The organism is Pseudomonas sp. SBT1-2 (assembly GCF_028640875.1).
Classification (GTDB): Bacteria; Pseudomonadota; Gammaproteobacteria; order Pseudomonadales; family Pseudomonadaceae; genus Aquipseudomonas; species Aquipseudomonas chlororaphis_I.
This window is the reverse complement of record NZ_JAQZAA010000108.1, coordinates 1-47500: the sequence shown is the minus strand read 5'-3', so window position 1 is coordinate 47500 and position 47500 is coordinate 1. Positions and strand designations below refer to the sequence as shown.

General features: G+C 63.1%; 21 protein-coding genes, 3 rRNA genes and 2 pseudogenes (1 of these 26 cut by a window edge). 14 read left to right on the top strand and 12 right to left on the bottom strand.

The window, feature by feature from the left end; all coding sequences use genetic code 11:
- The 3 genes from PVZ78_RS23720 to rrf (PVZ78_RS23710) form a co-directional block, all read left to right on the top strand.
- Nucleotides 1-1235: ribosomal RNA gene (locus tag PVZ78_RS23720) — 23S ribosomal RNA — on the top strand (it extends 1657 nt beyond the left edge of the window).
- Nucleotides 1236-1382: 147 nt separating this feature from the next.
- Nucleotides 1383-1498: ribosomal RNA gene (gene rrf, locus PVZ78_RS23715) — 5S ribosomal RNA — on the top strand.
- 110 nt (nt 1499-1608) lie between these two features.
- A 5S ribosomal RNA gene (rrf, locus tag PVZ78_RS23710) occupies nt 1609-1724 on the top strand.
- Nucleotides 1725-1909: 185 nt separating this feature from the next.
- Here the strand turns inward: rrf (PVZ78_RS23710) and PVZ78_RS23705 are convergent.
- The 4 genes and pseudogenes from PVZ78_RS23705 to PVZ78_RS23690 form a co-directional block, all read right to left on the bottom strand.
- Nucleotides 1910-3085, bottom strand: a pseudogene (locus PVZ78_RS23705) (PepSY-associated TM helix domain-containing protein).
- 64 nt (nt 3086-3149) lie between these two features.
- Nucleotides 3150-5645 carry a TonB-dependent siderophore receptor gene (locus PVZ78_RS23700; RefSeq protein WP_273829342.1) on the bottom strand — a complete coding sequence of 832 codons (2496 nt, stop codon included), beginning with the start codon at nt 5643-5645 and terminating at the stop codon, nt 3150-3152.
- 103 nt (nt 5646-5748) lie between these two features.
- Nucleotides 5749-6759, bottom strand: a complete 1011-nt coding sequence (locus tag PVZ78_RS23695) for a FecR domain-containing protein (RefSeq protein ID WP_124314631.1) — start codon at nt 6757-6759, stop codon at nt 5749-5751.
- A gap of 5 nt (nt 6760-6764) precedes the next feature.
- A complete protein-coding gene (locus PVZ78_RS23690) occupies nt 6765-7265 on the bottom strand; it encodes a sigma-70 family RNA polymerase sigma factor (protein WP_016705108.1) in 501 nt (166 codons plus the stop codon).
- A gap of 313 nt (nt 7266-7578) precedes the next feature.
- On the opposite strand from PVZ78_RS23690, the pseudogene PVZ78_RS31860 reads away from it, so the two are divergent.
- Both PVZ78_RS31860 and PVZ78_RS31855 read left to right on the top strand, forming a co-directional pair.
- A pseudogene (locus PVZ78_RS31860) lies at nt 7579-8604 on the top strand (HAMP domain-containing protein); the annotation flags it as partial.
- Between the two features lie 69 nt (nt 8605-8673).
- Nucleotides 8674-9459, top strand: a complete 786-nt coding sequence (locus PVZ78_RS31855; protein ID WP_370686837.1) for a methyl-accepting chemotaxis protein — start codon at nt 8674-8676, stop codon at nt 9457-9459.
- A 155-nt stretch (nt 9460-9614) separates the two neighbouring features.
- Here PVZ78_RS31855 and PVZ78_RS23680 read toward each other — a convergent pair whose 3' ends face one another.
- The 6 genes from PVZ78_RS23680 to PVZ78_RS23655 form a co-directional block, all read right to left on the bottom strand.
- Nucleotides 9615-10079 carry an SRPBCC family protein gene (locus PVZ78_RS23680; protein WP_273829341.1) on the bottom strand — a complete coding sequence of 155 codons (465 nt, stop codon included), beginning with the start codon at nt 10077-10079 and terminating at the stop codon, nt 9615-9617.
- Between the two features lie 23 nt (nt 10080-10102).
- Complete coding sequence (locus PVZ78_RS23675) at nt 10103-13534, bottom strand: non-ribosomal peptide synthetase (protein ID WP_273829340.1); 3432 nt, start codon at nt 13532-13534, stop codon at nt 10103-10105.
- 15 nt (nt 13535-13549) lie between these two features.
- On the bottom strand, nt 13550-14479 hold the full coding sequence (locus PVZ78_RS23670; RefSeq protein ID WP_009046317.1) for a diiron oxygenase: 930 nt from the start codon (nt 14477-14479) through the stop codon (nt 13550-13552).
- The gene (locus PVZ78_RS23665) at nt 14476-15252 is read right to left on the bottom strand and encodes a DUF3050 domain-containing protein (protein ID WP_009046318.1); all 777 of its coding nucleotides are present in this window, start codon (nt 15250-15252) and stop codon (nt 14476-14478) included. The genes PVZ78_RS23670 and PVZ78_RS23665 overlap by 4 nt, the downstream gene beginning before the upstream one ends.
- 687 nt (nt 15253-15939) lie before the next feature.
- A complete protein-coding gene (locus PVZ78_RS23660; RefSeq protein WP_041989201.1) occupies nt 15940-16695 on the bottom strand; it encodes a thioesterase II family protein in 756 nt (251 codons plus the stop codon).
- Nucleotides 16696-16767: 72 nt separating this feature from the next.
- Nucleotides 16768-17460 (bottom strand): GntR family transcriptional regulator, encoded by a 693-nt coding sequence (locus PVZ78_RS23655; protein WP_009046320.1) that lies wholly within the window; start codon nt 17458-17460, stop codon nt 16768-16770.
- A gap of 278 nt (nt 17461-17738) precedes the next feature.
- On the opposite strand from PVZ78_RS23655, the gene lapG reads away from it, so the two are divergent.
- Nucleotides 17739-18428 (top strand): cysteine protease LapG, encoded by a 690-nt coding sequence (gene lapG / locus PVZ78_RS23650; protein ID WP_016705099.1) that lies wholly within the window; start codon nt 17739-17741, stop codon nt 18426-18428.
- A 14-nt stretch (nt 18429-18442) separates the two neighbouring features.
- Complete coding sequence (gene lapD / locus PVZ78_RS23645) at nt 18443-20389, top strand: cyclic di-GMP receptor LapD (protein ID WP_009046322.1); 1947 nt, start codon at nt 18443-18445, stop codon at nt 20387-20389.
- A gap of 40 nt (nt 20390-20429) precedes the next feature.
- Here lapD and PVZ78_RS23640 read toward each other — a convergent pair whose 3' ends face one another.
- Nucleotides 20430-20768 (bottom strand): hypothetical protein, encoded by a 339-nt coding sequence (locus PVZ78_RS23640; protein ID WP_009046323.1) that lies wholly within the window; start codon nt 20766-20768, stop codon nt 20430-20432.
- 147 nt (nt 20769-20915) lie between these two features.
- Nucleotides 20916-37766 (bottom strand): LapA family giant adhesin, encoded by a 16851-nt coding sequence (locus tag PVZ78_RS23635; protein ID WP_273829339.1) that lies wholly within the window; start codon nt 37764-37766, stop codon nt 20916-20918.
- Between the two features lie 358 nt (nt 37767-38124).
- Between PVZ78_RS23635 and PVZ78_RS23630 the strand changes: the two genes are divergently transcribed.
- The 7 genes from PVZ78_RS23630 to PVZ78_RS23600 all read left to right on the top strand — a co-directional run bounded on the left by PVZ78_RS23630 (nt 38125) and on the right by PVZ78_RS23600 (nt 47065).
- Entirely contained in the window at nt 38125-39474 is a 1350-nt protein-coding gene (locus PVZ78_RS23630; RefSeq protein ID WP_009046325.1) for a TolC family outer membrane protein, read from the top strand.
- 39 nt (nt 39475-39513) lie between these two features.
- Entirely contained in the window at nt 39514-41670 is a 2157-nt protein-coding gene (locus tag PVZ78_RS23625) for a type I secretion system permease/ATPase (protein WP_009046326.1), read from the top strand.
- Nucleotides 41660-43027 (top strand): HlyD family type I secretion periplasmic adaptor subunit, encoded by a 1368-nt coding sequence (locus PVZ78_RS23620; RefSeq protein WP_023969889.1) that lies wholly within the window; start codon nt 41660-41662, stop codon nt 43025-43027. The genes PVZ78_RS23625 and PVZ78_RS23620 overlap by 11 nt, the downstream gene beginning before the upstream one ends.
- Before the next feature lie 329 nt (nt 43028-43356).
- The gene (locus tag PVZ78_RS23615) at nt 43357-44247 is read left to right on the top strand and encodes a TauD/TfdA dioxygenase family protein (RefSeq protein ID WP_016705093.1); all 891 of its coding nucleotides are present in this window, start codon (nt 43357-43359) and stop codon (nt 44245-44247) included.
- 27 nt (nt 44248-44274) lie between these two features.
- Nucleotides 44275-45312, top strand: coding sequence for an ABC transporter substrate-binding protein (locus PVZ78_RS23610; protein ID WP_053259170.1), 1038 nt, complete (start codon nt 44275-44277; stop codon nt 45310-45312).
- Between the two features lie 5 nt (nt 45313-45317).
- Entirely contained in the window at nt 45318-46178 is an 861-nt protein-coding gene (locus tag PVZ78_RS23605; protein ID WP_009046330.1) for an ABC transporter ATP-binding protein, read from the top strand.
- Nucleotides 46179-46198: 20 nt separating this feature from the next.
- Nucleotides 46199-47065: an ABC transporter permease gene (locus tag PVZ78_RS23600; RefSeq protein ID WP_025808568.1), complete on the top strand. Its 867-nt coding sequence runs from the start codon at nt 46199-46201 to the stop codon at nt 47063-47065.
- The last annotated feature ends 435 nt before the right edge of the window (nt 47066-47500 follow it).

Below are 47500 nucleotides of genomic sequence, written 5' to 3'. Positions count from 1 at the left end.
GAACTAGGCAAAATGGCACCGTAACTTCGGGAGAAGGTGCGCCGGTGAGGGTGAAGGACTTGCTCCGTAAGCCCATGCCGGTCGAAGATACCAGGCCGCTGCGACTGTTTATTAAAAACACAGCACTCTGCAAACACGAAAGTGGACGTATAGGGTGTGACGCCTGCCCGGTGCCGGAAGGTTAATTGATGGGGTTAGCTAACGCGAAGCTCTTGATCGAAGCCCCGGTAAACGGCGGCCGTAACTATAACGGTCCTAAGGTAGCGAAATTCCTTGTCGGGTAAGTTCCGACCTGCACGAATGGCGTAACGATGGCGGCGCTGTCTCCACCCGAGACTCAGTGAAATTGAAATCGCTGTGAAGATGCAGTGTATCCGCGGCTAGACGGAAAGACCCCGTGAACCTTTACTATAGCTTTGCACTGGACTTTGAATTTGCTTGTGTAGGATAGGTGGGAGGCTTTGAAGCGTGGACGCCAGTTCGCGTGGAGCCATCCTTGAAATACCACCCTGGCAACTTTGAGGTTCTAACTCAGGTCCGTTATCCGGATCGAGGACAGTGTATGGTGGGTAGTTTGACTGGGGCGGTCTCCTCCTAAAGAGTAACGGAGGAGTACGAAGGTGCGCTCAGACCGGTCGGAAATCGGTCGTAGAGTATAAAGGCAAAAGCGCGCTTGACTGCGAGACAGACACGTCGAGCAGGTACGAAAGTAGGTCTTAGTGATCCGGTGGTTCTGTATGGAAGGGCCATCGCTCAACGGATAAAAGGTACTCCGGGGATAACAGGCTGATACCGCCCAAGAGTTCATATCGACGGCGGTGTTTGGCACCTCGATGTCGGCTCATCACATCCTGGGGCTGAAGCCGGTCCCAAGGGTATGGCTGTTCGCCATTTAAAGTGGTACGCGAGCTGGGTTTAGAACGTCGTGAGACAGTTCGGTCCCTATCTGCCGTGGACGTTTGAGATTTGAGAGGGGCTGCTCCTAGTACGAGAGGACCGGAGTGGACGAACCTCTGGTGTTCCGGTTGTCACGCCAGTGGCATTGCCGGGTAGCTATGTTCGGAAAAGATAACCGCTGAAAGCATCTAAGCGGGAAACTTGCCTCAAGATGAGATCTCACTGGAACCTTGAGTTCCCTGAAGGGCCGTCGAAGACTACGACGTTGATAGGTTGGGTGTGTAAGCGCTGTGAGGCGTTGAGCTAACCAATACTAATTGCCCGTGAGGCTTGACCATATAACACCCAAGCAATTTGCTTAAGAGCGAGTTGCGGTGTGTGAAGACGAAACGAACCGAAAGTTTGCACTACTCACAAAAGCACCACAAAGCTATTACATACCCAATTTGCTGAAGCGTCGAAAGACGAGTCGGCACACCGAATTTCTTGACGACCATAGAGCATTGGAACCACCTGATCCCATCCCGAACTCAGAAGTGAAACGATGCATCGCCGATGGTAGTGTGGGGTTTCCCCATGTGAGAGTAGGTCATCGTCAAGATTAAATTCCGAAACCCCAATTGCGAAAGCAGTTGGGGTTTTGTTTTTGTAGAAGTTCCCGATTTTGCTGGCACGTTCGGCCCTTGAGCCAACGGTCCGGCCACAGAATTTCTTGACGACCATAGAGCATTGGAACCACCTGATCCCATCCCGAACTCAGCAGTGAAACGATGCATCGCCGATGGTAGTGTGGGGTTTCCCCATGTGAGAGTAGGTCATCGTCAAGATTGAATTCCGAAACCCCTGTCTGCTGACGCAGACAGGGGTTTTGTTTTTGTACGCCTGAAAGCCTCTGGGCTTACACCTGAGTCAGGCCTCCAGGCTTCCCAGCGGGGGACCTGAATCCCCCACCGGCTCCCAACCTCCACTCCAGAACATCAGAACATCAGAACAGAGTGAAGCGCCTCTCACTTCACCGCTGACGCATCTTGCTGCTTCTGCGAGCCAGCCATTTACGCCACCAGATATAGATCCCGGTGACGGACAACATCGCAATCACCAACCCCAACACCGCAATCAGCACCTGCCCGGTAAAACCGATGATCCGGCCACCATGGATCGGCAGTTGCAGCCGATAGAAGCGTTCGCCCAAGGTGCCTTGCCCGGCGATCTCCTGCCCCAGCAGGCGGCCATCCGTGCCATGAAAGAACAGCCACGACTTACCATGGGCCTCGGTATCGTGCTGGCCGAAACCGGCGCCATAAAAGTTGTATTCGAAGCTGTAATACAGCTCGCCGATCGCCGCCGTCAGGCCCAGCCGTTTGCCTTCTTCCTGGGCCCGTTCATAAGCCTGTTGATAGGTGAGTCGGGTGACTCCCAACTGATCGCTGGGCATACGCCCACGGGCTTCATAGACGCTCGGTTCGATCGGCGAGAGCAGGGATACCACCGGCTTGAACACCTGGCTCGGCAGGTTCATCGCCACGCTGCTGATGGCGATCGGCAGCAGCAGTAACCACAGCCATAACCCGCCCGCCCGATGCAGATCCATGTTGAGACGATAGGCGTGCCCGCCCTTGATCTTCCAGGCGGTCGACCACTTCTTCCAGAACGGCCGGCCACGGGGGAGGGTGAGGAACAGCGCAATGAAGCAATCGACGACCCAGAAGATCGCCACCAGCCCCATCAACACCAGTCCCCAATTACCCGGCAGCGTCAGGTTGTAGTGGAACTCGAGAATGAAGGGGATGAGGTTCTCCCGTTGAAAACAGCAGGCGCCCCAGAACCGCTTGCCGGTCTGCTCGCCACTGACCGGGTCCAGATAGAACACCTGGTTGGGTTCGTTGAACGGTTTGTCTGTGGCCGGATCGTTACGCGGCACTGCGGCGAGCAGCGCGGTATGCCCGGGCTCGTTGGGGTACTCCATGTACCAGACCTGCAAGCGTGGATGCTGCGCCTGCACCTGGTCGACCAGGGTTCCAGGCGGCAATGCCTAACCCTCGGCAGGGGCCTCGTAGAACCCCGGGTTGAGCCACTCGTCCAGCTCGTGATTGAAGGCCAGCAGGCTGCCGGTCAGCCCCGCCAGCAGCAGAAACACCGCGGTGGCCAGGCCGATATAACGATGCAGTAGAACCAGAATTGCGCGCATGGAATTTTCCCGTAGAGACGACAAAGCCAGCGCGTGCGCTGGCTTCGGGGGAATCGACAAATAATTAGAACTGGTAGCTGACCGTGGCGGCGACGTTCCGCTCCTCGCCCATGTAGCAGAAGCTCAGGCTGGCACAGGAAGCGATGTAGGATTCGTTGGTCAGGTTGTTGGCATTGAGCCGGACATCCACGCCCTTCAGGCCGACCTTGCCCAGGTCGTAGCCGATGGAGGCATCGAACAACGTGTAGGACGGCACCTTCATGGTGTTCTCCGCATCCGCCCAGCTGTAGCCCACATACCGCACACCGCCACCCAGGCGCAGGCCGTCGAGCGACCCGCTGTCGAACTTGTAGTCAGCCCACAGCGAAGCCATGTGCCGCGGCGCCTGGGTCGGCGAGTTGCCCTTGTTCTCGATGATGTCGGTGGCGGTGCTCAGGGTGCTGATCATCGACTTCGAGTACTCGATATCGGTGAAGGTGTAGCTGCCGAGCAGCTTGAGGTTGTCGTTCAACTGCAGGTGCGCTTCCAGTTCCAGGCCTTGGGAGCGCACGGCGCCGACCGCGCGATAGAAGTTTTCCTGGGGCAGCTTGGTGGCCAGGTTTTCCTGGTCGATGCGGAACAGGGACGCGGTGTACAGGTCATCCGTGCCCGGTGGCTGGTACTTCAGGCCCAGTTCCCATTGGGTGCCATCGGTAGGCGCCAGCGGGTTGCCGGCGCTGTCCGCGTAGGAGTTGGGATTGAAGGACTCGGAGTAGCTGATATAAGGCGCCAGTCCGTTATCGAACAGGTACAGCGCCCCGGCGCGGCCCGTCAGCTTGGTGCGCTTGTCATTGATCTCGGTGCCCACCGGGCGCGAGGCTTCGGCCAGGCGGTTCTCGTCCGAAGTCTCCACCCAGTCCTGGCGCAGGCCCAGGGAGAAGCGCCACTGGTCCATCTCGATCAGGTCTTGCAGGTAGACGCCAGTCTGCTCGAGGCGACGCAGATAGCTGAGCGGGTCGTAGTAAGTGATGGCCGAGTTGCCATAGACCGGATCGAACGCATTGATCGGCGCCACCGAGCCGCTGGTCCAGTCCACCACCGTCTTGCGCCGTTGGTAATCCGCGCCCATCAGCACCGTGTGCTTGGTCGCGCCAGTGAGAAATTCGGCCTGCAGCATATTGTCGACGATGAACGCATGCAGCTTCTCGTCGCCACCGGTGTAGTAGCGGTTCAGCTCGTTGCTGGTCGGGGTGGTCCAGCCGTAGCCGTAGACCTGGTCCAGCTTCACCTTGGAGTCGAGGTAGCGGAAGTTCTGCCGCGCGGTGAAGACATCGTTGAAGCGATGTTCGAACTGATAACCGAACGACTGCTGATCGCGCTCATAACGATCGATACCCGGTTCGCCTTCGAAGAAATTCTCGGAAATCCGCTGGCCGTTGCGCTGGTGCAGCGCGCCGTCGGCCGGCATGCCGCTGTGGTAGCCACCATCCGGATCGTGTTGCAGGTAGGCCTGCAGGGTCAGCGAGGTGTCATCGGTGAAGTCGATGCTCAGGGTCGGTGCCAGGGCGTAGCGTTTTTCCTTGTTGTGGTCGAACTGGGTGTCGGAGCGGTCCGCCAGCCCGGTCAGGCGATAGGCGATGCGCTTGTCGTCGTCCACCGGGCCGCTGAAGTCGAAGCCCATGCCGCGCTGACCCTGGGTGCCGACCGTGGCCTGGATCTGATGGTAGGGCTCGAACAGCGGTTTCTTGCTGGTCAGCGCCACCAGGCCGCCGGGGGAACTGCGGCCATACAGCACCGATGAAGGTCCCTTGAGGATGTCCACCCGCTCCAGGAAGTACGGGTCGACCTGCATGGTGCTGTAGGTGCCGCTGTCGCCCATGGACTTGAGGCCGTCGAGGTAGATGTTGTCCACCGAGCCGTCGTTGAAGCCGCGCATGGCCACGTAGTCGTACCTGTGGGTCGCGCCGTAGGGATTGGTCAGCACGCCGGGGGTGTAGCGCATGGTCTGGGAAACGGTTTGCGAGCCCTGGTCGTCCATTTGCTCGCGGGTCACCACCGACACGCTTTGCGAGGTTTCCAGCAGCGCGGTACTGGTCTTGGTGGCGATCTGGCTGTGGGTGGCGTTGTAGCCTTCCATGCTGCCCAAGGCATTGCCCAGGGCGAAACCCTTGATGTCGGTGGTCGGCAGCGCCAGGGCGCCGGTCTCGGGCAAGGCCCGCAGCACATAGCGGCTGCCGTCCTGGCTCAGCGCTTCCAGGCCGGAGCCGTTGAGCAACTGGCCCAGGGCCTGGTCGGTGGAGTACTCGCCCTTCAGGCCGGCGGACTGACGGCCCTGGAGCTGCGCCGGGGTCATCGACAGGGTGATGCCGGCCTCGCGGGCGAAGCGGTTGAGTACGTCGCTCAGGGTGCCGCCAGGAATGTTGTAGCTGTGGCTGAGGCTGGCCGCGCCCGTCTCGGCCGCCTGGGCCAGGCCAGGCAGGGCGGCGACGCCCAGCGCCGAGGAAAGCAGGGCCACGCGCACGGCATGGCGCAGGCCGAGGGCGGGCCGTGCAGAAGAGAAGTGGTGCAAGTGCACAATCATGGAAGGGTTCCGTTGAGTCGCTGAAGGCAGATGGAGGTGCTTACTGTCTAAGCCGGACTCACGGGAAAAAGCCGCCAAAAAAATTTCAACGAGTTGCAGCGCCTCAGGCCAGGCGCTCCAGGGTGACCCACCAGCGGGTGCGATAACGCAGGCGCACGGGCAGGGTTTGCGGGAGGATCGCCAGCAGTTTGTCGGTGTCTTCCAGGCGGAACACGCCGGACAGGCGCAGGTCGCCGATCTCGTCGGCACAGCCCAGGTAACCGTGGCGATAACGCCCGACCTCGTGGATGAAGTCCGCCAGCCGCATGTTGCGGGTGACGATCAGGCCATCGGCCCAGGCGCCCACGTCCATGTCCAGCGGCGGCACCGGCAGTGCCTGGGACGCACTGACCAGATAGCTTTGCCCGGCCTGTACCCGGGCCGAGATGCCATCGGCGGTGTGTGGCGAGTGAATGGCGACGCTGCCGGCGGTGACGCTCAGGCGCGTGCAGCCGCCTTCCATGCGCACCACGAAACTGGCGTCGAACCCTTCGAACAGGCCATGGCGAGTCCGTACCAGCAGCGGCCTGGAAGGGCTCGCCTGCGGGTCTGGCCCGCAAGTCAGCATGATTTCCCCACGGCTGAGCCGGATCAGCCGTTGCTGGGCATTGAAGTCCATGTCGGCGGCGCTGTCGGTGTTGAGCTCCAGGCGCGAGCCGTCCGGCAACTGGAAGCCGCGGCGTTCGCCGGTGGCGGTGGCGAAGTCGGCGCTCCATTGCTGCCAGGCCAGTTGCTCCTTGCCCAGCCACGCGGCGCAGCCCACCAGCATGACGCCGCCGAGCAGCTTCAGGGCCTGGCGTCGGCCGAGGCGCTGGGCGCTGTTTTCCAGGGTATCGAAGGCCACCTGGGCTCCGGGTACGGCCCGCAGGTTGCTGTGCAGTTCCTGTTGCAGCGATTGCACCCGTTGCCAGGCCAGCTCATGTTCGTGATGGGCTGCGCGCCAGGTATCGCATTGCTGCAGCAGCCGGGGATTACCGGCGTTGTTGCGCAGGCGCAGCATCCAGTTGATGGCCTGCTTGACCACCAGGTGCCTGGGGTCCACGGGCCGGCGCAGATTGATCGAAGGGTTATCCACAGCCCTCACGCCTCATAGCGCAGCAGGTAGCAGTGGAACAGCGCGTCGGCCACGTAACGCTCCACCGAACGCAGGGACAGCCCCATCTGTTCGGCGATCTGCTTGTGGGTCAGGCCTTCGCACTGGGCCAGCAGGAACGCCTTGCGCACCTTCGGCTTCAGGCCTTCGAGCATGCGCGCAATGCTTTCCAGCAGCTCCAGTACCAGGGCACGGGCTTCCTCGCTGGGGGCTTCGGCTTCTGGCAGATGGGCGATGGTTTCCAGGTAGGCGCGTTCGATTTCCTCGCGGCGCCAGTGGTCGATCACCAGGCCGCGGGCGATGGTCCGCAGGAAAGCGCGCGGGGCCTTGAGTTCGAGGCGTTCGGTGCGCTGCAACAGGCGCACGAAGGTGTCCTGCGCCAGGTCGGCCGCATCGGCGGCATTGCCCAGCCGGCTGCGCAACCATGTGTTGAGCCAGCCATGGTGATGGCTGTAAAGCGCCTGTACCGCGAACTCAGGTGATGACATGGATGCGACTGCCTGGGTGTCACAAATGATAATTAGTCGCATTGTCATCAAGGGTTTCGGATTTTGCAACAGCCGCAGGGCGCCCGGCTATGGAAAAGTCTGATGCGACCGCTCTAGCCTGCCGTTCAGCGGGTTTTTTGCAGATAACACGTACATTTCTGACAAATCGCTAAGATTTATCCGACTCGTGCCGACAGACAGTGAGACCCATGCGTGCACCAAAGTAGAGCGGTCGTAGAACGCCGCCTGCGCTGTTACATGGAAAGTTGCATCCCGTACGCATCCCCACTTTCGGCATAAGAAGTCCCATGACATGAATCTCAAGTTCAGCCATAAAATCCTTTTGGCCGCCTCCGGTGTAGTGGTTCTGGCATTCGCGTTGTTCACTTTGTACAACGACTATCTGCAGCGAAACACCATTCGCCAGAACCTCGAATCGTCGATCCAGCAGGCGGGTGACCTCACTTCCAGCAGCGTCCAGAACTGGATGAGCGGACGCATCCTGGTGCTCGAGAACCTCTCGCAGAACGTCGCCCACCAGGGCGCCAACGCTGACTTCCCGGGGCTGGTGGACCAGCCGGCGTTCACCACGAACTTCCAGTTCACCTACGTGGGCCAGGCCAACGGTGTGTTCACCCAGCGGCCTGACGCGAAGATGCCCGACGGCTACGACCCGCGTCAGCGTCCCTGGTACAAGCAGGCCGTGGCGGCCGACAAGACCATGCTGACCCCGCCCTACATGGCGGCCGTTGGCGGTCTGGTGGTGACCATCGCCATGCCGGTGAAAAAGGACGGCCAGCTGCTGGGCGTGGTGGGGGGCGACCTGAGTCTGGAAACCCTGGTGAAGATCATCAACTCGGTGGACTTCGGCGGCCTGGGCCATGCCTTCCTGGTCAGCGCGGACGGGCAGGTGATCGTCAGCCCGGACAAAGACCAGGTGATGAAGAACCTCAAGGATATCTACCCGGGCGACAACGTACACATCCAGAAGGGCACCCAGGAGGTGCAGCTCAAAGGCCAGGAACGCATCCTGTCGTTCACCCCGGTGACCGGCCTGCCGAATGCCGAGTGGTACATCGGCCTGTCCATCGACCGTGACAAGGCTTTCGCCCCGCTGAGCAAGTTCCGCACCTCGGCGCTGCTGGCGATGTTCATCGCCGTGGCCGCGATTGCCGTGCTGCTCAGCCTGCTGATCCAGGTGCTGATGCGTCCGCTGACCACCATGGGCCGTGCGATGCAGGACATCGCCCAGGGCGAGGGCGACCTGACCCGTCGCCTGGTGGTGGAGAGCAAGGACGAATTCGGCGTACTGGGCGGTTCGTTCAACCAGTTCGTGGAGCGTATTCACGCATCGATTTCCGAAGTGTCCTCGGCCACCCGCCAGGTGCACGACCTGTCCCAGCGCGTGATGGCGTCGTCCAACGCCTCGATCATCGGTTCCGACGAACAAAGCGCGCGCACCAACAGCGTGGCCGCGGCAATCAACCAGCTGGGCGCCGCCACCCAGGAAATCGCCCGCAACGCCGCCGATGCATCGCAGCACGCCAGCGGCGCCAGCGAGCAGGCCGACGATGGTCGCCAGGTGGTGGAGCAAACCATCCTGGCCATGACCGAGCTGTCGCAGAAGATCAGCCTGTCCTGCACCCAGATCGAAACCCTGAACGCCAGCACCGACAACATCGGCCACATCCTCGATGTGATCAAAGGCATCTCCCAGCAGACCAACCTGCTGGCGCTCAACGCAGCCATCGAAGCGGCACGCGCCGGTGAGGCCGGTCGCGGTTTCGCGGTGGTGGCCGACGAGGTCCGCAACCTGGCCCATCGCACCCAGGAATCGGCCGAGGAGATCCACAAGATGATCACCTCGCTGCAGATCGGCTCCCGCGAAGCGGTATCGACCATGAACGCCAGCCAGGCGTCCAGCGAAGAGAGCGTCGAAGTGGCCAACCAGGCCGGTGCGCGGCTGGTCAGCGTGACCCAGCGCATCACCGAGATCGACGGCATGAACCAGTCGGTGGCCGCCGCCACCGAAGAGCAGACCGCCGTGGTGGAAACCCTCAACGTCGACATCAGCCAGATCAACCTGCTGAACCAGCAGGGCGTGGCCAACCTCAACGAAACCCTGAAGGATTGCGACGCCCTGTCGCTGCAGGCCAACCGCCTGAAGCAACTGGTGGATAGCTTCAAGATCTGATCGGCGAGCGACATAAAAAACGCGATGCGGTCTACCTGACCGCATCGCGTTTGGTTTTTTCGCGAGCAAGCTCGCTCCTACAGAAAGCCACGATCCCTCTGTAGGAGCGAGCTTGCTCGCGATAGCGCCCGCACCCGCGCAGGCGTTTCAGCGCCTTACTTGAACATCCTCCGCACATTCCCCATTGCCTCATCGGCAAACCCCTGCAGGAACTTCTGGAAGGCCGCGACCTCGGCACCGCCTTCGGCCGGGTCGGCGACGATGCGCCAGGTGGCGCGCGCCCGTTCGCCGGGCAGGGCCTCGACGCTCATGGCCGCCCACAGGTTGCCGATGCCCAGGGTGTCGTAGATCAGGCTCCAGGTCATGTACAGCACCTGGTCGTCCCGTGAGTTGAGTTGTTCGATGACGATGTTGCCGTCGTGGAAGAACTTCTTGCGCACCGAGCGCACGCCCTCGCCGGTCATCTCGATGTGCGACAGCGCGGGAATGAAGGCCGGGAAGCCGGCGAAGTTGCCGACGATGGCCCAGACGCTTCGGGCATCGGCGCCGATGTCCACGGTGGACAGGACCTTGCAGGCGTTCGGGTTCTTGATCAGGGTGTCGGGTTGCAGGTTTTTCATGCTGTTCTCCAGCGTGGGTGGGTTCAGATAAAGCGGATGTCTTTCAGGTACTGGCAGCCCTTGCGCAGCAGCGCCGGGTCCTTGGCCGGGTAGTCGGCGCCCATGCGTCGCACCCCGGCCTCGGCGTTGGCGTGGCCGATCAGCGAGATGTCGCCGATGTCTTCCTCGAAGCCATTGAGGTAGAAGCCGAGGACGCCGAACAGCGCGTTGTCGCGGTCGACCCGGCCCAGCTGGCGCTGCCAGTCGGCGACGCTGACCATGCGGAACTCGCGCCCGGCCTCGCGGAACGAGGCGACATAGGCCTCCCAGCTCAAAGGCTGCGGGTTGTGCAGGTTGAACACCGCGTGGGCCGGCTGATAACGGCTGGCGTGGAAGGCGATGAAGCGGGCGAGGAAGTCCACCGGCATCAGGTCGAAGTTCATCGCCAGCTGCGGCACCTGGCCCAGTTGCAGCGAGCCCTTGAGCATCAGCATCAGGCGGTTCCGGTGGGGCTGGCAGACCCCGGTCTGGCTGTTGAAACTGATGTTGCCCGGGCGATAGAGATTGACCCACACCCCTTGCTCGCGAGCCCGTTGCAGGATCCGCTCGCCGACCCACTTGGACAGGTTGTAGCCGTTGCGGATGTAGATCGGCGGGGTGGCCGCGGGCGGCTGTTCCAGCACCCGGCCCTGGGCGTCGATACTGCTGGAGGCGGACAGGGTCGAGACGAAGTTGAAGACCTTCTTGCTGCGCCCTTCGCACAGGCGCAGGCACTCGAACAACGGCTCGACGTTGTCGCGCGCCAGCGCCGGGTAATCGAGCACGTGGTTGACGTTGGCGGCGTTGTGCACCAGCGCGCCGTACTCGCGGTCGATGCGCTCGTACACCTCTGCCGTCAGCCCCAGCCGTGGCTGGCTGATATCGGCGGCATGCACCCGCACCCGGCTCAGGTCCAGATGCTCCAGGCGGTTGTCGCGCAGGGCCTGGGCGAAACGTTCGGCGGCCGATTGCGTAGGCGTTTCCCGCACCAGGCACGCCACCTCGCTGGCGCCCCATTCCAGCAGCGCCTCGACTATGTGCACGCCGAGAAAGCTGTTGGCGCCGGTGACCAGCACCTTGTGCACGTCGCCCAGCTGGCTGATGGGCAGCACTTGCAGGTCGAGTTCGGCATGGGCATCGGCGAACACCTGGTCGAGGGCCGTGTCCGGGCCGTCGTCGGCGGCGCCGTCGATCAGGGTCGCCAGGTTGCTCAGGGTCGGCGCCTCGATAAAGCGGTTGATCGACAGGCCGCGGCCGAACTGTTCGCGAATCGCCAGCAGCAGGCGCGACAGCAGGATCGAGTGGCCGCCGAGGTTGAAGAAGCTGTCGTCGGTGCCGATGTCCTCGGCCGGCAGCTCCAGCAGCTCGGCCCACAGCTGCAGCAGGCGCTGTTCGTTGGCGTTTTGCGGCAGGCGTCGCTGGCGGTTGCGGCCCGGGGTACGCGGCAGGGCCAGCAGGGCGCGGCGGTCGACCTTGCCGTTGGCGGTGTAGGGCATGCTCGGCAGTTCGATGTAGGCGCTGGGCCGCATGTAGTCCGGCAAGCGCTGGCGTACCTGTTCGCGCAGGGTTTGCAGCGCGTCGTCGGCATTTGGCTGGGCCAGGTAGGCGAGGATCCGCCGCTGCTCGTCGATCACCACCGCCACCTGGCGAAACAGCTGGCCGTCGCGCAGGCAGTGTTCGATCTCTTCCGGCTCGACCCGGAACCCGCGGATCTTCACCTGATTGTCCCGCCGCCCGCAGATCTCGACGCCGCTGTCGGTCCACTGGCCGATATCCCCGGTGCGATAGACCCGCAGTCGGCGCCCGTCCGGCAGGTCCAGGGCCAGGTAGCGTTCGGCACTCAGCACCGGGTTGTTCAGGTAGCCGAGGCCGACCCCCGGCCCGGCCAGGTACAGCTCGCCGGGGGTGCGCTCGGGCACTGGTTGCAGCTGTTCGTCGAGGATCAGCACCTGGCTGTTGGCGATAGGCAGGCCGAGGTTGCGCGGGTTGTCGCCGACCCGCAGGCGGCGGGTGGTGGCCAGCACCGTGGTTTCCGTCGGGCCGTAGATGTTGTGCAGTGCGCACTGGCCGGCCAGGTGCTGGATGACGAAGGGTTCGCAGACGTCGCCGCCGGTCACCAGATGCTCCAGGCCCAGCGGCTGCTCCAGGGGCAGGATGCTCAGCAGCGCGGGCGGCAGGAAGGCATGGCTGACCCGCTGGCGCTGGAGCAGGGCCAGCAGTTGCTGTGGGTCGCGCCGCTGGTCCTGATCGGGGACCACCAACAGCGCGCCACAGAGGAAGGTGGGCAGGATATCCAGCAGCGAGGCGTCGAAGTTGATGGTGGAGAACTGCAGCACCCGACTGTTTTGCTCCAGCTCGACATGGCCGATGTACCAGGCGCAGAAGTGGCTGAGATTGCCCTGGCTGAGCAATACGCCCTTGGGCTGGCCGGTGGTGCCCGAGGTGTAGATCGCCACGCAGGGCGCCTCTGGCGGTGGTGCCTGGCGTAGCAGCGGGAGAGCGTCCTCGGCATCGTCATGCAGCAGGGTGCGTACATCGAGTTGCGCCAGGTCGAGGTCGCCCAGGTCTTCGCAGCCGTCGTGCAGCAGCAGGACCGCACCGGCATTATCGAGAATGTAGCGCCGCCGTTGCGCCGGGTGCTCCGGGTCCAGCGGCAGGTACACCGCGCCACAGCCGAGGGTGGCGAGAATGGCGGCATACAGCACCGCCGACTTGGGCAGGCACAGGCCGATCACCGGCGGTTGGCCGGGGTTGGCGGGCAGGTGTCGGAGCATCTGCCGCTGCAGGTTGCGGCTCAGGCGATGCAGGGCCTGGTAGCTGTAGTCGATGCCCTGGATGTTCAAGGCCGGGCGCTGGGCGAAGGCCAGCAGGCTCTGGTCGATGCGCTGGGCGATCGGCACCTGCATCTCCCGCAGCAAGGCCGGTGCCGGCTGTTGGTTGTGCCGGTGCTCGAAGGCCAGCGAGTCCAGGCGCTCCAGGCCCAGCAGCGGTTCGCTGGGCTCATCCAGGGTGGCGAGCTGGTGGAAAAACGCGGCGCCGCGGGAAAAGCCGCTGACCAGCCGCGCGGTGCTGGCCACCAGCCTGGCGATAGCACCGCTGCGCAGGGCCTGGCCATTGCCGCTGGCTTCCTCCGGCAAGGTCGCCTGCTCGATCAGCCGGGAGTCGTGGCGGTGGAACAGGCGCACCTGTGGCAGCCCGCAAGCCGCTTGGGCGATCAGGGCGATGCGCAGTTCCAGGCGCGCGGTGTCCGCCGCGAGGATGGGTGAAGCACCCAGGCTGCCATCGTCGATCAGCAGATGGGGCCGCAGCCCTTCGGCGTTGGCGATGGCTTGCGGCGAGTCCAATCGCCGCAGCAGATGGCCGTGGCGCTCCAGCTCCATGGCCAGTTCGTTCAGGGCCTGACTGCGGCCCGTCAATACAATGTCGAGGCGTCTCATGCTCGGGTCCCTCCGTTAGGGCAGGTAGTCGGCCAGTGCGTCCTGGACGCAGGCCGAATCCAGCATCGAACTGCTGCGGAAGAAGCGCAGGATGTTGGCGATCAGGGGGTGATGGCGGTTGATCGGGTAGGCCAGGGCGGCTGCCTCCTCGCGCAGCGCCTGCTTGATCGGGGCGGCGACGGGCAGTTGCTCGATCAGCCGCACGTCGAAGTCCTTCTGGATGTCATTGGTCAGGTACTGGGCGATGAACACCGGCAACACCCGGGCGATCTCCGCGCGGTCGGCGTCGCTGGCGCCGTGCCAATAGATGCGCACCAGGCGCGACCAGAACCCCGAGTGCCGGCCTTCGTCTAGCAGGTGGTCGGCCATCAGGCCCTTGATCGACGGCTTGACCGTGTCGTCCTTGGCGAAGGCGGCGACATCGTTGGTCACGGTGTTCTCGGCGATGGCCACGCAGATCAGTTCCACCGCGTCGCGCAGGTGTTCGGGCGCCCGCTGCAGGGCCGCGGGGATGGCCCGGCTGAGTTCGATTTCCCGGGGCAGCTCGATGGGCTCGATGCCGCTCATGGCGATGGTCTGCTGCATGAAGTCCATCGCCACCAGTGCGTGGTAGTCCTCGTCCACCACCACGGTCATGGCGTCGTAGCGACAGGCGAAGGGAAAGGCGATGGCGAAGCGATTCTTGGCGATATTGCGGGCGGTCTTGTCCACCAGCTCAGTCTCGAAGATCACCACGTCGTTGATGAATTTGTAGAGGCTTTGCACCAGCACGAAATCCCGCAGGTGGGCGCAGTGCTCGAGGAAGCCCTGGCTGTGCACCAGCGGCTGGCGGCTCAGGGGGTAGATCAGCTTGTCGTCGTCCTCGAGCATGCGCCGCGGGCGGGTACGGATGGTCGCGCGCTCTTCCCAGGTGTCGGCGAAGGACTGGTAGTCGAGGGCGTTCATGCGCTCACCCCGATCGGCGATTCGGCCATGCTCAGGCGCAGCCCGTCCCACAGGGCGATGCGGCTGTCCACCGCGGCGATGGCCGCGGCGTACACCTCCTGCTGGCGTTGCGGGTCGCCAGCCACCAGCCGCTCTAGCAGCTGTTCCGCGGCCGGGCCGTGGTCGTCGGAATCGACCTCGATATGGCGTTGCAGGTAGTAGCGAAAGGTCGGCGCCTGCTCGATACCGATGCCCCAGTCGTCGAGGATGCGCTGGAACATCTGCGGGATGACGCTTTCCCGGCCATGGAGAAAGGCCGCCGCCACGCAATGGGCCGGCGCCTGCACGGCGGTGTGCACGGTCTGGCGGACAAAGGCGCTGGCGGCCGGATCGGCGTCGACGCTTTGCAGGGCGGTGTCGAAACTCACGCCTTCCTGCTGCAGCGCGACGAAGCGTTCCACCACCCGGGTGGCGGCGCCGACCTCGCGCATGGCATCCAGGTACAGCTCGAAATGGCTGTAATGGCCTTGCCCGGGACGATCGTCGGACTCTTCGCCGAGCACGATCTCGTTGATCAGCCGCGCGGCGCGGGGGTCCTGCGGTGGTAGCCAGGGCAGACGTACGCAGGTCAGTTCCTGTTGCAGGCGCTTGGTCAGCGACATGAAGTCCCATACGGCAAAAACATGGGTCTGCATAAAGCGTTGAAGAACGGCAAGTGTGTTGATTTCGGTAAAAATGGGATGGGCGCCGAGTGTGGCTTTCCTGGCGTCGAGAAGTTCTTTGCTGGCGTTCATTTAGGCTACCTGTCTGAGATGTTCAAGTGTGTTTTGTTGGCCGATTAGTTGCGGCTCGTATAGGTGTTTTAACCAGTGCTTATTTGTTGCGGGCGAGCAGGGGCCTCAAACCTGAGTTGATAATCTGGAAAGTTCTATAGTGCTGGCCGGCCTATCCGTTAAAGAGCCGCTGCCTTGGCTTTATAGGTTTTCAAGAGCCAATAAAACCAAGGCTTTCCAGGTGTTCATAACCGAGTGTGTCGACGTTGTTTAAACCTTGACGGAGAAAAAGCTAATACAGGGGAAAGTATCGGGCAAGTTGTTTTTATAATACTTTTCTAACGTGTATTTTTATCGCGCGACAAGTTGCTGCAAAACTTCTTGTTCAAGTTTTGTTGAGATGAAGTTGCCCCTTCCGGCTTATATAAGTCAGAATTTTTAACGCTGAGTGAATGCCTCACTCGAAGCAAACTTCGAAGCGCTGAATTGAAGTCGTTGAATATCTGGGAGAAGGCATGCGGGAGCCGATCCCGGTCATGCCCTCCAGTCGCTGGGCTCCTTGCGTGGGTCTGCAGATCGACGTGTGCGGACAAGCCTGCGTGCCGCTCACGTCCCTTTTTCAGTCGGCGACAGCAAGAGTGGGCCCAAATCGACGGCTGAGCCATCGTCGGCGGGCCAGTGAGGGCAGGAGCGGAGGAAGACGGCGGATTATTCGCCGAGCAGGCCCAGGTGGATGTTGATGATCTGCAGCAGACGCTGGCGCTGGGACTTGATGAAGAAGTGATTGCCGGCCACCTCGATCAGCTCGAATTCACGGTGGGTGAACTCTCGCCAGTTGGCCATGTTGCTGGCGGGAGCCAGCGGATCCTCGCTGCCATAGAAGGCGGTGAGGGGAATGTCGAGGTTGCCGCTCGACAGATCGCGCCAGGATTCGAACAGCTTCAGGTCGGCGCGCAGCAGCGTCTCGTACTGGTTCCGGCTGGCCTGGTCGCGGGGCATTTCGATCGGCGCGGCGCCCAGCGACAGCATGGCTTCCTGGAAGGGCGCCGTGGGCAGCATGTGCAGCAACGGCCGGGGCGATGGGTAGTCGGGGCTGCGGCAGGCGGAAATGAACAGGTGGCGGGTCTGGCCGGGATAGTGCGCCTGGGCATGCTTGGCGGTTTCGTAGGCCAGCATCCCGCCCAGGCCATGGCCAAACAGGGCGTGGGGCTTGGCCAACAGTGGGCGCAGGGCGGAGAAGGTATCGGCCAGCAGCCGCGGCCAGTCGTCGAGCGGGGTTTCGGCCTGGCGACTGCCGTGGCCGGGCAGCCGTACCAGCACCAGTTCGATGTGCCCGGCCAGCCCCGTGGACCAGTTGCGCAGCTGTTCCGGGTCCGCGCCGGTCTGCGGAAAGCAGATCAGCCGGGTTTTCGCCGGCTCGCCGGAGTTGAGCACTATCAGCCATTTGTCATTGCGCGCGTGCACTGCTTTTCCTTAAGCCGGTGTGCCGGTCATTGAGTGTTGCAGGGGGGCCGCGTCATGCCGCCGTTACCGCTGTCAGCTTTCGGCGGACCGTTCGAGGTAGTCGCGAATGGTCTTCGCGGCCTTTTCCAGATGGCCCCGCAGTACCTCCACCGCCCGCTCGATGTCCTTGGCCTCGGCGGCGTCGGTCATGGCGTTGTGGTCGTCCTGGGTCAGCTTGCCCAGGCCCATGGAGGATAGATGGAAGCGCAGGAAGCGTTCTTCCTCGTTCAATTCGAGCTCGATCAGGCGCAGCAGCTTCTGGTTCGGCGCCCGGTGGTACAGCGACATGTGGAACAGGCGATTGAGCCGGCCGATTTCGGCGTGGTCGGTCTCGCTTTCCAGCTGCGCGATGTAGCTGCGGGCCTGGGCGATGTCCTCGGCGTCGAGCAGCGGGATCGACAGGCGCAGCGCCTCCAGTTCCAGCAGCAGGCGCAGGCCGTAGGTTTCCACCGCGTCATAGCCGATCAGTTCGGCGACCACCGCGCCTTTGTGCGGCACCACGTGCAACAGCGATTGCGCTTCGAGCTGGCGCAAGGCCTCGCGCACCGGCATGCGGCTGACGCCGAAGAGGTCGGCCAGGTCCTGCTGGCGCAGCGCCGTGCCGCTGGGCAGGCGGCCGTCGAGAATCGCCGCGCGCAGGGTTTCCTCGATCACCGAGCGCGCGAGGTGGGCGGGGATCGGCCCGCTGACTGCGATCTTGCTCAAGGGTCTCGGTTTTTCTGTCACGTTAACGCTATCCTGTTTTCTATGGGATTTGGATCCAATGGACGCTAGATAGCGCCCTGCAGCTTGTCAAACCAGCCGCCTGAGCCCTGTCATGAATGTTGCCGGCGCTGATTCTCGGGGCAGCCCTCCTGCCGCTCAAGCACTGGCCGATAAACGAACAGGTGCCTGCTTTCAGCTTAGCGTCTCCAGAGGGGCTGTGATTGTAAGGTGCCATTGTCTTTTGGCGGACCAACCTGCACCATCCTTCGACCCACGACAGCTCCCATGGACTCTTCGCATTGGCGGCACGTTTAGCTCTTTCTCGGACCCTGCGCTGGCTGTTTTCGGCGCTGCTGCTGGCCGGCTTGCTGCTGGGCGGCCTGCAGGCCGATTGGGACTTTTCCCAGATCAGCCGCCGCGCCACGGCGCTGTACGGGCCGCTGGGCGAAGGGCAGAAGCGCATCGACGCCTGGCAGCAGTTGCTGGCGACCCAGAACCAGGCCAGCGAGATGGAACAGCTCAAGGTGGTCAACCTGTTCTTCAACAAGAACATGCGCTACGTGGAAGACATCGACCTGTGGCATCAGGTGGATTATTGGGAAACCCCGGTCGAGGCCCTGTGGAAGGGCGCCGGCGATTGCGAGGACTATGCGATCGCCAAGTATTTCAGCCTGCGTCACCTCGGCGTTTCCAGTGACAAGCTGCGCATCACCTACGTCAAGGCCTTGCGCCAGAATCGCGCGCACATGGTGTTGACCTACTATTCAACCCCGGAAGCCATGCCGTTGGTCCTCGACAGCCTGATCGACGCCATCCAGCCGGCCAGCCAGCGTACCGACCTGCTGCCGGTGTACTCCTTCAATGCCGAGGGCCTGTGGCTGCCCGGCAAGGGCAGCAAGAAAGTCGGTGACACCAAGCGCCTGTCCCGGTGGCAGGACGTGTTGAAGAAAATGCAGGCCGAAGGTTTTCCGGTCGAGACGACTCACTAGGAGCACGAGCTCAGATGTCTTTGTTCAAACAACTGTTGATCGCAATCTGTCTGTTCCTGGTGGTCGCCTTCAGCGGCAGCTTCATGGTCAGCCTGGAAAGTTCGCGCACCCAGTACGTCAACCAGCTGCGCTCCCATGCCCAGGACGCGGCCACGGCGCTGGCCTTGTCCCTGACCCCGAACATCGACGACCCGGCGATGGTCGAGCTGCTGGTCAGCTCGATTTTCGACAGCGGCTATTACTCGAGCATCCGCGTGGTCAACCAGGTCACCGAAGAGGTCATGGTCGAGCGCAGCGGCACACCCGAGGTCAGCAACGTGCCGGACTGGTTCGTCAAGCTGATCGGCCTGGAGCCGGCCGGCGGCGACGCCCTGGTCAGCCGTGGCTGGCAACAGGCGGCGCGGGTCGAGGTGGTCAGCCACCCGATGTTCGCCGTCGCCAAGCTCTGGCAAAGCGCCCTGGGCAGTCTCGGCTGGCTGCTGCTGTGCGGGGCCGTGAGCGCGGTGCTGGGGGCCTTGCTGCTGCGGCGCCAGCTCAAGCCACTGGATTACATGGTGCAGCAATCCCACGCCATTGCCCGCCGCGAATTCCTCAGCCTGCCCGAGCTGCCGCGTACGCCAGAACTGCGCCGCGTGGTGCAGGCGATGAACCAGATGGTCGAGAAGCTCAAGGCGTTGTTCCAGGAGCAGGCCGAGCGCAGCGAAAAGCTGCGGGTCGAGTCCTACCAGGACAACCTGACCGGCCTGGCCAACCGTCGTTATTTCGAGATGCAGCTCAACGCCCGGGTGAGCAACCCGGAGCAGGCCAGTTCCGGCTACCTGCTGTTGCTGCGGGTCAAGGACCTGGCCGGCCTGAACCAGCGCCTGGGCGGGCAGCGCACCGACCAGCTGTTGCAGGCGGTGGGCGAACAATTGCAGCGTGAGTGCGCGCGCTACCCGGAAACCCACAACCTGGTGACCCGCATCCGCGGCGGCGAATTTGCCGTGCTGGCGCCGGGGCTGGTGCGCGAAGAGGCCCTGCAACTGGCGCAGAACCTGGAGAATGCCTTGGCCAGCCTGCACGCTACTGGCGCCACCGATGTGGCGTCCGTGGCCTCCATCGGCCTGGCGCCCTTCGTTCATGGCGACTCGCCGCAGGCGGTGCTGAGCCTGGGCGACCAGGCCCTGGCCCAGGCCGAAGCCCAGGGCGATACGAGCTGGGCCTGCCTGGAGCATGGCGCGGCGGCCAGCGTCGGCGACGACCATCACGCCTGGCACACCCTGCTGGACGGGGCCTTGAGCCAGCAGCGGTTCGAGCTGTACTTCCAGCCGGTGGTCGCGACCCGCGATACCGCGCTGGTGCTGCACTACAAGGTGCTGTCGCGCTTGCTCGACGAGCAGGGCCAGACCATCGCCGCCGGGCGCTTCCTGCCGTGGCTGGAGCGTTTTGGCTGGACCTCGCGCCTGGACCTGCTGATGCTCGAACAGGTACTCAAGCAAATGACCGCGCATCAGGACTCGCTGGCGCTGAACCTGTCGGCCGCGACCCTGGCCGATCCGCAGGCCTTGAACAAGGTGTTCGAGATCCTGCGCCAGCACTCCAGCCTGGGGCCGCGCCTGACCCTGGAGATCGGCGAAGAGCAGTTGCCTGAACAGGCGCTGCTGGAACAGCTGACCCGGCGCCTGCGCGAGCTGGGCTTCTCCCTGAGCCTGCAGCGTTTCGGCGGGCGCTTCAGCATGATCGGCAACCTGGCGCGCCTGGGCCTGGCCTACCTGAAGATCGACGGCAGCTACATCCGCGACATCGACCGGGAAAGCGACAAGCGCCTGTTTATCGAAGCCATCCAGCGCGCCGCCCACAGCATCGACCTGCCGCTGATTGCCGAGCGCGTGGAAACCGAAGGGGAATTGCAGGTGATTCGCGAGATGGGCCTGTACGGTGTCCAGGGCCGCCTGTTCGGCGAGCCCGCGCCCTGGCGCTGAGGCGCTGCACGAAGAGCGCCGGCCAGCCGCCGGCGACGGATCAGATCAGGCCGGTTTCGTCGTCGTTGATCAGATGGCTCAGGCCGCCCAGCGCTTCACGCGCCTGGGTCCGGTCCATCAGCTTGGCCTGGGCCGCCGGTGGCAGGTCGGTAACGCGGATCACACCCTTGCTGGTCAGCACCTGAATCAAGTCGTCGAGTACCCGGATCATTTCCAGGTCGCTCTGCTTGAGTTGTTTCAGGCTGACTTCCACCACCTCGTTGGCGAACCACTGCTGGATCTCACTGTGGTCGGCCGGCAGTGTTTCCGTGGCCTCGGCGTAAGGCGTGGCCTCCACGCGAACCAGCTGGCCCTGTGCATCGCGTTGCACGTAGAACATGGGGAATCCCTCTAGATATGGTCCGGCATCATGCTGTCAGCAGCATAGGCCAACGGCGCGCTTTGGTCGCGAGTATGCGACGTGGCGGCAAAATCGTCACGGTGGGAAGAGCCGGCCACCCAGGACGGGTGGCCGGTCGACCGTGGATCAGCTGTTGTTGTGATCGATCTTGATGGTCGGGTCGCTACCGGCGATCAGCGAGTTGATGTTGGTGTTGGACCAGTTGTTGCCCTCCAGCTTGATCGTCACGTCCGCGTTGGCGATGCCGCCCGCCGCGTTGAGCTTGCCTTCGGAACTGACCTGCAGGGTCGAGGTACCGTCCACCGTGGTGATCTTCAGGAAGTTGTCGATGGTGCTGGCGCTCTCGCCCTGCAACAGGTCCCGCAGGTCGATACGGTCGCCTTCGCTGGCCTTGAAGTCCTTGATCACATCGTTGCCGGTATCGCCAGCCTTCCAGACGAAGGTGTCGGCACCCGAGCCGCCGATCAGGATGTCATTGCCCGCGCCACCGATCAGCGTGTCGTTGCCGGTACCGCCCAGCAGGATGTCGTTGCCCTTGCCGCCGTCGAGCAGGTCGTTGCCGCCCTGGCCGAAGATGATGTCGTTGCCGGCGCCGCCCAGCAGCGTGTCATTGCCGTCATGGGCACCGGAGACATCGAACTCGGTGTAGTGCTCGGTGATGTACTGGTGCACGTTGCTGGTGGTGACGCTGCTCGCGGCCACGCCGGTCTTCTGTGCCACGAAGGCCTGCATGGCCTGGTAGCCCTCGCCGGCGATGCCATTGAAGCTCACCAGGTCGCCGAACAGGATGTCGTTGCCGTTGCCGCCGTTGACCGTGTCGGCGCCCGGCATGGTCGCCTCGGTATGGCCGAGAATCGCGTTGGCCAGGTTCGACGGGTCGATGTTGGTCTGTGGGGTGCTGTCGGTGTCGTACGGCTTCAGGTCGTTGAGGCTGACGTCGTTGTTCAGGCCGATCGCTTCCACCTGCGACAGGTTGCTCAGCAGGGCGAAGCCGCTGTTGGAGTTGTTGATGGTGGCGCTGTCGGTGTAGGAACCCGGTCCGGTCTGGTAGGACAGCTCGTAGGTGCCGTCGCCCTGGGCGTGCAGGGTGCCCAGGTTGGAGGCAGACCAACTATTCCACCAGCTGTTATAGGTTTGCAGCGTGACGGCGCCATCACTGTTGATTTGCAGTACATGGGTGCTGTCCAGTTGCTTGGAGAAAGTGTCCCCCAGTTTGTAGTTGGACGTGGTGACGACGTCGTCGAGCTTCGCCCCTCCCCAGTACAGCGTCGGGTTGGTCTGCTCGCCGGCCTGGTAGAACGTCGGTTTGCCGTCGGTAATGAAGTACGTCAGGTTGGTGGCGTTGGTATTGCTGGTGGCCGCGCTGCTCTGGAAGAAGTTGGCCGTGGTCTTGAACACGTCCTCGTAGTTGGTGCCGCCGCCGGACGCCATGGAGTCCAGGACCGACTTGAGCAGGGTCAGGGCGTTCGGATCGTTGAGGTTCACCGAGATCTGCTTGTTGACCTGGGTATCGAAGTCCGCCAGGAAGATGTTCACGGTGCCCGAGGTGCTGCTGCCCAGGCTGTTCTTCAGGGTGTTGAACACCGTAGTCAGCGAGTTCTTGGCGGCGGTGAGCGAGGCATCGCTCATGCTGCCCGAGCTGTCGACCATGAACGCGATGTTGTAGTTCTTGCCCTGCACCACGTTCAGGCCGGCGACGTCGGCGACCATGATGTCGTTGCCCTCGGTGCCGACGAAGTTGTCATCGCCCGCCGTGGCGACGCTGGCGCTGTAGGTCGCCGGGTACACCGTGACCGGGATCTGCGCCGTGCTGCTGGCCGAACCGCCCAGGGACTCGGTGGAGGTCGAGGTTACGGTCAGGTTGAACGAGCCGTTGTAGTGCGACGGCGGGGTGATCGTCAGCGTACTCAGGTTCCAGCCGGTGACATTGACCTCGCCGACGCTGGCGCTGGCGGTGAAGGTATGGCCGGCGCCATCGCTGAGCACCGAACCTGCCGGAATACCGCCGATCTTCACGCTCAGGCTTTCCGAGCCGTCGGTATCGGTCAGGGCGGTGGTGATCTTCGACAGCTTGACGCTGCCACCCTCGGCACCTTCGTTGAGCTTGTAGCCGTCGTAGTAGCCCTCGCCGTTGCTGCCGTGCAGCTCGGAAAGGGTGACGCCGGCATTGTTCAGCGCGGTTTCGCTCGGGTAGATCGGGATGTTGGCGTTGCTCAGGTCGACCGGCGTGCTGCCATTGACCGAGAGGTTGACGTCATAGCTGCCCGGACCGCTCTGGTTGGCGTGGTAGATGTCCAGGGTGTAGTAGCCGCTGGTGGTCGGGGTGAACGAACCGCTGATGCTGCCGCCGGCCCCCCAGGTCGCGGTGGCCACGTTCTTGCCGCCGATGGTGATCAGCAGGCTGTCGTCGCCGACCCCGCTGAAGCTGTAGGTCTTGCCGGCTTCCAGGTAGATCAGGCCGGAGGTTTTCGAGCCGCTGCCGCCGGTCACGCTGGCATCGGACTGGGCGTTGGTCACCACCGAACTGCTGGTCGGGTTGCCGGACCTGTCGAAGACCGCTTTGAGCGTGTCGCCGGTGATGCCGTTGCCGTTGGTGCCCAGGCCGTTGAGGCTGGTCCAGGACTCCTTGAGCAGGCCGATGGAGTTCACGCTGTTGCTCGCCACGCCCAGGGTCGGCGCATCGGCCACCGGGGTGATGTCGATCTTCACGGTGCCGGTGTTGCCCAGGGCCTGGCCGTCGGTTGGCTGGAACTTGATCTGCGCGTAGTCGGCCTGCTGGTTGCCCACACCGCTGCCGTTGTAGCCGTCGACACCCGATTCGTTGGCATCCGGGGTGAAGCGCAGCTTGCCGGCGTCGATATCGGCCTTGCTGAAGGTCTGGTTGGTGGCCACGTCCTTCCAGGTCGAGCCGTCGAGGTACTGCAGCTTGCCGTCGCCCGGCAGCTGGGTGATTTTCACCCCGAGGCTGGTCGCGGGGCTGTCGACGTCGCTGACGCCGAAGGTGGCCCAGGTCAGGGTCAGGGCGGTGTCTTCGGTGCCGGTCACGGCGCCGCCGGTGGCCACTGGCGCGTCGTTCACCGCCACCACGTTGACCGTGGTGGTAGCCGTGTTGGAGTAATTGCTGCCATCGGTCACGGTCACGGTGATGGTCCGCGGCGTGGTGCTCGGGTCCTCACTGCTGTTGGTGAAGGTGATGTTCTTGATCTGCTGCATGTAGTCGGCCAGCGTCGCATTGCCGGACAGGGTCAGGGTGATGGTGCCCGCCTGGCTGTTGGCATTGATGGTGATGCCGTTGACGCTGTTGCCCAGGTTCAGCTCATCGCCCGGCTGACGGTTGGTCAGCACGATGGTGGCGCCGGTCAGCATCGTGCTGTCCGGGTCGGTGATGCTCAGGTCGGTGTCGGCGATCGACACGCCTGCGCCCGGGGTGTTTTCGGTGAAGGTCACCTTGTAGTCGGCCCCGGTGGCGCCGCTGGAGTTGTTGGCATCCAGGTCGAGGACCGGTGGCGCATCGTTGTCGATGATCGAGGTGGTGACGCTGCCGTTGGTGCCGCTGACCACCAGGTTCTCGAAGTTGCCACCGGTGGCCGAGTCGATCTTGACCACGAAGTTTTCCGTGCCCTCGGTGATCTTGTCGTCGATGGTGGCGACGTTGAAGCTGGCGCTGCTGGCGCCGGCCGGGATCTTCACGGTGTATACGCCGGTGAAGTCCGAGCCGTCGGCGGCGGTGCCGCTGTAGCTGATCTTCAGGGTGACCTCGGTTTGCGCCGGGCTGGTCAGGCTGACGGTGTAGGTCGCGACCTGGCCTTCGGTGATCGAGGTGCTGCCGTTGATGCTCGCAGTGGTCGTATTGATGGTGTCGGTGACGCTGGTCACGGCCGGCGTGGTGCTTGGCACCAGGTTCTCGAAATTGCCGCCGGTGGTGCTGGCGATACTGGCGCTGACGTTGCCGGCGTCGATGTACACATCGTCGCTCGGCGCGGCCACGGTCACGGTGCCGGTGGTGGCACCGGCCGCGATATTGATCACCGCGCCGTTGCTCAGGGTCACGGTCATGGCCGTGCCGGCGGCGTTGGTCAGGGTCGCGGTGTAGACGATCGAACCGCCTTCGGCCACGGTGCTGGTGGCGCTGAGGGTCAGGTTGGTGGTGTCCGGGGTGTCGGTCACGGTGGTGTCGGCAGGCTTGCTGTCGACCGCCAGTTTTTCGTAGTTGCCGCCGGTGGCGTTGGTGATGGTGGTGCTCAGCGAGCTGCCGCCCGCTAGGGCATCGTTAGGCGCTACGAAGTTCACAGTACCGCTGCTGGCACCGACCGGAATGGTGATGGTCTGGCCGTTGGACAGGGTGACCACGACTGGTGAGCCGGTGACCGGAGCGGTGACCGATGCGGTGTAAACCACGGTACCGCCTTCGGCCACATTCGAGGTCGCGGTGAGGCTGACGGTCGAAGTGTCGATGGTGTCGGTGACGTTGGTCACGGCCGGTGCGGTGCTTGGTACCAGGTTCTCGAAGTTGCCGCCGGTGGCGGTCTGGATCGTGGCTTGCACGGTGCCGGCGTCTTTGTAGACGTCGTCGGCAGGAGCGGCCACGGTTACGGTGCCAGTGGTAGCGCCGGCGGCGATGTTGATTACCGCGCCGTTGCTCAGGGTTACGGTGACTGGCGTACCCGCGGCATTGGTCAGGGTCGCGGTGTAAACGATCGAGCCGCCCTCGGCCACGGTGTTGGTGGCGCTGAGGGTCAGGTTGGTGGTGTCCGGCGTATCGGTCACCGAGGTGTCGGCCGGCTTGCTGTCGATTGCCAGCTTCTCGTAGTTGCCGCCGGTGGCGTCCTTGATGGTGGTGCTCAGAGAGCTGCCACCGGCCAAGGCATCGTTAGGGGCTACGAAGTTCACAGTGCCGCTGCTGGCGCCGACCGGGATGGTGATGGCCTGGCCATTCGACAGGGTGACCACGACTGGCGAGCCAGTCACTGGCGCAGTCACGGACGCGGTGTAAACGACAACGCCCCCTTCAGCAACACTAGGCGTCGCGGTCAGGCTGACGGTCGAGGTATCGATAGTGTCGGTGACGTCAGTAACGGCTGGGGTGGTGCTCGGTACCAGGTTCTCGAAGTTGCCGCCGGTAGCGTCCTTGATGGTCGCTTCGACCTTGCCGGCATCCTTGTACACATCATCGGCAGGCGCCGCGACAGTCACGGAACCGGTAGTGGCGCCGGCGGCGATGGTGATCACTGCGCCATTGCTCAGGGTTACGGTCACCGGAGTGCCGGCGGCATTGGTCAGGGTGGCGGTGTAAACAATCGAGCCGCCTTCGGCGACGGTGTCAGTCGCTGTCAGGCTGAGGGTAGTGGTATCCGGAGTATCGGTAACCGATGTGTCGGCAGGCTTGCTGTCGACATCGAGTTTTTCGTAGTTACCGCCAGTCGCGCCGGTGATGGTGGTGCTCAAGGAGCTGCCGCCCGCCAGTGCATCGTTCGGAGCCGTGAAATTCACGGTGCCGGAAGACTCACCCACAGGAATGGTGATGGTCTGGCCGTTGGACAAGGTGACCACGACTGGCGAGCCGGTCACTGGAGCTGTCACGGACGCGGTGTAGACCACAGTGCCACCTTCAGCCACGGACGGCGTTGCCGTCAGCGAAACGGTGCTGCTGTCGATGGTGTCAGTAACATCGGTGACCGCTGGGGTGGTGCTTGGTACCAGATTTTCAAAGTTGCCACCGGTGGCGTCCTTGATGGTCGCCTCGACCTTGCCGGCATCCTTGTATACATCGTCAGCAGGCGCTGCGACGGTGACAGAGCCAGTGGTCGCGCCAGCAGCGATGGTAATCACTGCACCGTTCGACAGAGTCACGGTTACAGGCGTGCCGGCCGCATTGGTCAGGGTGGCGGTGTAAACGATCGAACCGCCTTCAGCCACGGTGTCTGTCGCGCTGAGGGTCAGATTGGTGGTGTCCGGAGTATCGGTCACCGAGGTCTCGGCAGGCTTGCCGTCGACGTCCAGCTTCTCGTAGTTACCGCCGGTTGCACCGGTAATGGTGGTGCTCAGGGAGCTACCGCCGGCCAGCGCATCGTTGGGTGCCGTGAAGTTCACAGTGCCGGAAGATTCGCCGACCGGGATGGTGATGGTTTGTCCGTTGGACAGGGTTACGACTACTGGCGAGCCAGTCACTGGCGCAGTCACGGAGGCGGTGTAAACGACAACGCCACCTTCAGCCACGGACGGCGTTGCAGTCAGGCTGACGGTCGAGGTGTCGATGGTGTCGGTCACGTCGGTGACAGCCGGCGTGGTGTTCGGCACCAGGTTTTCAAAGTTGCCGCCTACGGCGTCCTTGATGCTGACTTCAACTTTGCCAGCGTCCTTGTACACATCGTCAGCTGGAGCAGCGACGGTGACGGAACCTGTGGTTGCACCGGCAGCAATGGTGATCACTGCGCCATTCGACAGGGTCACGGTGACTGGCGTACCAGCGGCGTTGGTCAGGGTCGCGGTGTAAACGATCGAACCGCCTTCGGCCACGGTTTCGGTCGCCGCCAGGCTCAGAGTGGTGGTATCTGGGGTATCGGTAACCGAGGTTTCAGCAGGTTTGCTATCAACGTCGAGTTTCTCGTAGTTACCACCGGTGGCTTCCTTGATGGTGGTGCTCAAGGAGCTACCGCCCGTTAGGGCATCGTTAGGGGCGACGAAGTTCACAGTGCCGCTGCTGGCACCGACTGGAATGGTAATGGTCTGGCCATTCGACAGGGTGACGACAACCGGCGAACCGGTGACCGGAGCGGTGACGGACGCGGTGTAAACCACGGTGCCGCCTTCGGCGACGCTAGGAGTAGCGGTCAGGCTGACAGTCGAGGTATCGATGGTGTCAGTGACGTCAGTAACGGCTGGAGCAGTGCTCGGCACCAGGTTTTCAAAGTTGCCGCCAGCGGCGTCCTTGATGCTGACTTCAACCTTGCCAGCGTCTTTGTAGACGTCATCGGCAGGGGCGGCCACGGTCACGGAGCCTGTGGTTGCGCCCGCGGCGATGGTAATCACCGCGCCATTCGACAATGTCACGGTTACCGGAGTGCCGGCCGCGTTGGTGAGGGTGGCGGTGTAAACGATCGAACCGCCTTCAGCCACGGTGTCTGTCGCGCTGAGGGTCAGGTTAGTGGTGTCTGGCGTATCAGTAACCGAGGTCTCGGCAGGTTTGCTGTCGACATCGAGTTTTTCGTAGTTGCCGCCCGTTGCGCCGGTAATGGTGGTGCTCAAAGAGCTACCGCCAGCCAGGGCGTCGTTTGGTGCCGTGAGGTTCACGGTGCCGGAAGACTCACCGACCGGAATGGTGATGGTCTGGCCGTTGGACAGGGTCACCACAACCGGCGAGCCAGTCACTGGAGCCGTTACGGAAGCGGTGTAAACGACAACGCCACCTTCAGCAACGCTAGGCGTCGCGGTCAGGCTGACGGTCGACGTATCGATGGTGTCAGTGACATCGGTGACCGCTGGCGTGGTGCTCGGCACCAGATTCTCGAAATTACCGCCAGCAGTCTCTTTGATGCTGACTTCGACTTTGCCAGCGTCCTTGTACACATCGTCAGCCGGGGCGGCGACAGTCACGGAACCTGTGGTAGCGCCAGCAGCGATGGTAATCACTGCACCGTTCGACAGAGTCACGGTTACAGGCGTGCCGGCCGCATTGGTCAGGGTGGCGGTGTAAACGATCGAGCCACCTTCGGCGACAGTGTCAGTCGCCGTCAGGCTCAGAGTAGTAGTGTCCGGGGTGTCGGTAACCGAGGTTTCAGCCGGTTTGCTATCAACGTCGAGCTTCTCGTAATTACCGCCGGTGGCTTCCTTGATGGTGGTGCTCAAGGAGCTGCCGCCCGCCAGGGCGTCGTTAGGCGCTACGAAATTCACGGTACCGCTGCTGGCGCCGACTGGGATGGTGATGGTCTGGCCATTCGACAGGGTGACCACGACCGGCGAGCCGGTGACTGGAGCGGTGACCGAGGCGGTGTACACCACCACGCCACCTTCAGCGACGCTAGGAGTGGCGGTCAGGCTGACGGTTGAGGTGTCGATGGTGTCGGTCACGTCGGTGACGGCCGGCGTGGTGTTCGGCACCAGGCTCTCGAAGTTCCCGCCTACGGCGTCTTTGATGCTGACTTCAACCTTGCCGGCATCCTTGTACACATCATCAGCTGGAGCAGCGACGGTGACGGAGCCTGTGGTTGCACCGGCAGCAATGGTGATCACTGCGCCGTTCGACAGGGTCACGGTTACCGGAGTGCCAGCGGCATTGGTCAGGGTCGCGGTGTAAACGATCGAACCGCCTTCGGCAACGGTATCGGTCGCGCTGAGCGTCAGGTTGGTGGTGTCCGGGGTATCGGTAACCGAGGTTTCAGCTGGTTTGCTGTCAACGTCGAGTTTTTCGTAATTGCCGCCAGTCGCACCGGTGATGGTGGTGCTCAGAGAGCTACCGCCTGCCAATGCATCGTTCGGAGCCGTGAAATTCACAGTACCGGAAGACTCGCCCACCGGGATGGTGATGGTTTGGCCGTTGGACAGGGTGACCACGACTGGCGAGCCGGTGACCGGAGCTGTCACGGACGCGGTGTAGACCACAGTGCCGCCTTCAGCCACGGACGGAGTTGCCGTCAGGCTGACAGTCGAAGTGTCGATGGTGTCAGTCACATCGGTAACGGCTGGCGTGGTGCTTGGCACCAGATTCTCGAAGTTGCCGCCAGCGGCATCCTTGATGGTGACTTCGACTTTACCCGCGTCCTTGTACACATCGTCAGCCGGGGCTGCGACGGTCACGGAACCTGTGGTGGCGCCGGCGGCGATGGTAATCACCGCGCCGTTCGACAGAGTCACGGTAACCGGCGTGCCCGCGGCGTTAGTCAGGGTCGCGGTGTAAACAATGGACCCACCCTCGGCGACGGTATCGGTCGCAGTCAGGCTGAGGGTGGTGGTGTCCGGTGTATCGGTGACCGAGGTGTCCGCTGGCTTGCTATCAACATCCAGCTTCTCGTAGTTGCCGCCGGTAGCGCCGGTGATGGTGGTGCTCAGAGAGCTACCGCCCGCCAGGGCATCGTTTGGCGCGGTGAAGTTCACGGTACCGGACGATTCGCCAACCGGAATAGTGATGGTCTGGCCATTCGACAGGGTGACGACCACCGGCGAGCCGGTGACTGGAGCAGTCACGGACGCGGTGTAAACAACAACGCCGCCTTCAGCCACAGATGGAGTAGCGGTCAGCGAAACAGTCGAAGTGTCGATGGTGTCGGTGACATCAGTAACGGCTGGTGTGGTGCTCGGCACCAGATTCTCGAAGTTGCCGCCGGTGGCGTCCTGGATAGTCGCTTCGACCTTGCCAGCGTCCTTGTACACATCATCAGCTGGCGCCGCGACAGTGACGGAGCCTGTGGTCGCACCAGCTGCGATGGTGATGATCGCGCCATTGCTCAGAGTCACGGTCACTGGCGTGCCCGCGGCGTTGGTGAGGGTCGCGGTGTAAACGATCGAACCACCCTCGGCGACGGTGTCGGTCGCTGTCAGGCTGAGCGTGGTGGTATCTGGTGTGTCAGTAACCGAGGTGTCGGCAGGCTTGCTGTCGACATCGAGTTTTTCGTAGTTACCGCCAGTCGCACCGGTGATGGTGGTGCTCAAGGAACTGCCGCCGGCCAGCGGGCTGTTCGGGGCAACGAAGTTCACCGACCCGCTGCTTTCACCTACCGGGATGGTAATGGTCTGGCCGTTCGACAGCGTTACGACCACCGGCGAGCCGGTCACTGGAGCAGTGACCGATGCGGTGTAGACCACGGTTTCGCCTTCGGCGACGGTCGCGGTTGCGGTCAGGCTGACGGTCGAGGTGTCGATGGTATCGGTCACATCGGTGACGGCAGGCGTGGTGCTTGGCACCAGGTTTTCAAAGTTGCCGCCGGTAGCGTCCTTGATGGTCGCTTCGACCTTGCCCGCGTCCTTGTAAACGTCATCGGCCGGTGCGGCCACGGTCACGGAGCCCGTGGTTGCGCCAGCGGCGATGTTGATCACCGCGCCGTTGCTCAAGGTGACCGTCACAGGCGTTCCGGCCGCATTGGTCAGGGTCGCGGTATAAACGATCGAACCACCTTCAGCCACGGTTTCGGTGGCGCTCAAGGTCAGATTGGTGGTGTCCGGGGTATCGGTCACCGAGGTGTCGGCCGGCTTGCTGTCGACATCGAGTTTTTCGTAGTTACCGCCAGTCGCGCCAGTGATGGTGGTGCTCAGGGAGCTGCCGCCCGCCAGGGCGTCATTTGGCGCGGTGAAGTTCACGGTGCCGGACGACTCGCCCACCGGAATGGTGATGGTCTGGCCGTTGGACAGGGTGACGACCACCGGCGAACCGGTCACTGGAGCGGTCACGGACGCGGTGTAAACGACAACGCCGCCTTCTGCCACGGATGGAGTCGCGGTCAGGCTGACGGTCGAGGTATCGATAGTGTCGGTGACGTCAGTAACGGCTGGGGTAGTGCTTGGTACCAGGTTTTCGAAGTTACCGCCTGCAGCATCCTTGATGCTGACTTCGACTTTACCGGCATCTTTGTAGACGTCATCGGCTGGAGCCGCGACGGTCACAGAGCCTGTGGTCGCACCGGCTGCGATGGTGATTACCGCACCGTTCGACAGAGTCACGGTGACTGGCGTACCGGCGGCGTTGGTCAAGGTGGCCGTATAAACGATCGAACCGCCTTCAGCGACAGTGTCAGTCGCTGTCAGGCTAAGGGTGGTGGTATCTGGCGTATCGGTGACCGAGGTATCAGCCGGTTTGCTATCAACATCCAGCTTCTCGTAGTTGCCGCCGGTAGCGCCGGTGATGGTGGTGCTCAGGGAGCTGCCGCCCGCCAGGGCATCGTTTGGCGCGGTGAAGTTCACGGTGCCGGACGATTCACCTACAGGAATAGTGATGGTCTGGCCGTTGGACAAAGTGACGACTACAGGCGAGCCAGTCACTGGGGCTGTCACGGACGCGGTGTAAACGACAACGCCACCTTCAGCTACAGACGGAGTGGCGGTCAGCGAAACAGTCGAGGTATCGATGGTATCGGTGACGTCAGTCACAGCTGGGGTAGTGCTCGGAACGAGGTTCTCGAAGTTGCCGCCAGTAGTCTCTTTGATGCTGACTTCAACCTTGCCAGCGTCTTTGTAAACGTCGTCCGCAGGGGCGGCGACGGTCACGGAGCCGGTAGTAGCACCGGCGGCGATAGTGATCACTGCACCGTTGCTCAGGGTTACGGTCACCGGAGTGCCCGCTGCGTTGGTCAGGGTCGCGGTGTAAACAATGGACCCACCCTCGGCCACAGTGTCAGTCGCTGTCAGGCTCAGATTGGTGGTGTCCGGAGTATCGGTCACCGAGGTCTCGGCAGGCTTGCCGTCGACGTCCAGCTTCTCGTAATTACCGCCGGTGGCGCCAGTGATGGTGGTGCTCAGAGAACTGCCGCCCGCGAGAGCATCGTTTGGTGCCGTGAAGTTCACAGTGCCGGAGGATTCACCTACCGGGATGGTGATGGTCTGACCGTTGGACAGGGTTACGACTACAGGCGAGCCAGTCACTGGCGCAGTCACGGACGCGGTGTAAACCACGGTGCCGCCTTCGGCCACGGACGGAGTAGCAGTCAGCGAAACGGTGCTGGTGTCGATAGTGTCGGTGACATCAGTCACAGCAGGTGTAGTGCTCGGAACGAGGTTCTCGAAGTTACCGCCAGTAGTTTCTTTGATGCTGACTTCGACTTTACCGGCATCTTTGTAAACGTCATCCGCAGGGGCGGCGACGGTGACAGAACCAGTAGTAGCGCCTGCTGCGATGGTGATGATCGCGCCGTTCGACAGGGTTACGGTCACCGGCGTACCAGCGGCATTGGTCAGGGTCGCGGTGTAAACAATGGACCCACCCTCGGCAACAGTGTCAGTCGCTGTCAGGCTCAGATTGGTGGTATCCGGAGTATCGGTAACCGAGGTGTCAGCTGGTTTGCTATCCACATCGAGTTTTTCATAGTTACCGCCAGTTGCACCGGTAATGGTGGCGCTCAGCGAGCTGCCGCCTGCCAATGCATCGTTCGGCGCAGTGAAGTTCACGGTGCCAGAGGACTCACCGACCGGAATGGTGATGGTCTGGCCGTTGGACAGAGTGACAACGACAGGCGAACCAGTGACCGGAGCCGTTACGGAAGCGGTGTAAACGACAACGCCACCTTCAGCAACGCTAGGCGTCGCGGTCAGGCTGACGGTCGACGTATCGATGGTGTCAGTGACATCAGTCACGGCTGGTGTGGTGCTCGGAACCAGGTTCTCGAAATTACCGCCAGCGGTCTCTTTGATGCTGACTTCAACCTTGCCAGCGTCTTTGTACACATCGTCAGCTGGGGCAGCGACGGTGACAGAACCAGTAGTAGCGCCCGCTGCGATGGTGATGATCGCACCGTTCGACAGGGTTACGGTCACTGGCGTACCAGCGGCATTGGTCAGGGTCGCGGTGTAAACGATCGATCCACCTTCAGCGACGGTGTCGGTCGCAGTCAGGCTAAGGGTGGTGGTATCTGGCGTATCAGTAACCGAGGTCTCGGCAGGCTTGCCGTCGACATCCAGCTTCTCGTAGTTGCCGCCGGTTGCACCGGTAATGGTGGTGCTCAGGGAGCTGCCGCCCGCGAGAGCATCGTTGGGTGCCGTGAAGTTCACAGTGCCGGAAGACTCGCCCACCGGGATGGTGATGGTTTGTCCGTTGGACAGGGTCACGATTACTGGCGAACCAGTAACCGGCGCGGTCACGGACGCGGTGTAAACCACGGTGCCGCCTTCGGCCACAGACGGAGTAGCGGTCAGCGAAACAGTCGACGTATCGATAGTGTCGGTGACATCAGTCACAGCAGGAGTGGTACTTGGAACGAGATTCTCGAAATTACCGCCAGAGGTCTCTTTTATGCTGACTTCGACTTTGCCAGCGTCTTTGTAAACGTCATCCGCAGGGGCGGCGATGGTCACGGAGCCGGTAGTAGCACCGGCGGCGATAGTGATCACTGCACCGTTGCTCAGAGTTACGGTTACCGGAGTCCCGGCTGCATTGGTCAGAGTCGCGGTGTAAACAATGGACCCACCCTCGGCAACAGTGTCAGTCGCTGTCAGGCTCAGATTGGTGGTGTCCGGAGTATCGGTAACCGACGTCTCGGCAGGTTTGCCGTCGACGTCCAGTTTCTCGTAGTTGCCGCCCGTTGCGCCGGTGATGGTCGCGCTCAGGGAGCTGCCGCCTGCGAGGGCATCGTTAGGTGCCGTGATATTGACGGTGCCGGAGGACTCGCCGACCGGAATGGTGATGGTCTGACCGTTGGACAGGGTTACGACTACAGGTGAGCCAGTCACTGGTGCTGTCACGGACGCGGTGTAAGCGACAACGCCACCTTCAGCAACGCTAGGCGTCGCAGTCAGGCTGACGGTCGAGGTGTCGATGGTATCAGTCACGTCGGTAACGGCTGGCGTGGTGCTCGGAACCAGGTTCTCGAAGTTGCCGCCAGCAGCCTCTTTGATGCTGACTTCGACTTTGCCGGCATCTTTGTACACATCATCAGCTGGAGCAGCGACGGTGACGGAGCCCGTGGTAGCGCCGGCAGCAATGGTGATCACTGCACCATTCGACAGGGTCACGGTCACTGGCGTACCAGCGGCGTTGGTCAGAGTCGCGGTATAAACGATCGAGCCGCCTTCAGCGACGGTATCAGTCGCTGTCAGGCTCAGATTGGTGGTGTCCGGAGTATCGGTCACCGAGGTCTCGGCAGGCTTGGCGTCGACGTCCAGCTTCTCGTAGTTACCGCCCGTTGCACCGGTGATGGTCGCGCTCAGGGAGCTGCCGCCTGCGAGGGCATCGTTAGGTGCCGTGATATTGACGGTGCCGGAAGACTCGCCGACCGGAATGGTGATGGTCTGGCCATTGGACAGGGTCACCACAACCGGCGAGCCAGTCACTGGAGCGGTGACCGACGCGGTGTACACCACGGTGCCGCCTTCAGCCACAGACGGAGTCGCGGTCAGCGAAACAGTCGACGTATCGATGGTGTCGGTGATGTCCGTCACTGCCGGCGTGGTGCTCGGAACCAGATTCTCGAAGTTGCCGCCAGTGGCGTCCTGGATGGTCGCTTCGACCTTGCCGGCGTCCTTGTAGACGTCGTCGGCAGGCGCTGCAACGCTCACCGAACCGGTGGTCGCGCCTGCGGCGATGGTGATCACCGCGCCGTTGCTCAGGGTCACGGTGACCGGCGTGCCGGCCGGGTTGGTCAGGGTGGCGGTGTAGACGATCGAGCCGCCTTCGGCGACCGAGCCGCTGGCCGACAGGCTCAGGCCGGTGTCGTCCACGGAGTCGGTGATGGTGGTCTGCGCCGGCGTGGTGTCGGGCGTCAGTTGTTCGAAGTTGCCGCCGCTGGCGCCGGTAATGCTGGTGCTGACCGTGCTGCCGTTGTTGTAAACGTCATTGGCCGGGGTATCGACCACCACGGTGCCGACGGTTTTGCCGGCCTCGATCACGATGGTCGAGCCGTTGGACAGGGTCACGGTAACCGGGGTCTGCGCCGGGTTGGTCAGGGTCGCGGTGTAGGTGATCTGGCCGCCTTCCACAACGCTGCCGGTGGCGGTCAGGCTCAGGCCGGTGTTGTCCACCGAGTCGGTCACGGTGGTTTGTGCCGGCGTGGTGCTCGGTACCAGGTTCTCGAAGTTGCCGCCGTTGGCCCCGGTAATGCTGGTGCTGACGGTGCTGCCGTTGTTGTAGACGTCGTTGGCCGGGGTATCGACTACCACGGTGCCGGTGGTTTTACCGGCGTCGATGGTGATGGTCGAACCGTTGGACAGGGTCACGGTGACCGGGGTCTGGGCCGGGTTGGTCAGGGTCGCGGTGTAGGTGATCTGGCCACCTTCCACGACCGTACCGGTGGCCGACAGGGTCAGGCCGGTGGCGTCCGGCGAGTCGGTGATGGTGGTCACCGCTGGCGTGGTGTTTGGCACCAGGTTCTCGAAGTTGCCGCCGGTGGTGCCGGTAATGCTGGTGCTGACCGTGCTGCCGTTGTTGTAGACGTCGTTGGCCGGGGTATCGACCACGACGGTGCCGACGGTCCGGCCGGCTTCGATGGTGATGATCGAGCCATTGGACAGGGTCACGGTGACCGGGGTCTGGGCCGGATTGGTCAGGGTCGCGGTGTAGGTGATCTGGCCACCTTCGACCACTGTGCCGTTGGCGGTCAGGGTCAGGCCGGTGGTGTCCGGCGAGTCGGTGATGGTGGTCACTGCCGGCGTCGGGTTCGGTACCAGATTCTCGAAGTTGCCGCCGCTGGCACCGGTAATGCTGGTGCTGACCGTGCTGCCATTGTTGTAGACATCGTTCGGCGGGGTATCGACCACGACGGTGCCGACGGTCTGGCCGGCGTCGATGGTGATGGTCGAACCGTTGGACAAGGTCACGGTGACCGGGGTCTGGGCCGGGTTGGTCAGGGTCGCGGTGTAGGTGATCTGGCCACCTTCGACGACGGTGCCGGTGGCCGACAGGGTCAGGCCGGTGGCGTCCGGCGAGTCGGTGATGGTGGTCACTGCTGGCGTGGTGTTTGGTACCAGGTTCTCGAAGTTGCCGCCGGTGGTGCCGGTAATGCTGGTGCTGACCGTGCTGCCGTTGTTGTAGACGTCGTTGGCCGGGGTATCGACCACTACGGTGCCGACGGTCCGGCCGGCTTCGATGGTGATGATCGAGCCATTGGACAGGGTCACGGTGACCGGCGTCTGGGCCGGGTTGGTCAGGGTCGCGGTGTAGGTGATCTGGCCACCTTCGATGACGGTACCGTTGGCGGTCAGGGTCAGGCCGGTGGTGTCCGGCGAGTCGGTGATGGTGGTCACCGCTGGCGTGGTGTTTGGCACCAGGTTCTCGAAGTTGCCGCCGCTGGCGCCGGTAATGCTGGTGCTGACCGTGCTGCCATTGTTGTAGACATCGTTCGGTGGGGTATCGACTACCACGGTGCCGACGGTCTGTCCGGCGTCGATGGTGATGGTCGAACCGTTGGACAGGGTCACGGTGACCGGGGTCTGCGCCGGATTGGTCAGGGTCGCGGTGTAGGTGATCTGGCCACCCTCGGTCACGCTGGAGCCCGCGGTCAGGGTCACGGTGGTGGTGTCCACGGTGTCCGTGACCTGGGTGACGGCTGGCGTCGGGTCGACAGTCACGACCAGGCCACCGCCGCCGGTGGTGCCGGTGACGCCCACGCTGATCTGTTTCGGGTCGTTGTAGACGGTGTCGTTCGGTGCCAGCGGAACGTTGACGGTGCCGGTCAGTTGCCCGGCCGGAATCACGATCACCGAGCCGTTGGACAAGGTGATGGTCAGGCCGGTCAGTGGTGCCTGGGTCAGCGTGGCGGTGTACACCAGTACGCCGCCGGCCTCGGTAATGGAGGGGGTTGCGCTCAGGGTCAGGGTCGAGTCGCGCAGGATCTCGCTGGTGGCGCTGTTGTCATTGGTGGTCAGCGCGCCGGTGGTGTTTTGCGCTGCGGTGCCCGCCGCACCGAGACCCGCAGTCGGGAAGCCGATGGTCGGGTCGACCCGGCCCGCGGTGGCGTCGAGCATCACGAAGCTGTGGCCGCCGCCAGCAGCGCCGCCGGTACCCGCGGCGGTCGGGCCGGCCGCGGTGGCTTCCAGCTCGGTGGTCGGGTCCGCGCCGGCGACGATTGCCTGCTGCAGCTCAGCGACGGACGGCGCAGCCTGCTCGGCGGCCTCGGCCAGGTCGGTGCTGGAGTCTGGAGCGCTGCCGCTCCATTGCGTCTCACGGCCCAGGTCCAGGGTCCGGCCATCGGCCAGCTCCAGGCTGACGGCGCCCGCCAGGCCGGTATCGACCTGGTCGCCTACATACAGGCGATCACCCTCAACGAGTACGCGGCGAACCCCTTCAGGGGATACGACGAAAACTTGGCCAACAATGCTTTTGACGGTAGCAACAACACTGCTCATTGAGGATTCTCCGGGGGGTACCGTTCAGTAGACTTCCATGTTCCTGACAGGCATACGCCGACGCAGTCTGGACGTTCTTCAGAGTGTAGAAACACGTGATTTTGACGCGAATGCTTGTCAATAAATTGGCTATATTTTTTTGCTATTAACCATATGCCAAACTATTGACCTTCTGAGTGTCATCCTAAACAATCGTCAAGGTAATGTCACATTGATATTCATGCGGCGACCTGTCTAAAAGTGTGTGATCCAGTTCATGGTTTGAACTTTCCGATATACGGTCATTCCGGTTGCCATCATCCGATGCAGCACCTCGTTTTGCTGTGATTTGGGACAAGAAGTCCTGGGAACCTCCTCTATGCGTCCGCAGTTGTTCAAAGCCTTACCCTTCTTGCTTGCCGCCAGTTTTGTCCAAGCACAAACCCTGCCTGAAGCCATGCAGAAAGCACTGGATGTCCATCCGGAAATCCAGGCCGCGGTGAACAGCCGCCTGGCAGCCGATTACCAGCTAAAAGCAGCCAAGGGCGGCTATTTGCCGCGGGTCGATTTGCTGGGCGGTTATGGTCGTGAAGGCACCGACAGCCCGACCACTCGTGCAGGATCGAGCAATCACTGGGAGACGCTGAACCGCAGCGAGTCAAGTTTACGTCTCCAGCAAATGGTTTTTGACGGTTTTGCCACCTCCAGTGAGGTCGGGCGTCAACAAGCCACCGTCAATTCCCGGGCGTACTCATTGCTGGGCACTTCCGAGCGCACCGCGCTGACCGTGGCCCAGGTGTACCTGGATGTGCTGACCCGGCGCGAGTTCGTGCGCCTGGCCGAAGACAACATGCGCAATCACGAGCGCATCTACGATCAGATCCAGCTGCGCACCCAGCGCGGCGTCGGCAGCCGCGCCGACCTCGACCAGGCGGAAGCGCGCATGGCCCAGGCGCGCAACAACCTGATCACCGAACAGACCAACCTGGCCGATGCCCAGACCAACTACCTCAGCGCCGTCGGCCAGATGCCGGACCAGCTGGAGCGCCCGGTCGGCTTCATGGCCCTGCTGCCGGCCACCCTCGACGAAGCCCGGCACCAGATGCTGGAAAACAGCCCGATCCTGCGTTCGGCCGAATCCGACATCGTCGCCGCCGAGAAGCAGTACGAAGCCGCCAAGTCGACCTTCTACCCGCGCTTCGATGCCGAGCTTGGGCGTACCGCCGACAACAACCTGGACGGCATCGACGGCCACAACAACGAATGGCAGGCCATGCTGCGCATGCGCTTCAACCTGTTCGCCGGCGGCAGCAACAAGGCCGACCTGGAGTCCAAGGCCTATCAGTCCAACCAGGCGCTGGATATTCGTAACAACGCCCTGCGAGTTCTGAATGAGGAGCTAGGCTTGGCGTGGAACGCCTTGAACAACGCCAATGCGCAAGTGCCGATCGCCCAGCAATATGTCGATCGCAGCGCCAGCGTGCGTGAGGCGTATCAGAAGCAATTCAGTCTGGGCGAGCGCACTTTGCTCGACTTGCTCGATAGCGAGAATGAACTGTTCACCGCCTCGCGTCGGTTGGCGGAAATCAAGAACATTCAGTTATTTACTCAATATCGAATCAAGGCGACCATGGGCGAATTGCTCAAGAGCCAGGGAGTGGTCGCACCCATGGCTTCAGTCGTGCAGAACGATGTGAAGCCCAAGGTCCAACTGCCTGGGATGAATTGAGTACATTTCATCCAAATAGACAGTTAAAGAGTGCCGAGCGTGGAATCAGAAGTCAGTCGAGTGCAACTTAGCCATGATCCACGCGGCATGCATGACGACCCGCTGCTGGATGCCCTGCTAACCCTGTGCTCTCTGCACCAGAAGCCGGCCAGCGCGGCGATGCTGACCACTGGCCTGCCGTTGCCGTCCCAGCGCCTGAGCGCCGAGCTGCTGCCGCGCGCCGCCGCTCGCGCCGGCCTGCAGGGGCGCCTGCTGCGGCGCAAGCTGGAGCAGATTCCTGCCATCGCCATGCCAGCCATGCTCTTGCTCAAGGACGGCCGCAGCGCCGTCCTGCTCGGCTGGCTGGGCGAAGACAAGGCCCGCCTGCTGCTCAGTGAGAGCGACGGCGGCGAGGTCAGCGTCAGTCGCCAGATGCTGGCCGACGATTACAGCGGGCAAGTGTTCTTTGCCCAGCCGCAACACAAGTTCGACGTCAACCATGGCTCGCTGATTCCCCGCGCCCGCTCCTGGTTCCGCGACACCTTGAAGCGTTCGCGCTGGCTGTACGCCGACGCCATCGCCGCCAGCCTGCTGATCAACGTCATCGCCATGGCCGCGCCGCTGTTCGTGATGAACGTCTACGACCGCGTGGTCCCGAACCAGGCCGCCGCCACCCTGTGGGTGCTGGCCATCGGCATCACCGGCGCCTACCTGTTCGACCTGATCCTCAAGAGCCTGCGCAGCCTGTGCCTGGACCTGGCCGGCAAGAAGACCGACCTGATCATCTCGGCCACGCTGTTCGAGCGCATCGTCGGCATGGCCATGAAGTACCGGCCGGCGCGGGTCGGCAGCTTTGCCCAGAACATCCACGAGTTCCAGAGCCTGCGCGACTTCCTCGCCTCGCTGACGCTCACCAGCCTGATCGACCTGCCGTTCACCCTGCTGATCTTCCTGGTGATCGCCATCCTCGGCGGGCACCTGGTGTGGATCCCGGTGCTGGCCTTCCCGATCGCCCTGGGCATCGGCTACGCGCTGCAGAAACCGCTGATCGCCACCATGGAAAAAACCATGGCCCTGGGCGCCGAGCGCCAGTCGAGCCTGATCGAGACCCTGGCCGGGCTGGATGCGGTGAAGGTCAACAACGCCGAAAGCGAACGCCAGTACCAGTGGGAGCAGACCATCGGCACCCTGGGCCGCCTCGAGCTGCGGGTGAAGATGCTCTCCAGCCTGGCGATGAACATCACCCTGCTGATCCAGCAGCTGGCCGGGGTGATCATGATCGTCTTCGGCGTGTACCAGATCATCGACGGCAACCTCAGCATGGGCGGGCTGATCGCCTGCTACATGCTCAGCGGCCGCGCCCTCAGCCCGCTGGCCTCGTTGTCCGGCCTGCTGACCCGCTACCAGCAGGCGCGGGTGACCATGACCTCGGTCGACCAGATGATGGAGCTGCCCCAGGAGCGCAACTTCGACGAACGCCCCCTGAGCCGCAACGTGCTGCAGGGCGCCATCGAATGCCGGCAGCTGAATTTCACCTACCCGGGGCAGCAGAACCCGGCGCTGAAGAACATCAACCTGGTGATCAAGCCGGGCGAGAAGATCGGCATCATCGGCCGCAGCGGCTCGGGCAAGAGCTCCCTGGCCAAGCTGCTGGTGGGCCTGTATACCCCGGACTCCGGCGCCTTGCTGGTGGACGGCGTGGACATCCGGCAGATCGACGTCAGCGAATTGCGCCACAACATTGGTTATGTGGCCCAGGACATCCAGCTGCTGGCCGGCACCCTGCGCGACAACCTGACCTCCGGCGCCCGTTATGTCGAAGACGAACTGGTGCTGCAGGCCGCCGAACTGGCCGGCGTTCATGAGTTCGCCCGGCTGCACCCGCAGGGCTATGAACTGCAGGTCGGCGAGCGCGGGCAGAACCTCTCCGGCGGCCAGCGGCAGAACGTCGCCCTGGCCCGGGCCCTGTTGCTCAACCCACCCATCCTGCTGCTCGACGAACCGACCAGCGCCATGGACAACACCGGTGAAGAACGCTTGAAACAACGCCTGCAAGCCGTGGTGGAAGCCAAGACCGTAGTGCTGGTCACCCACCGTGCCTCGCTGCTGTCGCTGGTGGATCGCCTGCTGGTGATCGACCGCGGGCAGATCCTCGCCGATGGACCGAAAGCGGTCGTGATGGAAGCGTTGAAGAAGGGGCAGATCAGTGTTGCTTAAGTCGGGTTTGAAGGACTCCATCCTGCGTTACTTCAAGGGCACCGAGTCGCTACACGACCAACCCCTGCCCGAGGTCAACAAGGCGCTGATCGAAGATGCGCCGCGGGTTATCCGCCTGACCATCTGGGGCATCATCGGTTTCTTCCTGTTCCTGCTGCTGTGGGCCAACTTCGCGGTGATCGACGAAGTGACCAAGGGTGAGGGCAAGGCGATCCCGTCGTCCAAGGTGCAGAAAATCCAGAACCTGGAAGGCGGTATCGTCTCCGAACTGTTCGTCAAGGAAGGGCAGATCGTCGAGGCCGGTGCGCCGTTGATCCGCCTGGACGATACGCGCTTCAAGTCCAACGTCGGCGAGACCGAGGCCGACCGGCTGTCGATGCTCCTGCGGGTCGAGCGCCTGAGCGCGGAGATCGACAACCGCGAGCTGAACTTCCCGGCCGATGCCCTGGAGGCCGCGCCCGGCCAGGCCGCCAGCGAGAAGTCCCTGTATGAAAGCCGCCGCCAGCAGTTGCACGACGAAGTTGGCGGCCTGCAGGAACAACTGATCCAGAAGCAGCAGGAACTGCGCGAGTTCACCTCCAAGCAGGCGCAGTACCGCCAGCAACTGGGCCTGCAACGCCAGGAAATCGCCATGTCCGAGCCATTGGTGGCCCAGGGCGCGGTTTCGCCGGTGGAAGTGCTGCGGCTCAAGCGCGCCGAAGTCGAGACCCGCGGGCAACTGGACGCCACCACCCTGGCGATCCCCCGTGCCGAGTCGGCGATCAAGGAAGTCCAGCGCAAGATCGACGAAACCCGCGGCAAATTCCGCAGCGAAGCCCTGACCCAACTCAACGAGGCCCGCACCGAACTGAACAAGGCCAGCGCCACCGGCAAGGCCCTGGAAGACCGGGTCAGCCGGACCCTGGTCACCTCGCCGGTGCGCGGTATCGTCAAGCAACTGATGGTCAACACCATCGGCGGCGTGATCCAGCCGGGCAGCGACATGGTGGAGATCGTGCCGCTGGACGACACCCTGCTGGTGGAAGCGAAGATCCGCCCGCAGGACATCGCCTTCCTGCACCCGGGGCAGGAAGCCGTGGTCAAGTTCACCGCCTATGACTACACCATCTACGGCGGCCTGAAGGCCAAGCTGGAACAGATCGGCGCCGACACCATCACCGACGAAGACAAGAAGACCACCTACTACGTGATCAAGCTGCGCACCGACCGCAGCCACCTGGGCACCGATGAGAAGCCGTTGCTGATCATCCCCGGCATGGTCGCCTCGGTGGACATCATCACCGGCAAGAAAAGCGTGCTCAGCTACCTGCTCAAGCCGATCATCCGCGCTCGCGCCGAGGCGCTGCACGAGCGTTGAGGCCGTAGCCCGAGAGTCGTAGGGCAGGGATTGCCCGTAGATCTTTGAATCTTTTCGCGAGCAAGCTCGCTCCTACAAGGGCACTCATGCACCTGTAGGAGCGAGCTTGCTCGCGATAGCGTCCTTTTGGTCCCCACTATTTCTCCGCCTGAATCGCCATATCGTTATTCACTAACGGTATTTAAAGTTAAGTTCTTATATCTATAAAGTCGACTCCCTGCGTACCTGCCGACCAATCGGCGCGCCGCACGAAATGAACCCACACGGGACCTCCGTGAGTTTCTGATCGACGCGCGCGCCACCGGGCGTGCTCTGCGTGGGAGTGATTTATGTCCGTACTGTCTCCAAGTGCCGCGCCCATCGCCGCACAAGCTTTTGATATCCGCCTGTTCAGCGGTGCCGTCGGTGCCGAGATCGTCGGCCTTGACCTGGCCCAGCCGGTCAACGACCAGGATTTCGCCCGTATCCACCGCGCGCACCTGGATCATCACGTCGTGGTGTTCCGCGACCAGCGCATCAGCCCCGAACAACAGATCGCCTTCAGCCGCCGTTTCGGTGTGCTGCAGATCCACGTGCTCAAGCAGTTCCTGCTGGCCGGGCACCCGGAAATCCTCATCGTTTCCAACATCATCGAGAACGGCCAGTCCATCGGCCTGGGGGACGCCGGCAAGTTCTGGCATTCCGATCTCTCCTACAAGGAACTGCCGAGCCTGGGCTCGATGCTGCATGCCCAGGAGCTGCCGTCCGAGGGCGGCGACACGCTGTTCGCCGACATGCACAAAGCCTGGGACAGCCTGCCCGCAGCGCTGCGCAAGGCGGTCGAAGGCCGCTCTGCCGCGCACTCCTACACCGCGCGCTACAGCGAGACCAAGTTCGAGGGCAACTGGCGCCCGACCCTGACCCCGGAGCAACTGGCCCAGGTCCAGGAAGTGGTGCACCCGGTCGTTCGTACCCACCCGGAAAACGGCCGCAAGGCGCTGTTCGTCAGCGAAGGCTTCACCACCCGTATCGTCGGCCTGCCGGAAGACGAAAGCCGCCAGCTGCTGGCCGAGCTGTACGCCCACAGCGTGCTGCCGGAAAACATCTACCGCCACCAATGGCAGCCCCATGACCTGGTGTTCTGGGACAACCGCTCGCTGATCCACCTGGCCGCCGGCTGCCCCAGCCACCTGCGCCGCAAGCTGTACCGCACCACCATCCAGGGCGACGCCCCTTACTGATCGGCCACCCACGGCAGGAGAAACACCATGTCCCAACCTACTCAACGCCTCCCGCGCCTGGGCAAACTGGCGGCCGCCATCGGCCTGGGCTTCAGCCTGCTGGCCGCTGGCCTGGTCGCGCCGACGGCGGCCCATGCCGAAGGCGAGATCCGCATCGCCGAACAGTTCGGCATCGTCTATCTGCTGCTCAACGTGGTGCGCGACCAGAACCTGATCGAGAAGCACGGCAAGGAAGAGGGCATCGACATCAAGGTCGACTGGACCCAGCTGTCCGGCGGCGCGGCGGTCAACGACGCCTTGCTCTCCGGCTCCATCGACATCGCCGGGGCCGGCGTCGGTCCGCTGCTGACCATCTGGGACCGCACCCACGGCAAGCAGAACGTCAAGGCCGTGGCGTCGCTGGGTAACTTCCCTTACTACCTGGTGAGCAACAATCCCAAGGTCAAGACCATCGCCGACTTCACCGAGAAGGACCGCATCGCGGTACCGGCGGTGGGGGTTTCCGTGCAGTCGCGCTTCCTGCAGTACGCGGCGGCCAAGCAGTGGGGCGACAAGGAGTTCAATCGCCTGGACAAGTACACCATCGCCGTTCCGCACCCGGACGCCACGGCGGCGCTGATCGCCGGCGGCACCGAGCTGACCGGGCACTTCTCCAACCCGCCATTCCAGGACCAGGCGCTGGCCAACCCGAATGTGCACGTGGTGCTCAACACCTACGACCTGCTGGGCCCGAACTCGCCGACCGTGCTGTTCGCCACCGAGAAATTCCGTACCGAGAACCCGAAAACCTACAAGGCTTTCGTCGAGGCGCTGGCCGAGGCCGCCGACTTCGCCCAGAAGGACAAGGGCGCGGCGGCGGATACCTACATCCGTGTGACCAAGGCCAAGATCGACCGCGAGGCCTTGCTGAAAATCATCGACAACCCGCAGTTCGAGTTCACCGTTACCCCGAAAAATACCTACCCGCTGGCTGAATTCCTCTACCGCGTGGGTGCGATCAAGAACAAGCCGCAATCGTGGAAGGACTACTTCTTCCAGGACACCACGCCGCTGCAAGGGAGCTGATCGCCATGAACGCCCCCTTGCAAGGCCACACGGCCAGCAACCCGACCGCGGCAGCGCAGGCGCTGCTGGCGGTCGACCAGGTCAGCCTGGAATACCGCACCCCGCAGCGCGTGGTGCGGGCCACCCACCAGGTCAGTTTCGCAATCGATCCCGCCGACCGCTTCGTCCTGCTCGGGCCCTCGGGCTGCGGCAAGTCGACCCTGCTCAAGGCGGTCGCCGGCTTCATCCAGCCCTGCGAGGGCGAGATTCGCCTGCAAGGACAGCGAGTCAGCCAGCCGGGGCCGGACCGGATCGTGGTGTTCCAGGAGTTCGACCAACTGCCGCCGTGGAAAACCGTCAAACAGAACGTGATGTTCCCGTTGCTGGCGTCGAACAGCCTCAACCGCCGCGAGGCCGAGGAGCGCGCGCTGCACTACCTGGACAAGGTCGGCCTGGCGGCGTTTGCCGACGCCTACCCGCACACCCTGTCCGGCGGCATGAAGGCGCGGGTGGCCATCGCCCGGGCCCTGGCGATGCAGCCGAAGATCCTGCTGATGGACGAACCCTTCGCGGCCCTCGACGCCCTGACCCGGCGCAAGATGCAGGAGGAATTGCTGCTGCTCTGGGAAGAGGTGCGCTTCACCCTGCTGTTCGTCACCCATTCCATCGAGGAAGCGCTGGTGGTGGGCAATCGCATCCTGCTGCTGTCGCCCCATCCGGGGCGGGTGCGGGCGGAAATCCACAGCCATCAGTACGACCTGCAAAGCCTCGGCGGCGTGGCGTTCCAGCAGACGGCGCGGCGCATCCACCGGCTGCTGTTCGACGAAGGCCAGTCGCCGGAAACCGAGCGCGAGCTGGATTTCACCGATATTCGTATCGCTTATTGAGCTTTTAGGAGGAACGCCCGATGAGCCATTCATCACCTGTTCGCCAGGAATACGAAGTTGCCCTCGAACCCTTGCTGGCGGTGCCACTGGAGCGTGAATTGCCGCTGGGCCAGCGCCTGTGGCAGCAAGGCTGGCTGCGCAAGAGCCTGATCCTGATCGTGCTGGCGCTGCTCTGGGAGGCCGTCGCCCGTTACCAGAACAACGACCTGCTGTTGCCGAGCTTTTTGCAGACCGCCAGCGCGCTGTACGACGGCCTGCTCAGCGGCGAGCTGCTGGGCAAGGTCGGTATCTCCCTGGTCGTGCTGCTCAAGGGTTACCTGATCGGCATCGTCCTGGCCTTTGCCCTGACCACCCTGGCGGTGTCGACCCAGGTGGGCCGCGACCTGCTGAGCACCCTGACCTCGATGTTCAACCCGTTGCCGGCCATCGCCCTGCTGCCGCTGGCCCTGCTGTGGTTCGGCCTGGGGGAGAACAGCCTGATCTTCGTGCTGGTGCATTCGGTGCTCTGGGCCCTGGCCCTGAACACCTACGCCGGCTTTCTCGGGGTTTCCGAAACCCTGCGCATGGCCGGGCGCAACTACGGGCTCAAGGGCATGCGCTTCGTACTGTTCATCCTGATCCCGGCGGCGCTGCCGTCGATCCTCGCCGGCCTGAAAATCGGCTGGGCCTTCGCCTGGCGCACCCTGATCGCCGCCGAACTGGTATTCGGCGCCACCAGCGGCAAGGGCGGCCTGGGCTGGTACATCTTCCAGAACCGCAATGAGTTGTACACCGACAAAGTCTTCGCCGGCCTGGCGGTGGTGATCCTGATCGGCCTGCTGGTGGAAAACCTGGTGTTCGACACCCTGGAGCGAGTCACCGTGAAACGCTGGGGCATGCAACGCTGAACCCGTAGCACCCGTAGCACCCGTAGCCGCTGCCGAGCCCGCGAGGCTGCGATCGGCCCCGCAGGGGCCGCAAAACCTGACGGCTCATTCTGCCTGGCACACCGAATGCGCCGGTCTGACGAGGACTTCGTCCTCGATCGCAGCCTGCGGCAGCGGCTACACAGAGCGGTGTCCATGGTTGAACGACCCCCCACGATCCCGTAGCCGCTGCCGAGCCCGCGAGGCTGCGATCGACGGCGCAGCCGGCGCAAAACCTGACAGCGCCTTCTGCCTGGCACACCGCATGCGCCGGTCTGGCGAGGACTTCGTCCTCGATCGCAGCCTGCGGCAGCGGCTACACAGAGTGGTGTCCATGGTTGAATTGCCCTCCACGATCCCGTAGCCGCTGCCGAGCCCGCGAGGCTGCGATCGGCCCCGCAGGGGCCGCAAAACCTG

Excerpts from the sequence above, each read along its gene's own strand:
- PVZ78_RS23605 (WP_009046330.1), top strand. The coding sequence starts at position 45,318 with ATGAACGCCCCCTTGCAAGGCCACACGGCCAGCAACCCGACCGCGGCA.
- PVZ78_RS23700 (WP_273829342.1), bottom strand. The coding sequence starts at position 5,645 with ATGATTGTGCACTTGCACCACTTCTCTTCTGCACGGCCCGCCCTCGGC.
- PVZ78_RS23600 (WP_025808568.1), top strand. The coding sequence starts at position 46,199 with ATGAGCCATTCATCACCTGTTCGCCAGGAATACGAAGTTGCCCTCGAA.
- PVZ78_RS23630 (WP_009046325.1), top strand. The coding sequence starts at position 38,125 with ATGCGTCCGCAGTTGTTCAAAGCCTTACCCTTCTTGCTTGCCGCCAGT.
- PVZ78_RS23670 (WP_009046317.1), bottom strand. The coding sequence starts at position 14,479 with ATGAACGCCCTCGACTACCAGTCCTTCGCCGACACCTGGGAAGAGCGC.
- PVZ78_RS23690 (WP_016705108.1), bottom strand. The coding sequence starts at position 7,265 with ATGTCATCACCTGAGTTCGCGGTACAGGCGCTTTACAGCCATCACCAT.
- PVZ78_RS23680 (WP_273829341.1), bottom strand. The coding sequence starts at position 10,079 with ATGAAAAACCTGCAACCCGACACCCTGATCAAGAACCCGAACGCCTGC.
- lapD (WP_009046322.1), top strand. The coding sequence starts at position 18,443 with ATGTCTTTGTTCAAACAACTGTTGATCGCAATCTGTCTGTTCCTGGTG.
- PVZ78_RS23640 (WP_009046323.1), bottom strand. The coding sequence starts at position 20,768 with ATGTTCTACGTGCAACGCGATGCACAGGGCCAGCTGGTTCGCGTGGAG.
- PVZ78_RS23615 (WP_016705093.1), top strand. The coding sequence starts at position 43,357 with ATGTCCGTACTGTCTCCAAGTGCCGCGCCCATCGCCGCACAAGCTTTT.
- PVZ78_RS23665 (WP_009046318.1), bottom strand. The coding sequence starts at position 15,252 with ATGAACGCCAGCAAAGAACTTCTCGACGCCAGGAAAGCCACACTCGGC.
- PVZ78_RS23675 (WP_273829340.1), bottom strand. The coding sequence starts at position 13,534 with ATGAGACGCCTCGACATTGTATTGACGGGCCGCAGTCAGGCCCTGAAC.
- PVZ78_RS31855 (WP_370686837.1), top strand. The coding sequence starts at position 8,674 with ATGGCGTCGTCCAACGCCTCGATCATCGGTTCCGACGAACAAAGCGCG.
- PVZ78_RS23610 (WP_053259170.1), top strand. The coding sequence starts at position 44,275 with ATGTCCCAACCTACTCAACGCCTCCCGCGCCTGGGCAAACTGGCGGCC.
- PVZ78_RS23635 (WP_273829339.1), bottom strand. The coding sequence starts at position 37,766 with ATGAGCAGTGTTGTTGCTACCGTCAAAAGCATTGTTGGCCAAGTTTTC.